General features: G+C 67.7%; 35 protein-coding genes and 2 pseudogenes. 25 read left to right on the top strand and 12 right to left on the bottom strand.

Translation table 11 applies throughout. The features are described 5' to 3' along the window. Positions 1-581: 581 nt before the first annotated feature. Positions 582-1,601 (bottom strand): hypothetical protein, encoded by a 1,020-nt coding sequence (locus ACK5M9_RS03895; protein ID WP_416891887.1) that lies wholly within the window; start codon positions 1,599-1,601, stop codon positions 582-584. A gap of 68 nt (positions 1,602-1,669) precedes the next feature. After that, the gene (locus tag ACK5M9_RS03900; RefSeq protein ID WP_416891888.1) at positions 1,670-2,302 is read right to left on the bottom strand and encodes a hypothetical protein; all 633 of its coding nucleotides are present in this window, start codon (positions 2,300-2,302) and stop codon (positions 1,670-1,672) included. A 106-nt stretch (positions 2,303-2,408) separates the two neighbouring features. Here ACK5M9_RS03900 and ACK5M9_RS03905 point away from each other — a divergent pair, with 106 nt between their 5' ends. Beyond that, complete coding sequence (locus tag ACK5M9_RS03905) at positions 2,409-3,755, top strand: mannosyltransferase (protein ID WP_416891917.1); 1,347 nt, start codon at positions 2,409-2,411, stop codon at positions 3,753-3,755. On the opposite strand, the gene ACK5M9_RS03910 is transcribed toward ACK5M9_RS03905, so the two are convergent. Further along, complete coding sequence (locus ACK5M9_RS03910; protein ID WP_416891889.1) at positions 3,752-4,033, bottom strand: 4a-hydroxytetrahydrobiopterin dehydratase; 282 nt, start codon at positions 4,031-4,033, stop codon at positions 3,752-3,754. The two genes, ACK5M9_RS03905 and ACK5M9_RS03910, sit on opposite strands and share 4 nt — an antisense overlap. Positions 4,034-4,059: 26 nt before the next feature. Here ACK5M9_RS03910 and ACK5M9_RS03915 point away from each other — a divergent pair, with 26 nt between their 5' ends. The 7 genes from ACK5M9_RS03915 (at position 4,060) to ACK5M9_RS03945 (ending at position 15,264) form a co-directional block, all read left to right on the top strand. Next, positions 4,060-4,455: a (deoxy)nucleoside triphosphate pyrophosphohydrolase gene (locus tag ACK5M9_RS03915; RefSeq protein ID WP_416891890.1), complete on the top strand. Its 396-nt coding sequence runs from the start codon at positions 4,060-4,062 to the stop codon at positions 4,453-4,455. A 168-nt stretch (positions 4,456-4,623) separates the two neighbouring features. Beyond that, positions 4,624-8,316 (top strand): nitrate reductase subunit alpha, encoded by a 3,693-nt coding sequence (locus tag ACK5M9_RS03920; RefSeq protein ID WP_416891891.1) that lies wholly within the window; start codon positions 4,624-4,626, stop codon positions 8,314-8,316. A gap of 2 nt (positions 8,317-8,318) precedes the next feature. Beyond that, a complete protein-coding gene (gene narH / locus ACK5M9_RS03925) occupies positions 8,319-9,983 on the top strand; it encodes a nitrate reductase subunit beta (RefSeq protein ID WP_416891892.1) in 1,665 nt (554 codons plus the stop codon). 41 nt (positions 9,984-10,024) lie between these two features. Beyond that, complete coding sequence (narJ, locus tag ACK5M9_RS03930; RefSeq protein ID WP_416891893.1) at positions 10,025-10,645, top strand: nitrate reductase molybdenum cofactor assembly chaperone; 621 nt, start codon at positions 10,025-10,027, stop codon at positions 10,643-10,645. Between the two features lie 12 nt (positions 10,646-10,657). After that, positions 10,658-11,389: a respiratory nitrate reductase subunit gamma gene (narI, locus tag ACK5M9_RS03935; protein WP_416891894.1), complete on the top strand. Its 732-nt coding sequence runs from the start codon at positions 10,658-10,660 to the stop codon at positions 11,387-11,389. A gap of 69 nt (positions 11,390-11,458) precedes the next feature. After that, entirely contained in the window at positions 11,459-13,345 is a 1,887-nt protein-coding gene (gene typA, locus ACK5M9_RS03940) for a translational GTPase TypA (protein WP_416891895.1), read from the top strand. A 65-nt stretch (positions 13,346-13,410) separates the two neighbouring features. Next, a complete protein-coding gene (locus tag ACK5M9_RS03945) occupies positions 13,411-15,264 on the top strand; it encodes an ABC transporter family substrate-binding protein (protein WP_416891896.1) in 1,854 nt (617 codons plus the stop codon). A gap of 36 nt (positions 15,265-15,300) precedes the next feature. Here ACK5M9_RS03945 and ACK5M9_RS03950 read toward each other — a convergent pair whose 3' ends face one another. Continuing rightward, positions 15,301-15,918: a TetR/AcrR family transcriptional regulator gene (locus ACK5M9_RS03950; RefSeq protein WP_416891897.1), complete on the bottom strand. Its 618-nt coding sequence runs from the start codon at positions 15,916-15,918 to the stop codon at positions 15,301-15,303. A gap of 98 nt (positions 15,919-16,016) precedes the next feature. Between ACK5M9_RS03950 and mshB the strand changes: the two genes are divergently transcribed. Then, positions 16,017-16,913, top strand: coding sequence for an N-acetyl-1-D-myo-inositol-2-amino-2-deoxy-alpha-D-glucopyranoside deacetylase (gene mshB, locus ACK5M9_RS03955; protein WP_416891898.1), 897 nt, complete (start codon positions 16,017-16,019; stop codon positions 16,911-16,913). A 97-nt stretch (positions 16,914-17,010) separates the two neighbouring features. Continuing rightward, the gene (locus tag ACK5M9_RS03960) at positions 17,011-17,469 is read left to right on the top strand and encodes a hypothetical protein (RefSeq protein WP_416891899.1); all 459 of its coding nucleotides are present in this window, start codon (positions 17,011-17,013) and stop codon (positions 17,467-17,469) included. A gap of 21 nt (positions 17,470-17,490) precedes the next feature. Here the strand turns inward: ACK5M9_RS03960 and ACK5M9_RS03965 are convergent, their stop codons facing one another. Together ACK5M9_RS03965 and ACK5M9_RS03970 are read right to left on the bottom strand one after the other, a co-directional pair. Continuing rightward, positions 17,491-18,147 (bottom strand): PE family protein, encoded by a 657-nt coding sequence (locus ACK5M9_RS03965; RefSeq protein WP_416891900.1) that lies wholly within the window; start codon positions 18,145-18,147, stop codon positions 17,491-17,493. A 131-nt stretch (positions 18,148-18,278) separates the two neighbouring features. Next, positions 18,279-18,791 (bottom strand): PE family protein, encoded by a 513-nt coding sequence (locus tag ACK5M9_RS03970; protein ID WP_416891901.1) that lies wholly within the window; start codon positions 18,789-18,791, stop codon positions 18,279-18,281. Positions 18,792-19,134: 343 nt separating this feature from the next. On the opposite strand from ACK5M9_RS03970, the gene ACK5M9_RS03975 reads away from it, so the two are divergent. Next, the gene (locus ACK5M9_RS03975) at positions 19,135-21,702 is read left to right on the top strand and encodes a bifunctional FO biosynthesis protein CofGH (protein WP_416891902.1); all 2,568 of its coding nucleotides are present in this window, start codon (positions 19,135-19,137) and stop codon (positions 21,700-21,702) included. A 16-nt stretch (positions 21,703-21,718) separates the two neighbouring features. Here the strand turns inward: ACK5M9_RS03975 and ACK5M9_RS03980 are convergent, their stop codons facing one another. After that, the gene (locus tag ACK5M9_RS03980; RefSeq protein WP_416891903.1) at positions 21,719-22,048 is read right to left on the bottom strand and encodes a hemophore-related protein; all 330 of its coding nucleotides are present in this window, start codon (positions 22,046-22,048) and stop codon (positions 21,719-21,721) included. Between the two features lie 224 nt (positions 22,049-22,272). Further along, a complete protein-coding gene (locus ACK5M9_RS03985) occupies positions 22,273-24,294 on the bottom strand; it encodes an FAD-dependent oxidoreductase (RefSeq protein ID WP_416891904.1) in 2,022 nt (673 codons plus the stop codon). 259 nt (positions 24,295-24,553) lie between these two features. Between ACK5M9_RS03985 and fdxA the strand changes: the two genes are divergently transcribed. The 3 genes from fdxA to ACK5M9_RS04000 all read left to right on the top strand — a co-directional run bounded on the left by fdxA (position 24,554) and on the right by ACK5M9_RS04000 (position 27,474). Then, positions 24,554-24,880, top strand: a complete 327-nt coding sequence (gene fdxA, locus ACK5M9_RS03990; RefSeq protein WP_067257596.1) for a ferredoxin — start codon at positions 24,554-24,556, stop codon at positions 24,878-24,880. A 39-nt stretch (positions 24,881-24,919) separates the two neighbouring features. After that, positions 24,920-26,005 (top strand): succinyldiaminopimelate transaminase, encoded by a 1,086-nt coding sequence (gene dapC / locus ACK5M9_RS03995; RefSeq protein ID WP_416891918.1) that lies wholly within the window; start codon positions 24,920-24,922, stop codon positions 26,003-26,005. A gap of 65 nt (positions 26,006-26,070) precedes the next feature. Then, a complete protein-coding gene (locus ACK5M9_RS04000) occupies positions 26,071-27,474 on the top strand; it encodes an acyl-CoA synthetase (RefSeq protein ID WP_416891905.1) in 1,404 nt (467 codons plus the stop codon). 63 nt (positions 27,475-27,537) lie between these two features. Here ACK5M9_RS04000 and dapD read toward each other — a convergent pair whose 3' ends face one another. Continuing rightward, a complete protein-coding gene (gene dapD, locus ACK5M9_RS04005; RefSeq protein ID WP_416891906.1) occupies positions 27,538-28,491 on the bottom strand; it encodes a 2,3,4,5-tetrahydropyridine-2,6-dicarboxylate N-succinyltransferase in 954 nt (317 codons plus the stop codon). 91 nt (positions 28,492-28,582) lie between these two features. Here dapD and dapE point away from each other — a divergent pair, with 91 nt between their 5' ends. Beyond that, positions 28,583-29,647, top strand: a complete 1,065-nt coding sequence (dapE, locus tag ACK5M9_RS04010) for a succinyl-diaminopimelate desuccinylase (RefSeq protein WP_416891907.1) — start codon at positions 28,583-28,585, stop codon at positions 29,645-29,647. On the opposite strand, the gene ACK5M9_RS04015 is transcribed toward dapE, so the two are convergent. Next, positions 29,632-31,758, bottom strand: coding sequence for an AAA family ATPase (locus ACK5M9_RS04015; RefSeq protein WP_416891908.1), 2,127 nt, complete (start codon positions 31,756-31,758; stop codon positions 29,632-29,634). The two genes, dapE and ACK5M9_RS04015, sit on opposite strands and share 16 nt — an antisense overlap. A gap of 85 nt (positions 31,759-31,843) precedes the next feature. On the opposite strand from ACK5M9_RS04015, the gene ACK5M9_RS04020 reads away from it, so the two are divergent. The 7 genes from ACK5M9_RS04020 to ACK5M9_RS04050 all read left to right on the top strand — a co-directional run bounded on the left by ACK5M9_RS04020 (position 31,844) and on the right by ACK5M9_RS04050 (position 37,570). Then, complete coding sequence (locus ACK5M9_RS04020) at positions 31,844-32,401, top strand: TIGR00730 family Rossman fold protein (protein WP_416891909.1); 558 nt, start codon at positions 31,844-31,846, stop codon at positions 32,399-32,401. A gap of 93 nt (positions 32,402-32,494) precedes the next feature. Next, positions 32,495-34,276 carry a long-chain-acyl-CoA synthetase FadD6 gene (gene fadD6, locus ACK5M9_RS04025; protein WP_416891910.1) on the top strand — a complete coding sequence of 594 codons (1,782 nt, stop codon included), beginning with the start codon at positions 32,495-32,497 and terminating at the stop codon, positions 34,274-34,276. Between the two features lie 149 nt (positions 34,277-34,425). Next, entirely contained in the window at positions 34,426-35,250 is an 825-nt protein-coding gene (folP, locus tag ACK5M9_RS04030) for a dihydropteroate synthase (protein ID WP_416891919.1), read from the top strand. Then, entirely contained in the window at positions 35,247-36,230 is a 984-nt protein-coding gene (locus ACK5M9_RS04035; RefSeq protein ID WP_416891911.1) for a glucosyl-3-phosphoglycerate synthase, read from the top strand. Before folP ends, ACK5M9_RS04035 begins: the two co-directional genes overlap by 4 nt. A gap of 53 nt (positions 36,231-36,283) precedes the next feature. Then, positions 36,284-36,646 (top strand): DivIVA domain-containing protein, encoded by a 363-nt coding sequence (locus ACK5M9_RS04040; RefSeq protein WP_416891912.1) that lies wholly within the window; start codon positions 36,284-36,286, stop codon positions 36,644-36,646. After that, the gene (locus ACK5M9_RS04045; protein ID WP_416891913.1) at positions 36,643-37,224 is read left to right on the top strand and encodes a DNA-3-methyladenine glycosylase I; all 582 of its coding nucleotides are present in this window, start codon (positions 36,643-36,645) and stop codon (positions 37,222-37,224) included. Before ACK5M9_RS04040 ends, ACK5M9_RS04045 begins: the two co-directional genes overlap by 4 nt. Positions 37,225-37,402: 178 nt before the next feature. Continuing rightward, positions 37,403-37,570 carry a DUF3117 domain-containing protein gene (locus tag ACK5M9_RS04050; protein ID WP_127782270.1) on the top strand — a complete coding sequence of 56 codons (168 nt, stop codon included), beginning with the start codon at positions 37,403-37,405 and terminating at the stop codon, positions 37,568-37,570. Here ACK5M9_RS04050 and glgA read toward each other — a convergent pair. Then, entirely contained in the window at positions 37,567-38,766 is a 1,200-nt protein-coding gene (gene glgA, locus ACK5M9_RS04055) for a glycogen synthase (protein ID WP_416891914.1), read from the bottom strand. The genes ACK5M9_RS04050 and glgA overlap by 4 nt on opposite strands. Before the next feature lie 80 nt (positions 38,767-38,846). On the opposite strand from glgA, the gene ACK5M9_RS04060 reads away from it, so the two are divergent. The 3 genes and pseudogenes from ACK5M9_RS04060 to glgC all read left to right on the top strand — a co-directional run bounded on the left by ACK5M9_RS04060 (position 38,847) and on the right by glgC (position 40,765). Beyond that, on the top strand, positions 38,847-39,056 hold the full coding sequence (locus ACK5M9_RS04060) for an antitoxin MazE-like protein (RefSeq protein ID WP_416891915.1): 210 nt from the start codon (positions 38,847-38,849) through the stop codon (positions 39,054-39,056). Then, positions 39,053-39,372 (top strand): annotated as a pseudogene (locus ACK5M9_RS04065) (type II toxin-antitoxin system PemK/MazF family toxin). Before ACK5M9_RS04060 ends, ACK5M9_RS04065 begins: the two are co-directional and overlap by 4 nt. 178 nt (positions 39,373-39,550) lie before the next feature. Then, positions 39,551-40,765, top strand: a complete 1,215-nt coding sequence (gene glgC, locus ACK5M9_RS04070) for a glucose-1-phosphate adenylyltransferase (RefSeq protein ID WP_416891916.1) — start codon at positions 39,551-39,553, stop codon at positions 40,763-40,765. A gap of 164 nt (positions 40,766-40,929) precedes the next feature. Here the strand turns inward: glgC and ACK5M9_RS04075 are convergent. Continuing rightward, positions 40,930-41,397: pseudogene (locus ACK5M9_RS04075) on the bottom strand (hypothetical protein); the annotation flags it as partial.

The raw sequence follows: 41,397 nt of genomic DNA on the forward strand, positions 1-41,397 counted from the left end.
CCGCACCCCCGCACCCCCGCACCACTCGTCCGCATCCCCGCACCGCCGCGCCACCCGCCCGCCACCCGTCCGCGCCGGTCCGCGCCGCGCCACCCGTCCGCATCCCCATCCCCGTCCCCGCGCCGAGCGTGCAACTACTGCGGAAATTGGCCCGTTCTTCCGCAGCAGCTGCACGCTCGGCGGCTAGGGCCCCTGATGGGTGGGGGGCGGGGTGCGTTGATCACCCGGTACGGCAGCGGATCGGCTAGGGCCCTTGATGTGGGCGGGGGTATTCATCAAGGGGCAGGGTGAAGCGACGGCCGCAACCATTCCAGGATTTCCCGGCGATCCGGGGTCGACCGACGCTCGAACACCTCGCCGGCCTCGCCGTCAAACCTGCATCCCGCACCAGATCGCTTGTACATCCAACCCGGCACTCGTACGGCGATCCTTCACCGGGGTCGCCTACATCGGGTGGCTCTACCGGCCGGGACCTATGTCCTGTCGGCAACCCACGATCACATGCGGTGCGGCCCCAGGCCCCAGGCCCCAGGCCCCAGGCCCCAGGCCCCAGGCCCCAGGCCCCGGCCTCCCCATCCCGGCTAGGGCACCACCGTCGAGCCGATGGTCGGCATGAACTGGCACTGCCGGTCTTTGGTGGTGACCTGCCCGAAGATCGTCGACATGATGCTGCCCGAACCGGTGTCGACGACGGCGGTCAGCGTCGTGGGACCGTCGGCGTTGATGTCGGAGCGTGGCTTGAGCGTGGTGGTTCCCGACTTGCCGGTGGTCAGGTTGACCCAGGTGACGTTCAACGGCAGGCGCTGTACTTCGGCCGGCCCGGGTGTGCCGACCGCGGTGAAGACGTACGCGGTCTGGCCCGGTCCGGGGCCGGGAGTCGGAATGACGGCCGGCCCCGCGACCGACAGCGCGGTGGCGAAGGCGTCGGTGCCGTTGCCGAGACAATTGGTGCCGATCGAGGGGTACATGAAGTCCTGCGTGGGCGGGGTGTCCGGGCCGACTCCGGGGGCCGCGGCTGGAGCCGGAGCGGCAGCGGGGGCCGGGTCGGCTGCCGGAGCCGGGGCGGGAGAGGCGGCCGCCGCGGGCTCTACCCTGGGGGTCGCGACGGACTCGGGTGCTTCCGGAGCGGGCCCCGGCTGCGGGGCCGCCTGCGCTGCCAGGTGGGGTGTCGCCGGTGCGGCCATCGGCGCCGGACCCGCGGCGTGACCGGGATCGACGCCGGCTGGCAGGTGCGCCAGGGTTCCGGGTTCGGCGCCGACGGCGGGGACGTGCAGGACGGGGCCGGCCGCCGCCGGGTCCTCGACGAACTGGTTGACCGACGACGCGACGTTCTTGGCCTCCGCGGGCGCCGAGGGGCTCTGGGCGAATGCCTTGGCGGCGGCCATCAGCAACTCGGCGGCCTGGGCGGGATTGCCCGCTGCCTGCTGCACGATGGGACTCAACTGGGTCAATGCGGGCAGCCCGGGTAGCTGTTGGGCCGGGTTCGGCGGTGCCGGCGCCGGTGTCGGGTCGGCCGCCGCGCTCGGGCAAATGATGAGCGCGGCAGCCGACGCGGTGACGACTGCGGCCAGACCTTTGGACAAATTCCAAGTGGTTGCCACGGGGTATCTCCAGGCTTCTAGTGGTGGGTCAGTCGTCTAGTGGTGGGTCAGCCGGCTTCCCGCAGGGCTCAGGGCAGCGCTCCGAGCAGCGTCTGGGGCCCTGCTCCGGGAACCCCGATTCCCGGGATGCCCGATGTCAGCGCCGGCAGTGCAGCTTGGGCGAGGCCGGGAATCGCCGTGGCCAGGCCAGGTAGCACCGACGCCGGAGTCGCGGCGGTCGCGGGCGCGCCGAAACCCGGGAGTTGCGTGCCCAGGCCGGGAACCGACGGTACCGATGCCGGAGTGGCGGGAGCGAGCGGCGAGTTCACACCCGGGATTGCCGGAACGCCGGCCGGTGTCGTTGCGGCTGCGGGTGGGGAGGCGATGCCCGGGATCGGAGCGTTGACCCCGGGAAGCGTCGGCATCGTCGCGGGCGCGTAGGAAGTCCCGGCCGGTGCGCCGGCGGTGGGGGTCAACCCCGGAGTGGCGGCGGTGGCCGGCGCACTGAGTATCCCGTTGAGCGGTGGTGTGCTGCCCAGCGCGGTGGCCAGGTTCTGCAGAATCTGCGGGGCATTGGCGGCCGACGCGATCAGCTGTTGAGGAATATCGGGTTGTACCGGCGCTGGTACGGGGTCGGCGTGGGCGATACCGCCGGCCAGTAGCGCGGCCGAGGAGCCGACCAGAATCGCGGTGGCTCGGACGAAGGTCCAGATGGTTGGCATGACTCTCCCTGGTTGTCGATTGCAGGCCTCGGAAGGACCTGACCAGAAGCTAACGCCGTGGTGCAGAAGTGGCTGATGTGACACATGTGGCGTTTATTCGATCGTTATCGATACGAGCGCCGGCGGTGACCGGCGGGGGGCGCAGTCGGCAGGGGCTAGAGTCGGAGCCATCGAGATCCGCCCAGGAGTGCCCGCGGCGCCCACCGCCGCCTCCCCAGCCTCGCCCGCCGCCGCCGTCACCCCGGCTTCGCGGTGGGCAATACCGGCGGCCAATTGGGCGCCGCTACTACTGGTCCTGAGCATCGCGGCACGCTTGAGCTGGACCTACCTGGTGCCGCACGGCGCGAACTTCGTGGATCTGCACGTCTACGTGGGTGGAGCTGCCGCGCTCGATCACCCCGGCACCCTGTACAGCTTCGTCTACGCCGACCAGACGCCGGACTTCCCGCTGCCGTTCACCTATCCGCCGTTTGCCGCATTGGTGTTCTACCCGCTGCACCTGCTGCCTTTCGGGATGGTGGCCCTGCTGTGGCAGCTCGCGATCATCGCCGCGCTGTACGCGGTGGTACGGGTGAGCCAGTACCTGCTCGGAGTGTCGACAGGTGGCCGGCGCACGGCGATGCTGTGGACCGCGGTGGCAATCTGGATCGAACCGCTGCGCAGCAACTTCGACTACGGGCAGATCAACGTGTTCCTGACGCTGGCGGTGCTGTGGGCGGTGTACAGCAGGCGATGGTGGGTGTCGGGGTTGCTGATCGGCCTCGCGACCGGGATCAAGCTGACTCCTGCGGCCGCGGGTCTGTACCTGCTCGGCGCGCGGCGTTGGGCGGCGGCGCTGTTCTCGACGGTGGTGTTCGCGGCCACCGTCGGAATATCCCTGGTGGTCATCGGCGATCAGGCCAGGTATTACTTCACCGACTTGTTGGGGGACGCGCGGCGGGTCGGCCCGATCGCCACGTCGTTCAACCAATCCTGGCGTGGCGCCATCTCCCGTATCCTCGGATACGACGTCGGCTACGGCCCGCTGGTGCTGGCCGCGGTCGGGGTCACTGCGGCGCTGGCTCTGCTGGCCTGGCGCGCGCTGGACGCGTCCGACCGGCTGGGCAGGCTGCTGGTGGTGGAGCTGTTCGGCCTGCTGGCCTCGCCGATCTCGTGGACCCACCACTGGGTGTGGCTGGTCCCGCTGATGATCTGGCTGATCCACGGGCCACTGCGAACCCGGAGCGGCGCGAAAATCCTTGGCTGGGGCTGGCTGGGACTCACCCTCGTCGGCGTGCCGTGGTTGCTCAGCTTCGGGCAGCCCACCATCTGGGCAATCGGCAGGCCCTGGTACCTCGCCTGGGCAGGGCTGGTCTATTCGGTCGCCACGGTGGCGACGCTGAGCTGGATCGCCTGCACGCGCCGAACCGCGGCGCAGCCGCGCTCGCAGCGGTCGATTGCGGTCGACTCCTAGCCGAGGATTCCGTCGATATCGCGCGCCATGTCGAGGTCGCGTTGGGTGATGCCACCCTGGGAATGGGTGACCAGTGAAAAGGTCACGGTGCGCCAGCGGATATCGATGTCGGGGTGATGGTCCTGGGATTCCGCGTGCTCGGCCACCCGCCGTACGGCCTCGATACCGTCAGGAAAGGCCGGGAACTCGACGCGGCGGCACAGCCGACCGTCCGCGCGTTCCCATCCGTCGAGCCCGGGCAGTGCGGCATCGACTTGCTCATCGGTTAACACAGCCATCCTCCGACGGTATACCGTCACTGCCCATGTCCCACCGGATCGTCGTCGCCGGCGCCGTCATCCGCGGGTCATCAGTGCTTGTGGCACAACGAAATCGACCACCCGAACTTGCGGGGCAATGGGAACTACCTGGTGGGAAGGTCGCCGACGGCGAAACCGAGCCGGCCGCGCTGGCCCGCGAGCTGGCCGAGGAGTTGGGGCTTGACGTGGCCGGTGTGGTGGTGGGCGACCGTCTCGGCGAAGACGTAGCGTTGAACGACACGACGATACTGCGCGCCTACCGCGTGCGCCTGCTGCGGGGGGACCCGCGGCCGTATGACCATCGGGCGTTGCGCTGGATCACCGCGACCGAACTCGACGGGCTCCACTGGGTTGCCGCCGACCGCAATTGGCTGCCCGACCTGGTTCTCGCGTTGGCCTGACTCTCAGCTGTTCTCCAGGTTCGGACGAGTACGGTTGCAGCTGGGCATTGTCAGCTGGGAATTAGCATCGCGCAGTCCGGTTCAGCTCATGGCTGTCACCACCGGGCGAGCCGCTGCGCACGTGACCGATGGAAGGCAGATGGCGATGGCGAACGACAGGGCCGGCCTGTGACCACACCGCACGTGGGGGGATATCTCGAGGAACTGCTCGAGCGCAGCGGGCGCTACTTCACCCCCGGTGAGTTCTCGGCGGACATGCGCACCGTAACCCGGCGCGGCGGCCGGGAAGGCGACGTGTTCTACCGCGATCGGTGGAGCCACGACAAGGTGGTGCGGTCCACCCACGGGGTCAATTGCACCGGGTCGTGTTCGTGGAAGATCTACGTCAAAGACGGGATCATCACCTGGGAGACCCAGCAGACCGACTACCCGTCGGTGGGCCCCGACCGCCCGGAGTACGAGCCGCGCGGGTGTCCCAGGGGAGCCTCTTGTTCCTGGTACAGCTACGCACCCACCCGGGTGCGCTACCCGTATGCGCGCGGGGTGCTGGTTGAGATGTTCCGCGAAGCCAAGGCCCGGCTCGGCGACCCGGTGCTGGCATGGGCGGACATCCAGGCCGATCCCCAGCGTCGCCGTCGCTACCAGCAGGCCCGTGGCAACGGCGGACTGGTGCGGGTGAGCTGGGCCGAGGCGACTGAAATGATCGCCGCCGCCCACGTGTACACCATCAAGACCTACGGTCCGGACCGGATCGCCGGCTTCACGCCGATCCCAGCGATGTCGATGGTCAGCTACGCCGCCGGATCCCGGTTCGTTTCGCTGCTCGGTGGCGTGATGACGTCCTTCTACGATTGGTACGCCGACCTTCCGGTGGCCTCGCCGCAAATGTTCGGTGACCAGACCGACGTGCCCGAGTCGGGTGACTGGTGGGACGCCTCGTATCTGGTCATGTGGGGCTCTAACGTTCCGATCACCCGGACGCCCGACGCGCACTGGATGACCGAAGTGCGTTACCGCGGCACCAAAGTCGTCACCGTGAGTCCGGATTACGCGGACAACACCAAATTCGCCGACGAATGGATGCGGTGTGCCGCCGGTACCGACGCCGCGCTGGCAATGGCCATGGGCCACGTCATCATGTCGGAATGCTATGTGAAGCGCCAGGTTCCGTTCTTCGTCGACTACGTCCGCCGCTACACCGACCTGCCGTTTCTGATCAAGCTGGAGCGGCGTGGAGAAGGCCTGGTTCCGGCAAAGTTCCTGACTGCGGCGGACATCGGTCACGAGGTCGAGAATGCCGCGTTCAAACCGGTGTTCCTCGACGAGGCCACCGACGCCCTCGCGGTACCGAATGGTTCGCTGGGGTTCCGGTTCGGCGAGGCCGGTCTGGGCAAGTGGAACCTCGATCTGGGCACGCTGGTGCCCGCGCTCAGTGTCCTGCGCGCAGAAGGTGATACGGCCCTGGTCGACCTGCCCAGCTTCGACACCATTGACGGCCACGGCGAGATCGCCACCCGGGGGGTGCCGGTGCGCCGGGTGGGGACGCACCTGGTGTGCACGGTGTTCGACCTGATGCTGGCCCACTACGCGGTGCGGCGCGACGGGCTGCCCGGCCAATGGCCCAGCGGCTACGACGACCCGACCGTGGCGAACACCCCGGCATGGCAGGAGCGGATCACCGGGGTGCCGGCTGCCCAGGCGACCCGGGTCGCCAGGGAATTCGCCCGCAACGCCGAGGAATCCGGTGGACGATCGATGGTCATCATGGGCGGCGGCATCTGTCATTGGTTCCACAGCGACGTGATGTACCGTTCCGTGCTGGCGCTGCTGGTGCTGACCGGATCGATGGGGCGCAACGGTGGCGGCTGGGCGCACTATGTCGGCCAGGAGAAGGTGCGGCCATTGACCGGGTTCCAGACGATGGCCAACGCCAACGACTGGGTGCGCCCACCGCGCCAGGTTCCCGGCGCCTCGTACTGGTACGCCCACACCGATCAATGGCGTTACGACGCCCACGGTGCGGAAAAGCTGGCCAGCCCGTTGGGGCGCGGCCAATTCGACGGCAAGCACACGATGGACCTGCTGGCTTCGGCGACCGCGATGGGGTGGAGTCCGTTCTATCCCCAATTCGACCGGTCGAGTCTGGACCTCGCCGATGAGGCGCAGGCCGCGGGCGAAGATGTCGGCGACTACGTGGCGGCGCAACTCGGGCAGCGAAAACTGAAACTGTCGGTCACCGACCCCGACAACCCGGCCAACTGGCCGCGGGTGCTTAGCGTATGGCGGGCCAATCTGATCGGCTCCTCGGGCAAGGGCGGCGAATACTTCCTGCGGCATCTGCTGGGCACCGATGCCAACATTCAGGTCGAACCCCCGGCCGACGGTGTGCATCCCCGGAATGTTGTCTGGGACACCGATATTCCCGAAGGCAAGCTCGACCTGATGATGTCGATCGACTTCCGGATGACCTCGACGACGCTGGTTTCCGACGTTGTGTTGCCCGCCGCTACCTGGTACGAGAAGCATGACCTCTCCAGTACCGACATGCACCCCTATGTGCATTCCTTCAGCCCCGCGATCGACCCGCCGTGGGAAACCCGTTCGGACTTCGACGCATTCGGCGCCATTGCCCGCACGTTCAGCGCAATGGCCAAGGAACACCTCGGCACCCGCAACGACGTGGTGCTGACTGCCCTGCAGCACGACACACCGGACGCGATGGCATATCCCGATGGTGCCGAACATGATTGGCTGCGCGATCCGAACCGGTCCGGTGACACACCGGTACCCGGAAGCACCATGGGCAAGCTCACGGTGGTTCAGCGCGACTATGCGGCCATCTATGACAAGTGGGTGACGCTGGGGCCGCTGGTCGACACGCTGGGCATGACCATCAAGGGAGTGACCCTGCACCCGGACCGCGAGGTCGGTGAGCTGGGAGCGAAGTTCGGGGTGATGAATTCCGGTGCCGCGGCGGGCCGTCCGGCCATCACGACGGCCGCGCGGATGGCCGACGTGATGCTCACGCTGTCGGGAACCTGCAACGGACGGCTTGCCGTGGAGGGATTTCACGAGCTGGAGGCGCGTACCGGCCAACGGCTGGCACACCTTGCCGAGGGCAGCGAGGAAAGGCGGATCACCTTCGCCGATACCCAGGCGCGTCCGGTCCCGGTGATCACCAGCCCGGAGTGGTCGGGCAGCGAAAGCGGCGGCCGTCGCTATGCGCCGTTCACTATCAACATCGAGCACCTCAAGCCGTTCCATACGCTGACCGGGCGGATGCACTTCTATCTCGCGCACGACTGGGTGGAGGAACTCGGCGAGCAGCTGCCGGTATATCGGCCTCCGCTGGACATGGCGCGACTGTTCGGCCAGCCGGACCTCGGCCCCACCGATGACGGAATCGGGCTGACCGTACGGTATTTGACACCGCACTCCAAGTGGTCGTTCCACTCCACCTATCAGGACAACCTCTACATGCTGTCATTGTCGCGGGGCGGTCCGACCATGTGGATGAGTCCGGGCGATGCAGCGAAAATCGAAGTGCGGGATAATGATTGGGTTGAAGCAGTGAACACCAACGGCATCTATGTATGCCGGGCCATCGTCAGCCACCGGATACCCGACGGTGTGGTGTTCGTCTACCACGTGCAGGAGCGCACCGTCGACACCCCGCGTACACAGACCAACGGCAAACGCGGCGGCAATCACAACGCGCTGACCAGAGTGCGCATGAAGCCCAGCCACCTCGCGGGCGGCTACGGGCAGCACGCATTCTCTTTCAACTACCTCGGCCCCACCGGAAACCAGCGCGATGAGGTGACCGTGGTACGCCGCCGCAGCCAGGAGGTGAAGTACTGATCATGAAGGTCATGGCACAGATGGCGATGGTGATGAACCTCGACAAATGTATTGGTTGCCATACCTGTTCGGTGACCTGCAAACAGGCGTGGACCAACCGAGCAGGGACCGAGTATGTCTGGTTCAACAACGTCGAAACGCGCCCGGGAGTGGGATATCCCCGCGGCTACGAGAATCAGGGCCGGTGGCGCGGCGGGTGGGTGCGCGACAAGAAGGGCCGGCTGCGGTTGCGCGACGGCGGACGGATCGAAAAGTTGCTGCGGATTTTCGCCAATCCTCGGATGCCGACTATGGACGACTACTACGAGCCGTGGACCTACGACTACGAAAATCTGACGTCGGCCCCGGCGGGCGACACCTTCCCCACGGCGGCACCGCGAAGCCAGATCAGCGGCGAGCCCATGAAAATCTCCTGGGGATCCAATTGGGACGACAACCTTTCCGGATCCCCCGAGATCGTGCCGCAGGACCCGATCCTGCAAAAGGTGGGTCAGCAGGTCAAACTTCAGCTCGAAGAAACCTTCATGTTCTACCTGCCGCGGATCTGCGAGCACTGCCTGAATCCCGCGTGCGTGGCCTCCTGCCCATCGGGGGCAATGTACAAGCGCACCGAGGACGGCATTGTGCTGGTCGACCAGGACCGCTGCCGCGGCTGGCGGATGTGTGTGTCGGGGTGCCCCTACAAAAAGGTGTATTTCAACCACAAGACGGGCAAGGCCGAGAAGTGCACGCTGTGCTACCCGCGTATCGAGGTCGGGCTGCCGACGGTGTGTTCGGAAACCTGCGTGGGACGGCTGCGCTATCTCGGACTGGTGCTCTTCGACGTCGACCGGGTGCTGGAGGCGGCGACGGTGGAGAACGACACCGACCTCTACGAAGCCCAGCGCCGGATTCTGCTCGATCCGAATGACCCCGAGGTGATCGCCGGCGCCCGGGCGGAGGGCATTCCCGCGGAGTGGATCGAAGCCGCCCAGCGTTCCCCGGTGTATGCCCTGATCAATACCTACCGGGTAGCCCTGCCGCTGCATCCGGAATACCGGACCATGCCGATGGTCTGGTACATCCCTCCGCTGTCGCCGGTGGTGGATGCGGTCAGCAGGGACGGGCACGACGGGGAGGACCTGGGGAATCTGTTCGGTGCACTGGAGGCGCTGAGAATTCCGATCCAGTACCTGGCCGAGCTGTTCACTGCCGGTGACACCCAAGTCGTCGCCGGCGTGCTGCGCAGGCTTGCGGCGATGCGCTCCTATATGCGCGATATCAACCTGGGCAGGGAAACCCAACCGCACATCCCGGCGGCGGTGGGTATGACCGAAGAGCAGATCTATGCGATGTACCGGCTGCTGGCGATCGCGAAATACGAAGACCGCTACGTGGTTCCCACCGCATATGCGGCCGATCTGCCGGCGGCGGCGATGGCCGAGGAGCTGGGCTGCTCGCTGTCCTTCGACGGCGGGCCGGGCATGTACGAGTCGGGTCCGTTCGGCCACGGCAGCGGTGCGCCGGTGCCGGTGGCGGTGGAGACCTTCCACGCGCTGCAGGAGCGTCTGAAAGGCGAGAGCGGCGGCGGGGGAGGAGGCGGTCGTTCCCGGGTGAATCTGCTCAATTGGGACGGGCACGGCACACCTGACGGGATGTTCCCCGACGAGAACCCGATGCGGCGGTGAAGTTCCGGCCGGGGCTGGCAGAACGTCCACGTTCCAGGGCGATGCAAGACCGCCTGGTGTGGCAGGCTGCGTCGCTGTTGCTGACCTACCCCGATGAGGGCCGTTCGCACAGGCTCGACGCCGTCGGGGAGTTGCTCGGCCATGTCAGCGGGCCGGAGGCCGCCCTGCTGGAAAAGACGCTGGTCGCGTTGCGTTCCCGCGAGCCGCTGGCGGCCGCCGCCGACTACGTCGAGACCTTCGACATGCGTCGCCGGGCGACGATGTATCTGACCTATTGGACCGCCGGGGACACCCGCAACCGCGGGCGGGAGATGCTGGTGTTCGCCACCGCCTACCGTGACGCGGGAGTCGAACCGCCGCGCGACGAGGCGCCCGATCACCTGCCCGTCGTGCTGGAATTCGCCGCCACCGTCAGCCCCGAGGCCGGGCGGAGGCTGCTGGTCGCGCATCGGGTTCCGATCGATGTCGTGTGCGATGTGCTGGCTCGGGCCGAGTCGCCCTATCAGCACGCGGTCGCCGCAGTATGTGAAACTCTGCCGACGGCATCCGAACGGGATCAACGCCGTGTCCAGCACCTGCAGCAGGCCGGACCGCCGACGGAAGCCGTCGGTCTGCAACCGTTCACCCTGACTGTACCGCCCAGGAAGTCCGAAGGGAGTTGACTCGTGGTCCAGATGAAACTGCTTGAAATCTATTGGGACGACGTGCCCTACGTCGTGCTGGCGGTTGTCGGAGTCGGTACCTGGTGGCGCTACCGATACGACAAATTCGGCTGGACCACGCGTTCGTCGCAAATATACGAGTCGCGGCTACTCTCGATCGCCAACCCGCTGTTTCACTTCGGCAGCTTCGCGGTGATCATGGGACATCTGTCCGGCCTGTTGATTCCCGAATCCTTTACTCGGCGAATAGGTTTGACCGATCACCTGTATCACCTTCAGGCATTGATGCTCGGAGCTCCCGCGGGTATCGCCACCGTGCTCGGCATCGGGTTGCTGATGTACCGGCGGCGGTTCAGCGGTCCGGTGCGCCTGGCCACCACCCGCAACGACAAGCTGATGTACGTGGTGCTCGCCTGCGCGCTGGTGGCCGGGTTGAGCTGCACCCTGGCCGGTGCGACGCACTTCGGTGAGCTGCACGACTACCGGCAGAAGGTTGCGGTCTGGTTTCGCTCGATCTGGATCCTCGACCCGCGCGGAGATCTGATGGCGGATGCGGCGTTCTACTACCAGATACATGTGACGATCGCCCTCACGCTGTTCGCCCTGTGGCCGTTCACCCGGCTGGTGCACGCGTTCAGCGCGCCGATCGGCTACCTGTTTCGGCCCTACATCGTCTATCGGAGTCGCGAAGTGGCCGAAGGGCGCGACATGGTGGGTTCTGCCCCGCGCCGCCGCGGCTGGTAGCCGCCGGATTCCGGTCCGCCGCAGCGGTCAGTTCGCTATCTGAGGCCCTGCGCTGCCACAATCACCGTCGTGTCCTTCCGAAACGTCGCCATCGTCGCCCACGTAGACCACGGCAAGACGACGCTGGTCGACGCGATGCTGCGCCAATCCGGCGCCCTGCAGGAGCGAGGCGAAGTGCAGGAACGCGTGATGGACAGCGGTGATCTGGAGCGGGAGAAGGGCATCACCATCCTGGCCAAGAACACCGCCGTTCACCGCCACCACCCGGATGGCAGCGTGACCGTGATCAACGTCATAGACACTCCCGGCCACGCCGACTTCGGCGGCGAGGTGGAGCGTGGGCTCTCGATGGTCGACGGGGTTCTGCTGCTGGTCGACGCATCCGAAGGCCCGCTTCCCCAGACCCGGTTCGTGCTGCGCAAGGCGTTGGCCGCCCACCTGCCGGTGATCCTGGTGGTCAACAAGACCGACCGGCCGGATGCGCGCATCGGCGAGGTGGTGGATGCCAGCCACGACCTGCTGCTCGACGTTGCCACCGACCTCGATGACGAGGCCGCCAAGGCCGCCGAGCACGCGCTTGGCCTGCCGACGCTCTATGCCTCCGGGCGGGCGGGTATCGCCAGCACCACCGCTCCCGACGACGGCCAGAATCCTGACGGCGCCAACCTCGATCCGTTGTTCGACGTGCTGCTGGAACACGTTCCGCCGCCCGATGGCGATCCCGAGGCGCCCTTGCAGGCACTGGTTACCAACCTCGACGCGTCGGCTTTTCTGGGCAGGCTCGCACTGGTCCGCATCTACAACGGCAAACTGCGCAAGGGCCAGCAGGTGGCGTGGATGCGGGAGGTCGACGGACTGCCGGTGGTCACCAGTGCCAAGATCACCGAACTGCTGGCCACCGAAGGGGTCGAGCGCAGCGCCACCGAGGTCGCGGTGGCCGGGGATATCGTGGCGGTGGCGGGAATCCCGGACATCATGATCGGAGACACCCTGGCAGACCCCGACCACGCCCATGCGCTGCCGCGTATCACCGTCGACGAACCGGCGATCTCGGTCACCGTCGGCACCAACACCTCGCCGTTGGCGGGCAAGGTGTCCGGACACAAACTGACCGCGCGGATGGTCCGCAGCCGGCTCGATACCGAGCTCGTCGGCAACGTTTCCATCCGGGTGGTCGACATCGGCCGACCGGATGCCTGGGAGGTGCAGGGCCGCGGCGAGCTGGCCCTGGCAGTGCTGGTCGAGACCATGCGCCGGGAGGGTTTCGAGCTGACCGTCGGCAAGCCGCAGGTGGTGACCAAGACCATCGACGGGAAGCTGCACGAGCCGTTCGAGGCGATGACGATCGATTGTCCCGAAGAATTCGTGGGGGCCGTCACTCAGTTGATGGCCGGCCGCAAGGGCCGGATGGAAGAGCTGAGGAACCATGCCGCCGGCTGGGTCCGGATGGATTTCGTGCTGCCCAGCCGGGGCCTGATCGGCTTTCGCACCGACTTTCTCACCCTCACCCGTGGCACCGGGATCGCCAACGCCGTCTTCGACGGCTACCGGCCCTGGGCCGGCGAGATCCGGGCCCGGCACACCGGCTCGCTGGTGTCCGACCGGACCGGAACGATCACGCCGTTCGCGTTGCTGCAGCTCGCCGATCGCGGCCAATTCTTCGTCGACCCCGGCCAGGACACCTACGCCGGCATGGTTGTGGGGATCAATCCGCGGCCCGAAGACCTTGATATCAACGTCACCCGGGAAAAGAAGCTGACCAACATGCGGTCGTCGACGGCCGATGTCATCGAGACGCTGGCCAAGCCCCTGGAACTCGATCTTGAGCGGGCAATGGAATTCTGCGCCGCGGACGAATGTGTGGAGGTCACACCGGAGGTCGTGCGGGTTCGCAAGGTGGAGCTCGACGCCACCCTGCGGGCGCGCAGCCGGGCGCGCGCCAAGGCCCGGGGCTAGCCTTGGCGGCGCGCTGGGATCGTTGGCCGCACGTGGTCGCGGCTTGCGTCGATACCCTGGGCGGTGTGCTGACTCGGGCCCGGTATGTCCTTGCGGTCGCCGGTGCCCTGGTGGCGACGATTGGGCTGGTGGTGTCGGGATGCACGGTGAACCCGCCGCCGGCGCCGCAGAGCACCGACACGCCGCACCATGCGCCGTCGGCGCCCCCACGGCCCGTCCAGATCATCATGGGCGTCGATTCGATCGGCGCCGGGTTCAACCCGCATCTGCTGTCGGATCTGTCGCCGGTGAGTGCCGCGATCAGCTCGTTGGTGCTGCCCAGTACGTTCCGGCCGGTACCTGACCCGGGTTCGGCGACCGGGTCGAGCTGGGAGATGGATTCGACGCTGCTGCTCTCGGCCGAAGCGGCCGGAGAGAACCCGTTCTCGGTGACATACAAGATCCGCCCGGAGGCGCAGTGGACGGACAACGCCCCGATCGCGGCCGACGACTTCTGGTATCTGTGGCAGCAGATGGTCACCCAGCCGGGCGTCGTCGATCCCGCCGGCTATGACTTGATCAGGTCGGTCCAGTCCCTCGACGGCGGCAAGCAGGTCGTGGTTACGTTCGCCCAGCCCTACCCGGCCTGGCGGGAGTTGTTCAACAATCTGCTCCCGGCGCACATTGTCAAGGACGTACCCGGCGGATTCCTCGCCGGGCTGGCCCGGGCGATGCCGGTGACGGGCGGACAGTTCCGGGTGGAGAACATCGACTCCCAGCGCGACGAAATCCTGATAGCACGCAATGACCGCTACTGGGGGCCACCGGCGAAGCCTGCCTTGATCCAGTTTCGACGAGCGGGAGCACCGGCGGTGCTGGCGGACTCGGTGCGAAACCGCGATACCCAGGTGGCACAGGTGCACGGTGGTTCGACCTCCTTCGCCCAATTGTCGGCGATCCCCGATGTCCGGACAGGCCGGATCGTGACTCCGCGGGTGATGCAGCTGACGCTGCGCGCCAACGAGCCGAAGCTGGCGGATCCCCAGGTGCGCAAGGCCATCCTCGGGTTGCTCGACGTCGGGCTGCTCGCGGCGGTCGGCGCGGGCAGCGACAACACGGTCACGTTGGACCAGTCGCTGATCCGGTCGCCCAGCGATCCCGGGTATGTGCCGACCGCACCGCCGGCGATGACCAGGACGGCGGCGCTGGGACTGCTGGAAGCCGCCGGATTCCAGATCGAGAGCGGCACTTCCGTCTTCCTGGAACCGCCGGGACCGGGCCCGGCCCGTGCCCCGGGGACGAACGGACGGCCCGAAATCATCCGCGGGCAGATCACCAAGGACGGGATGCCGTTGTCACTGGTCATCGGGGTGGCTGCCAACGACCCGATTTCGGTGGCGGTGGCCAACACCGCTGCCGACCAGCTGCGCGACGTCGGCATAGCCGCCAGGGTGCTCGCGCTGGATCCGATGACGCTGTACCGCGACGCCCTCAGCGGACACCGGGTGGACGCACTGGTCGGGTGGAACCAGGCCGGCGGCAACCTGGCGACGTCGTTGGCCTCCCGGTTCGGCTGCCCCGCGCTGCAGGCAACCGCGGTGCCGCCTGCCGGCGCACCCCCGGCACCGACGTCCAGCCCGGCGGGTTCCGCCGGGGCCGAACCGCCCGGCACCCTGCTGACGATGCCGTCGAACCTCAGCGGGATCTGCGATCCCAGCGTCCAATCCGACATCGATGACGTCCTCAACGGGACGAAGACCATCGACGACGTGATCGCCGCGGTGGAACCTCGACTGTGGAACATGTCGACGGTCCTGCCCATCCTGCAGGACACCACTATCGTGGTGGCGGGGCCGAGCGTGCAGAACGTCAGCCTTGCCGGCGCGGTTCCCGTCGGGATTGTCGGGGATGCCGGCCAGTGGGTGAAGATCGGGCCGTGAAGGTCCGCCGCCCGGCCCGGATCGCCGCGTTCCCCGTTATCTCCGGGGCGGGATTATGGTGTCCACCACAAGCGCCAGTTCTCGGCGGGTGGGCGGAGTCCCGGTGAGCATGAAGTGCTGGTTGATCAGCGCCGACCCGATACGCGCCGTCAGCGGTGTCAGGTGAGCCGGGTCGATATCGCCTTGGCCGGCAGCGGTTTTCAAGATCGAGTCGACGATCGCCACCCGTGGTAGCACCACGTCGGCGAAGATGGCACGCAACTCGGGCTCGTGTATCAGCTGGCTCATGATCTTCAGCCCCGGAAAGTCGGTTTTCCCGGCCAATACGTCTCGATGCGCGGTCAGCACCGTCATCAGATTGTCCCGCGGGGAATGCCCGGCGGCTGGCTCCGGCAGCGGTGGAACGCTGTGCATCAGCGCTGCCTGCACCAGGTCGCGCTTGGAAGCCCAGCGTCGGTACAACGCCGCCTTGCCGGTATGGGCACGCGCCGCAATGCCTTCCATTGTCAGGCCGCCATACCCGGCTGCTGCCAGTTCGGCGAGCGTCGCCCTGTACAGCGCCTGTTCCAGCTCGTCTCCGCGACGACGTCGCCGTGCCGGACCCCGTGCCGGACCCGGCGTGGGGCTTGAGGTCGCGCCTGTGACCTGCGGCATCGCCCCATAGTAGCGCCAGATAGTAGTCGTTGTCGTTCCGATAGGTGACCGGCGTCGAGGTCTCCCGAAGGGATTCCTCCGACCGGTAGGGTTCGGGCATGCCAACTCCGCGCCTGCTGTTCGTGCATGCGCACCCCGACGACGAGAGCCTCGGCACCGGTGCCACGATCGCCCACTACACGGCCCGTGGCGCGCAGGTCCGTGTCGTGACCTGCACGCTCGGCGAGGAAGGCGAGGTTATCGGTGAACGGTGGTCTCGGCTTGCCGCCGGCCACGCCGATCAGCTCGGCGGCTACCGCGTCGGCGAGCTCAGCCGGGCGTTGCAGGTACTCGGTGTCGGAGAACCCGTCTACCTCGGCGGTGCGGGGCGCTGGCGTGACTCCGGGATGGCCGGCACCGACGCGCGGGGCGCTCGGAGATTCGTCGACGCTGACGAACGGGAGGTGGTGGAGGCGCTCGTCGTGCTTATCCGCGAACTGCGGCCCCACGTCGTCGTCACCTATGACCCCGACGGTGGCTACGGACATCCCGACCATGTGCGCGCCCATGCCGCCACCGCGGCCGCCGTCGCCGCCGCGGGACCCGGCGGCCGCGACTTCCCGGGTGACCCGTGGACAGTGCCCAAGTTCTACTGGTCCGTTCTGGCCCGGGAGGCGGTGGACGCGGGGTTGCGTGCCCTGACCCCCGACGACATGCTCCCCGGGTGGGTGCTGCCCGATGACACCCCGTTCGCCTACCCGGACGACCGCATCACCGCCGTCATCGAGGCCGACTCTGACGCACGTGCCGCCAAGGTCGCCGCACTGGATGCCCACGCAACGCAGGTTGTCGTGGGGCCCACCGGAAAAGCGTGCGCGCTGTCGAACAACCTGGCATTGCCGGTGCTCACCGAGGAGCACTACGTCCTGGCCGCCGGCACCGCTGGGCGACTGGATCGGCGCGGATGGGAGACGGATCTGCTCGCGGGTCTGGGCTTCGCCGATGCCGGCACGTAGGCTGCTATCCAGAACTCCGAGGAAGGAATCGCATGGAGCCCGACCCCGACCTGGACCCCAACCTGCAGCATTGGCAAGACCGGCTGGACAGCTTCCAGTGGGTTCTCGGGTCGATGATCTCGCAGATCGACAGCATTCCAACCTGACCGACACGTCGCCGCACGTCGGCTCGGTCGAGGAGGCCGGGGCCGTGGACCCTGCGCTGCGATTCGTTGTATTGCTCCTGCTGGCTGTCGATGGGGTGCTGTCTGCCCTGGCCGGCGCGTTGTTGCTGCCGTTTTATTTGAATTCGACCCCGCTACCGCTGAGCGCACTGGTCAGCGGTCTGGTCAACGCCGCGCTGGTGTGGGCCGCCGAAGCTTGGACCACGTCGCCACGGACGGCGGCGGTGCCTCTGTGGACGTGGCTTTCGACGGTGGCGGTGCTGAGTCTCGGCGGACCGGGGGGCGATGTCGTTCTGGGCGGCGCCGGCCCGATGGCCTACGGGCCGCTGCTGCTGATCGTGTTCGGAGTGCTGCCACCGATGTTGGTGCTGCTGCGGCGCCGCCGGCACTGACGCAACCCCGCCGGCGAAACGTCACGCAATTGGTGGCAGCGGGGGGAGGAGCCATCTGATCCAGTCGGTTTCGAGGTTGACGAAGTTGTTGATCGATGCCGCGGTGGCCGCCTGAATGTTGCTGACCGCCTGGTCGTACAGCACTGTTCCGGCGAGCCAGTCCAGGGTGTTGAACAGTGTGGCCTGGACGATCGGCTCGCCCAGGTCGTAGAGGAAGTTGATCTGCGGTCCGAGCAGGCCGATGTAGGGCAGCCAGTCGTCGACATACGAGAAGAGTTCGACGCCGTACTGTACCCAGGGCTCATAGGTGATATACGAGCTCTCGATGGAGGTGGCCACCGACACCGGTATGACGGCGGCGGGTGCTGCCGCGGCGGACGAGGCCAGGGTCCGGGCGGCGGCGGACTCGGCGGACGTGTAGGCGTTCGCACCCGTTCCCAGAGCCTGTACGAAGCTGTCGTGGAATTCCGACGCCGCAGCGCTGATCTGCTGGTATGCCAGGGCATGGTCGGAAAACAGCGCGGCAACCTGGGTTGAGATCTCATCTGCGGCAGCGGCTGCAACGCCGGTGGTGGGCAGTGCCGCCGCGGTATTTGCCGCGCCGATATCCGCTCCGATCCCGGCAATACCGGCCGCGGCCGCGGCCAGCCCACCGGGCGTTACCTGCATGAACGACATCTCACCACTCCTGTGTTACAGGCCGTGCTTGATCCGGGACGTACTCGACTCCGGCGGTGCGCCGGTCCGGCTACGTTGCCGCGGCGCCCTGACTCCCTATGGTAGCGATCGGTGGCGACAGGTGTCGGCGGTTAAAAATAGAACGGGATAGTGGCAAAGAACTCCGAGATATACAACGGCGCCAGCCAGGGGTTGTAGATCGAAGCGACAACCATGTAAAAGAATGCGGCGAACAGGCCCAGGAGCCCCCAGGCGTACCCGTACCCGTACCCGTAGAACGGGTAATAGACTTCGGCCGGTGCGGCGGCAGCGGGTCGAGGGAGTGACGATGCGCCGACGGTCAAGTCGGCCAGAGTCTGGGCGGCGCTCGCCTCTGCCGCCGAATAGGTTGCGGCACCCTGCGTCAGAGTTTGCGTGAAGGTTTCGTGAAAAGCTGCTGCCTGGGCGTTGAGCTTCTGAAATTCCTGGCCGTGGATGGAGAAAAGCGAGGCTACCGCCGAGGAGACCTCGTCGGCGGCCGCGGTCTGCAGGAAACTCGTCTGTTCCGCGGCGCCGGCGGTGACTGCGTTCAATTCCGACCCGATATCGGTCAAGCTGGACGCCGCCGCGTTCAACGCCGCCGGTGCTGCGACTACAGAGGCCATGTTGTGTCTCATCCTCCCTTTGGCGAGTTGGCTTTTTGTTTCCGCTCTGCCCGCCGGCCCTAGGCGGCCGGTTGGCCTGCTCGATTCCGTCCGACGGTATCACGATCATGGCGGCGGCTCCGGTTGCAAAGGCGGTCGGCCGAACGGTTCACCGGCTGCGACCGTGTGAAGGCCCGGGCGGGGCGGAGGTCCGGGAGTGGACTGCGTCGGGATCTCCACGCGGCGCTAGTCTTGCGCGTATGCCGTCGGCGCCCGTGTTTTCACCTGGGCGCGCGCGGATGAAATCGAGTCGCGCGGGAGTTGTAACAACGTGTCGTTGACCCCGGGCCAGGAGCCCCTCGCCGTGCCGAGCCGCGTGGTCTCGCCGGAAGTCCCGCAGCGAGCCGGTGTTTCGGCGATGCGCCGGGTGTTGCGCCGGGTCCGGGACGGGGTCGCACTGAATGTCGACGAGGCCGCCCTTGCGATGACCGCCCGCGGCGACGACCTGGCTGCTCTGTGCGCGGCCGCGGCCAGGGTGCGAGATGCGGGTTTGGCGTCGGCGGGCCGCCGTGGCCCGGGCGGCCGATTGCCGATCACCTACTCACCCAAGGTGTTCATCCCGGTCACCCACCTGTGCCGCGACACCTGCCACTACTGCACGTTCGCGACCGTCCCCGGCAAGCTGCGCGCTCGGGGAGCGGGAATGTATCTGGAACCCGACGAGATTCTCGATATCGCCCGGCGCGGGGCCGAACTGGGCTGCAAAGAGGCGCTGTTCACCCTCGGCGACCGGCCGGAGGACCGCTGGCCGGAGGCGCGCCGGTGGCTGAGCGAACACGGCTACGATTCGACACTTGCCTATGTGCGGGCGATGGCGATCCGGGTGCTCGAAGGGTCCGGCCTGCTGCCGCACCTGAACCCGGGAGTCATGACCTGGTCGGAGATGTCGCGACTCAAACCCGTCGCCCCGTCGATGGGGATGATGCTCGAGACGACCTCGCGGAGGCTGTTCGAGACCAAAGGGCTCGCCCACTACGGCAGTCCCGACAAGGACCCGGCGGTTCGGCTGACCGCTCTGACCGACGCCGGGCGGCTGGCCATTCCCTTCACCACCGGCTTACTGGTCGGGATCGGCGAGACGCCGGTCGAACGGGCCGAGACAGTGCACGCGATTCGCAAGTTGCACAAGGAATTCGGGCACATCCAGGAAGTGATCGTGCAGAACTTCCGGGCCAAGCCGCACACCGCGATGGCCGCGGTGCCCGACGCCGGCATCGAGGACTACCTGGCCGCGGTGGCGGTGGCACGGCTGGTGCTGGGGCCGGCCATGCGCATTCAGGCGCCGCCCAACCTGGTTTCCCCCGACGAGTGCCTGGCGCTGCTGGCTGCCGGCGTGGACGATTGGGGCGGCGTATCGCCGTTGACTCCCGACCACGTCAACCCCGAACGCCCCTGGCCGGCGCTGGCGGCGCTGGCCGAGGTCACCGAACGGGCGGGCTACGACCTGGTGCAGCGGCTGACCGCACAACCGGAGTATGTGCAGGCCGGCGGGGGCTGGATAGATCCGCGGGTACGCGGACATGTGGCTGCCTTGGCCGACCCGGACACCGGTCTTGCGGCCGACGTCAACCCGGTTGGCCTGCCGTGGCAGGAGCCGGACGAGGCGGCATCTTCAGGTCGGGTGAACCTCAATGCCGCCATCGACACCGAGGGCCGCAACACTACCGCCCGCAGCGATCTCGACAGCGCTTTCGGCGACTGGGAATCCATCCGGGCCCGGGTGCGCGAACTTGCCGCCCGCGGGCCGGAACGCATCGACACCGACGTGATTGCCGCGTTGCGGTCGGCCGAGCGGGACCCCGGCGGATGCACCGATGACGAGTACCTGGCGCTGGCCACCGCCGATGGCCCGGCGCTGGAGGCGGTGACCGCACTGGCCGATTCCCTGCGCCGCGATGCCGTGGGCGACGACGTGACCTTCGTGGTCAACCGCAACATCAACTTCACCAACATCTGCTATACCGGTTGCCGGTTCTGCGCATTCGCCCAGCGCAAGGGCGATGCCGACGCGTACTCCCTGTCGGCGCAAGACGTGGCCGACCGAGCCTGGGAAGCCCATGTCGCCGGCGCCACCGAAATCTGCATGCAGGGCGGCATCGACCCCGAACTGCCGGTGACCGGCTACGCCGACCTGGTGCGGGCGATCAAGGCCCGGGTGCCGTCGATGCACGTGCATGCGTTTTCCCCGATGGAGATCGTCAACGGTGTGACCCGCAGCGGGCTGAGCATCCGGGAATGGTTGCTGAGTCTGCGGGAGGCCGGCCTGGACACCATCCCCGGTACGGCTGCGGAAATACTCGACGACGAGGTGCGCTGGGTGCTCACCAAAGGCAAGCTGCCGACCTCGTTGTGGGTGGAGGTCGTGACCACCGCGCACCAGGTGGGTGTGCGGTCGTCGTCGACGATGATGTACGGCCATGTCGACCGGCCGAACCATTGGGTGGCGCACCTGCGCGTGCTGCGCGACATCCAGGACTGCACCGGCGGTTTCACCGAGTTCGTCCCACTGCCGTTTGTGCACCAGAACTCGCCGCTGTACCTGGCCGGCAACGCGCGGCCCGGGCCGACGCACCGGGACAATCGCGCGGTGCACGCATTGGCGCGTATCATGCTGCACGGCCGCATCCCGAACATCCAGACCAGTTGGGTCAAGCTCGGCGTCGAGCGAGCCCGGGTGATGCTCACCGGCGGCGCCAACGACTTGGGTGGCACCCTGATGGAGGAGACGATCTCCCGGATGGCGGGCTCCGAACACGGCTCGGCCAAGACGGTCGAAGACCTGGTGGCGATAGCCGAGGGAATCGGCCGCCCCGCACGGCAGCGTTCGACTACCTACGCGCCGCAGCGGGTCGCCAGTGCCTCGTCGGGGTGAACGCCCGATTGAGGGCTCAGTAGTTGTGGCAGACGCTGGCAACCGATTCGACGAGGCCGACGTACGCGCCGGCACCCGGAATCGCCTGCAACTGCGCGACCATCGCGGCACGCTGCGGCGGTGGCGAAGCCAGGAAACCTTGCAGGTAGTTGACCGCGATCGGTGATGCGTTGAGCTGTGCCGCCGCTCCGGGGTTGGCGGCGTTCAGGGCGGCCATCACCTGCGGGTAGCTGCACGTGGTGTTGATTACCGCATCCGGGCTTGCCGAAGCGACGCCCGCGCCCAAGCCCAGCGACAGTGCCGTGGCCGCGGTGGCGGCGCCGATTCCGATATACGACAACCTCATGTGTGGACACCTTCCCGAAATAGTGCACCGCTGTTTGCAGTGGCGACGACATCTGCCCAGCGGTTGCCGTCTAGAAAAAGGCTACCAGGCGCTGTCGGCGCGACCTTGTCAAACGAGTTATCGCCCGACCCGTCAAGAATATAACTATTCGCAGGTCAGCGATGTGTTTTCAGAAAGCTACCGGGTTCGTGAAATCGGTGGGCGAGGCCGGCCGCGGAGCCGGATTACAGCCGTGCGGCGAGCTCGGTGCCCTCCTTTATCGCCCGTTTGGCATCCAATTCGTTCGCCAGCGCTGCGCCGCAGATGATGTGCGGATCGACGCCCATGCGGCGCAGGCCGTCCTCCAGGTCGCGCACCGGCTCCTGGCCGGCGCACACCACTACGGTGTCCACCGCCAGCACCCGCGGCCGTCGCCGGTCCGGCTCGAAGCTGATGTGCAGGCCGTCGTCGTCGATCCGTTCGTAGTTCACCCCGGACAACTGCTGGACGCCTTTGGCCTTCAACGACGCCCGGTGCACCCATCCGGTGGTCTTGCCCAGTCTTTTGCCCTGGGGGCCATTGGTGCGCTGTAGCAGGTACACCTCCCGCACCGGCGGCGCAGGCACCGGAGTGGCCAGTGCGCCGCGGGCCTCCCCCGGTTCGGCTACGCCCCACTCGGCCTTCCAGTCCTTGAGGTTCAGGGTGGGTGAATCCTCGGTGGTGAGGAGTTCGCTGACGTCGAACCCGATGCCGCCGGCGCCGATCACGGCCACGGTCCTGCCTACCGGTTTGGCGCCGGTGATCGCCTCGGCGTAGGTCACCACCGTGGGGTGGTCGATGCCGGGGATGGCGGGCAGGCGCGCCCTGACGCCGGTGGCGAGCACCACATCGTCGTATCCGGCCAGATCCTGCGCACTCACCCGGGTGCCCAGCCGGACCTCGACGCCGAGCTTGTCCAGCATTGTTGCGAAGTACCGGATGGTTTCGTTGAACTCCTCCTTGCCGGGAATGCGGCGAGCCAGGTCGAACTGCCCGCCGATGACGCCGGCGGCCTCGAACAGGGTGACCCGGTGCCCGCGTTCGGCTGCGCTGACGGCCGCGGCCAATCCGGCCGGACCCGAGCCGACGACTGCCACGGTGCCGGCACGCTGTGCAGGAGACAGCACCAGCGTCGTTTCGTGCCCGGCCCTGGGATTGAGCAGACACGACACCGTCTTCCTGGCGAAGGCATGGTCCAGGCATGCCTGGTTGCAGGCGATACAGGTGTTGATCTCGTCGGTGCGGCCTGACTCGGCCTTGCGGACCCACTGCGGGTCGCTCAGTAGCGGCCGGGCCATCGATATCAGTGCCACGTTGGTGTCGGTGAGAATCTGCTCGGCGGCCTGCGGCATGTTGATCCGGTTGGAGGCGATGACGGGAATGTCGACATGCTCGGCCAGGGCGCTGCTGATGTCGACGAACGCGCTGTTGGGCACCGAGGTGACGATCGTGGGCACCCGGGATTCGTGCCAGCCGAATCCGGAATTGATCAGGGTGGCGCCGGCGGCCTCGACATCGATTGCCAGGGCGACCGTTTCGTCCCAGTTCTGGCCGCCTTCCACATAGTCGGCCATCGACAGCCGATAGCAGACGATGAAGTCCGAACCCACCGCCTCGCGGGTTCGGCGCACGATCTCGGTGGGGACCCGGCGCCGCTTGGCCGGTGTGCCGCCCCAGGAGTCGGTGCGCTTGTTGGTCCGTGGCGCCAGGAACTGGTTTATCAAGTAGCCTTCGCTGCCCATGATTTCGACGCCGTCGTAGCCCGCCTCGCGGGCCAGCTGCGCGCACCGGGCGAAATCGGCGATGGTCGATTCGACACCGCGCCGGGACAGGGCGCGCGGGCGGAACGGGTTGATGGGCGCCTTCTCCGACGACGCACTGACCGACAGCGGGTGGTAGGCGTATCTGCCGGCATGCAGGATCTGAAGCAGGATCCGGCCGCCCTGGTCGTGGACCGCGCTGGTGATCCGGCGGTGCCGGCGGGCCTGGGCGCCGGTGGTCAGCTCGGCGGCGAAGGGCAGTAGCCAGCCGGTGCGGTTGGGTGCGTAGCCGCCGGTGATGATGAGCCCGACGCCGCCGCGTGCGCGTTCGGCGAAGTAGGCGGCGAGCCGGCCGGTGTGTGCGGCGCGGTCCTCCAGCCCGGTGTGCATCGACCCCATGACCACCCGGTTGGCCAGAGTGGTGAATCCGAGATCCAATGGGGACAACAGGTTGGGAAAGAGTGTCACGGCATCTCCTGTGCGGGGCGGCGCCATCCGGGCAGCCTAGCTATTGCACCTAGGTGCATCCTGCCGTGCCGGTGTGACACGGCGCTCGAAGGCGTATCCCCGAGACAGGGGGCAGGCGGCAGGGGAGCGATTTGGCTCGGGTGTATGTGCTGCGTCTAGCATCAGTAGTCAACTGCACTGACGCCGAACGGCCTGTCGGCCTCCGGCCGGTGCCCGCAGCCCGTATCCAGCCCTACGAAGACACGTTGAGGAGACGTCCGTGACGTACACGATCGCCGAACCCTGCGTCGACATCAAGGACAAGGCATGCATCGAGGAGTGCCCCGTCGACTGCATCTACGAGGGTGCCCGGATGCTGTACATCCACCCCGACGAATGCGTCGACTGCGGCGCGTGTGAACCCGTCTGCCCGGTCGAGGCGATCTACTACGAAGACGACGTACCCGACCAGTGGAGCCAATACACCCAGATCAACGCCGACTTCTTCGTGGAGTTGGGATCGCCGGGCGGTGCGGCCAAGGTCGGCATGACCGAGAACGACCCGCAGGTGGTCAAGGACCTTCCGCCGCAGGGCGAGGGCGACTAGAGCGGCCGGGTGCCCGCGCAGCACGGGCGGCGCGCCGGGCTGACGGCGGCACTGCCGGAATTTCCCTGGGACACCCTGGCGCCGGTGAAGGCAGTGGCCGCGGCCCATCCCGACGGCATTGTCGACCTGTCGGTGGGCACTCCGGTGGACCCGGTCGCGCCGCTGATCCAGCGGGAATTGGTGCGCGCGGCATGGTCGCCGGGCTATCCCGCGACCGCGGGCACCGGGAAACTCCGGGAGGCTGCGGTGTCGGCACTGGCCCGCCGCTACGGGGTGACGGGGCTGGACGAGGCGGCGGTGCTGCCGGTGATCGGCAGCAAGGAGCTGATCGCCTGGCTGCCGACGCTGCTGGGGCTTGGCGGCGCCGACGCGGTCGTGGTGCCGGAGCTGGCCTATCCGACCTACGAGGTGGGTGCCCGGCTGGCCGGGGCCGAGGTGCTGCGCACGGATTCCCCGGACCGGTTGGGGTCGGGTGTTCCGGCCCTGGTGTACCTGAATTCGCCGAGCAACCCCACCGGCCGGGTGCTGGGGGCCGACCACCTGCGACGGGTGGTCGGGTGGGCGCGGGACCGTGGCGTGCTGGTGGCCTCCGACGAGTGCTACCTGGGCTTGGCCTGGGAGGCCGAACCGCTTTCGGTGCTGCATCCCCGGGTCTGCGACGGCGACCACACCGGGTTGCTCGCGGTGCATTCGCTATCCAAGACTTCGTCGCTGGCCGGGTACCGGGCCGGGTTCGTCGCCGGTGACCGGGCCTTGGTCGCCGAACTGCTGGCGGTGCGCAAACACGCCGGCATGATGGTGCCCACACCGGTGCAGGCCGCCATGGCGGCGGCGCTCGACGACGACGAGCACGAGACGCTGCAGCGGGAGCGCTATGCCCGTCGTCGTGCGGCCCTGATGCCGGCGCTGCAATCGGCCGGATTCACCGTGGACCATTCCGAGGCGGGACTCTATCTGTGGGCCACCCGTGGCAGCGACAGCCGGGAAACCGTCGCCCGGCTGGCGGAACTCGGAATTCTGGTGGCGCCCGGCGATTTCTACGGTCCGGCCGGTGTGCGGCACGTGCGTGTCGCTTTGACGGCCACCGACGAGCGGATCGCCGCCGCAGCCGAGCGACTCCGCTGAGCCCGGTGCGCCGAGCGCCCCGCCGCCCCCGCCCCGCACCCTCCTCCCGGGGTAGCGTCGTCGGCGTGCTGCTGACTTCGCTGGACCCTTCGTCGACCGTCGCGCGTGACGTTGCCGACGCCGTGCGGATCGACGGGTGCACCCTGAGTCGTAGCGACCTCCTCGGAGCGGCGACGTCGGTGGCCGAGCGGGTGGCCGGCATGGACCGGATCGCGGTGCTGGCCATACCCACGGCATCGACGGTGCTGGCCGTCACCGGCTGCCTGATCGCCGGTGTCCCGGTCGTGCCGGTGCCGGCGGACGTCGGGGCGGCCGAACGGCGGCACATGCTCACCGACTCCGGCGCCCAGGCATGGCTGGGTCCGGTGCCCGAGGACGCCGACGGGCTGCCGCACGTCCCGGTCCGGTTGCATGCCCGCTCGTGGCACCGGTATCGCGAACCGGCTCCCGAGGCGCCGGCGATGGTGGTGTACACCTCGGGCACCACCGGATTGCCCAAGGGGGTGCTGCTGAGTCGCGGCGCGATCGCCGCAGATCTGGACGCGCTGGCCGACGCCTGGCAGTGGACCGCCGATGACACGCTGGTGCACGGCCTGCCGCTGTTTCACGTGCATGGGCTGGTGCTCGGATTGCTCGGGTCGTTGCGGGTGGGCAACCGCTTCGTGCACACCGGAAAGCCCACACCGGCCGGCTACGCCGCAGCGGACGGCACGCTCTATTTCGGGGTGCCGACGGTGTGGTCGCGGGTTGCCGCCGACCCCGCGGCGGCCGAGGCGCTAAGGCCGGCACGGCTGCTGGTGTCCGGGAGTGCGCCATTGCCGGTACCGGTGTTCGAGCGGCTGGAGGCCTTGACCGGGCACCGCCCGATCGAGCGCTACGGCACCTCGGAATCGCTGATCACCGTGTCCACCCGGGTCGCCGGGGAGCGCCGGCCCGGTTGGGTCGGCCTCCCGGTGACCGGCGTGGCGACCCGCATAGTCGACGACCATGACGAGTCGGTCCCGCATGATGGTGAAACCGTGGGCAAACTTCAGGTCAAGGGCCCGACGCTGTTCGACGGCTACCTGAACCGGCCGGAAGCCACCGCGGAGGCATTCGCCGCCGACGGCTGGTACCGCACCGGCGACGTGGCCGTCATCGACGACGGCGGCATGCACCGGATCGTGGGACGCGAGTCGGTCGACCTGATCAAGTCGGGCGGCTATCGGATCGGGGCGGGTGAGGTCGAGACCGCAATGCTCGGGCACGAAGGTGTCGACGAGGTGGCGGTTGTCGGGTTGCCCGATGAGGACCTGGGGCAGCGGATAGTGGCCTACGTCGTCGGGTCTGCCGAATCATCGGAGTTGATCAACTTTGTCGCACAACAGCTTTCGGTGCACAAACGACCGCGCGAAGTGCGTTTGGTGGATTCGTTGCCGCGCAACGCGCTGGGCAAGGTGCTCAAGAAGGTATTGATCGAAGAAGGCTGATGCGCAGGGTCGCCGGGTGGACCGAGGCCGGGGGCCGGAGGGCTGGGGGCCGTACGTCGAGCGTCAGTTGGCGTGCAGGTCCTCATTGAGCGCGATACCCTGGCCGCCGCGGGGCACCACCTCGACCGCTCCGCTTTGCGAATTGCGCCGGAAGAGCAGGTTATTGCCGCCGGAAAGCTCGCCGGCCTTGACCGTCGTGCCGTCCGGGGTGGTGATTTTCGTGCCCGCGGTGACATAGAGGCCGGCCTCGACGACGCAGTCGTCGCCCAGGGAGATGCCCAGACCCGCGTTGGCGCCGAGCAGGCAGCGCCTGCCGATCGAGATGACCTGCTCACCCCCACCGGACAAGGTGCCCATGATCGATGCCCCGCCGCCGATATCCGAGCCGTCGCCCACCACCACCCCCGCCGAGATGCGGCCCTCGACCATCGACGCGCCCAGGGTGCCGGCGTTGAAGTTGACGAAGCCCTCGTGCATCACGGTGGTGCCCGGTGCCAGGTGGGCGCCCAGGCGTACCCGGTCCGCGTCGGCGATGCGGACTCCGGAAGGCACCACGTAGTCGACCATTCGGGGGAACTTGTCGACGCCGTAGACGGTCACCGGACCGTGCCGGCGCAGTTGTGCCCGCACCGCCTCGAATCCTTCGACGGCGCACGGGCCGCGGTTCGTCCAGACCACATTGGTCAACACCCCGAACAGCCCCGCGGCGTTGAGCCCGTGCGGTGGCACCAGGCGATGCGAGAGCAGATGCAGCCGCAGGTAGGCGTCGTGTGCATCGGCAGCCTGATCGTCCAGCGATCCGATGACGGTGCGAACGGCGATGGTCTCGGTGCGGCGGTCGTCGTCGCGGCCGACCAGCGCCGCGATTTCGGCGGGAATATCGGAATGGGCCAGGCGCGCGGTGGCGCCCTCGCCGGTGTCGGTCAGTTCGGGTGCGGGAAACCAGGTGTCGAGCACCGATCCGTCGGAGGCCAGCGTCGCCAGCCCGATTCCCGCAGCTCCAGTCACGGTCGACAAGGGTACTGCGCCCTGCGGACCGATGCGGAGTCGCGTCCCGGGATTCCCCGCAGCGCGGGTTGCGCCCTGCTCGCGGGACTAGTCTGGGTCGGTGCTGAACTTGCGCGCGGACCCGATCCAGCTGACCGCGGAGCTGGTGGACATCCCCAGCGAGTCGCGACACGAGGAGTGCATCGCCGACGAGGTGGAATCGGCGCTGCGGGCGCAGACGTCCGGATTCGAGATCGTTCGCAACGGCAACGCGGTGCTGGCCCGCACGGCGCTGGGCCGGCCGTCGCGGGTGCTGCTGGCCGGGCACCTCGATACCGTCCCGGCGGCCGGCAATCTCCCCAGCAGACGACACGACGGCGACCTGTACGGCTGTGGGACAGCGGACATGAAGGCCGGCGACGCGGTGTTTCTGCACCTAGCCGCCACCGTGGCCGACCCGAAGCACGACCTGACGTTGGTCTTCTACGACTGCGAGGAAATCGACTCCGCGGCAAACGGGTTGGGACGCATCGAGCGCGAGCTACCCGGCTGGCTGGCCGCCGATGTGGCCGTTCTGGGCGAGCCGACCTCCGGATACATCGAGGCGGGTTGTCAGGGCACGCTGCGGGTGGCCGTCAGTGCCACCGGGAGGCGGGCCCATTCGGCGCGATCCTGGCTGGGCGACAACGCCATTCACAAGCTCGGTGCGGTATTGGACCGGCTGGCGTCCTACCGGCCGCGCAGCGTGGAGATCGACGGCTGCGAATATCGGGAAGGATTGTCCGCGGTCCGGGTCGACGGCGGTGTCGCGGGCAACGTGATCCCCGATGCCGCCTCGGTGACGCTCAACTTCCGCTTCGCCCCCGATCGGTCGTCGCAGGCCGCGCTGGCCCACGTCCACGGGGTACTCGAAGGGCTCGACGTCGAGATCGAATTGACCGACTCCGCACCGGGTGCGCTGCCCGGGTTGTCGGCACCGGCGGCCGGGGCCCTGGTCGAGGCGGCGGGCGGACAGGCGCGGGCGAAGTACGGCTGGACGGACGTGTCGCGGTTTGCGGCACGCGGCATACCGGCGGTCAACTACGGTCCGGGTGATCCCAACCTCGCGCACACCCGCGACGAGCGGGTGGCGGTTGCCGCGATCACTGCGGCGGTGGACGTACTGCGCGGTTACCTGAGCCGCTGAGCCGCCGCGGTGGCGTCGGCTGCCGCTGCGCCAAGGCCAACGGCGGTGAGCTCGTCTGCCACCGCCGTCAACGCCTCCGCGTCGCGCGCGGCCAGTGCACGGCCATGCCTGAGGGCGATATCGCCTACCGCGCAATTGATTTCCCCCGCCAACCTGGCCAACGGCTCTACCGCCCGGATGTCACCCAGACGAACGGCATCGTGCCAGGCCATGAGTGCAACCGCGGACTGTCCGGACCGCTGGGCCATGCCGGCGGCATCGCGGACCGCGGCGACAGCACCGGTCGCGTCCCGGCCGGTCAATCTCGTCCAGCCGCGGGCGATTCCGAGTTCCGGGGCGAACAGCGCCGATTTCGTTCCGTGTCGTGCTTCGGCGCGCCGCAGTGTTTTTGCCGATCCGGGGATATCGCCTTGGCGGGCAACCGCCGTCGTCAACAACATCAACGACAGCGGGCCCCAGGAGTAGCCGGTTCGCTCCAACTCGGCAGCTGCAGGCTCCAATAGCGTTGCAGCAGCGGAAAACTCACCTCGAACATTGAGGACGTAGGCGAGCAACACTTCGCCGATCGCCCGGCCGGGCTGCTGCAACTCGGCGAAATCGGTGAATTGCTGGGCCAGGTTCTGTGCCTGGTCGATGTGGCCGGTCATGATCAGAGTGATGATCCGAGCGAACCCGACCGTGAACCTCAGCAGTCCGGGGTGCTCTGCGGCCAGCGCTCTTTCGGACAGCCGATCCACTTCGGCGAATCGCCCCATCCTGGCGGACGACAACGCTGCCGCGCTGGCCGCCCACGCCACCGCCGTGTCGGGGGCGGTGGGCGCCGACAGCACTTCGCTGGACAAGGCGATGGCTCGCGGCAGGTTTCCGGAGTTCATTGCGAACGTGGCCGTCAGCGAGTCCAGCACCGTCTGAGCGGCCGGGTCGGCAACCCGCGCGCGGGTGGCCTGCAGGAACGCGGTTGCCTTCTCCGGTTCACCGAGCATCCAGAACTGGTTGGCCGCCCGCGGTAGCGCCCAGGCCATCAGCTCGGGTTCGGACAAGCCGGCCGGATTCACCGAGTCCAGCACCTGGCCGGCTTCGCGGCCTCGCCCCTGCCACGCAAGCGCCTGCCCCAGCACCAGACACGCTTCCAGCCCTCCGGAGCGGTCCAGCGCCGACCGGGCCAGCCGACGGGCCAGTGTCACATCGCCGAGTCGCAGCGCCTGCTGTGAGGCGGCCACCACCTCCTCAACCGGTTGTAGCGCGTCGCTGTCCAGGGCCAGCAATGCCAGCCGCAACCGGTCGCTGGGGTGGTCGCACCGGTGGCGGGCAAGCAGCTCGACCAATTCGGTTCGGCACCGCCGCACTTCTTCGCGCCCCAGGGCCGCTCGCGCGCGTTCGGCGAACAGCGGGTGCGCGGTGTAGACGACCGGTTCGTCGTCGTTGCGTACCCGGATCTCGGCCGCGCCCAGGTCCTGGGCCTGCTCGACCGCGCCGCCACCGGCCACCGTGTCGAGATCGGCCACCGTCAGCGGCTCGACCAGACTGAGGTACGCCAGGACCGCGCGCGCGGGTGCGGGCAACTCGGCGAGGAACCCATCGACCTCGGCGGCGGTGGTAGCCCCACCGGGCGGCGCGATATCGACCCGGTCCAGCAGGCCGTCGGTCCACAATGCCTCGATCGCCGGGGAGGCGGCGTCGGCGCGGGCGGTGACGACCATCCGGGCGGCCCCGCTGCGGGCGAGCTGATACACCAGCGTGGCGGACAGAAGATCCAGATCGTGTGCCTCGTCGACGACGAGCAGTAGATCGCCGCGTGCGGCGGTCCGGGTCAGCGAGTCGCGGGCGGCCCGGAGCAGGGCGGCCGGTTTGCCGATCTCGGAGACCTCGACCAGATGCCCGAACGCGCCGAACGGGACCGCCCGCTCGGTGGGCGTGCCGATCACCCAGCGGGTCAGGGTGCTCGGATGTGCGGCGCGGTACCTTTCGGCTGCCAAGCGGGCAAGGGTCGACTTGCCGACGCCGTCGGGTCCGAGCACCACGGCCCCGGCGGCTGTGCCCGAGCCGTTCAGGGCGCCGGCGACGCGCTCGAGTGCGGTGTCGTGGTGCGGGACGTTCCAGCGAATCGGCACTCCCTGACCCTATGGCTCTCGGCCCGCCGACGGACACTCACCCCGCAAGGGAGGCCGGCCGCGGCGGTGGTCTACGTTTCGGTGTATGCGCGCGCCGGACAGCAGCCGCCGGACGGTGGCAGTGTACTGCGCGGCGACGCCCACCCATCGGGATCTGCTGGAGCTCGCCGAGTCCCTGGGAGCGGCCATCGCGCGGCGCGGCTGGGCGCTGGTGTGGGGGGGCGGCAATGTTTCGGCGATGGGGGCGGTGGCCTCCGCCGCACGGGCGGGCGGTGGCCGGACGGTTGGTGTGATCCCGGAAATGCTGGTGAACCGCGAGGTGGCCGACGCCGACGCCGACGAGCTGATCGTCACCGACACGCTCGGTGAACGCAAGAAGGTGATGGAAGCGCGGGCTGATGCGTTCATCGCGTTGCCCGGCGGTGTGGGCACGCTCGACGAACTGCTGAGCGCCTGGACGCAGGGTTATCTGGGTGTGCACGACAAGCCGATCGTGCTGCTGGATCCCCGGGGGCACTACGATGGCCTGCGCGCGTGGCTGCGCGGCCTGCGCGACGGCGGCTACGTCTCCCAGGCGGCAGTCGACCGGGTGGTGGTGGTCGACAATGTCGATGAAGCGTTGACGGCGTGTGTGGTCGGCTGACGGGAGCCACCGGGGCCACCGGGGCCTGGGTATGAGTGAAAGCCGGTCACACAGCGAGTCATATCGCCGGCCATGAGGAATTGAGGGATCCAGGTGTCCGATCATGACGGCGGTGTGCGCACACGGGTCAAACTGGCTCACATCGCGGCTGGGGTGGCGCGTTTCGTCGCGGACGCCCCGTCGATCGTGCGCGGGGTCAGGACCGGCTTGGTTGCCCGGCCGAACTCCAGGGTGTCGATCGGCAGCGTATTCCAGGACCGGGCCGCCCAGTATGCCGACCGGGTTTTCATCACGTTCGGCGGCCGGCGCATCACCTACCGCGAAGCCAATGCGACCGCCAACCAGTACGCCTCGGTGCTGGCCGCGCGCGGCGTCGGCCCCGGCGACGTTGTCGCGGTGATGCTGCGCAACTCGCCCGATGCGGTGTTGACGATGCTGGCGGTGGTCAAATGCGGCGCTATCGCCGGCATGCTCAACTATCACCAGCGCGGTGACGTTCTGGCACACAGCCTTGGCCTGCTGCAATCGAAGGTCCTGATCGCAGAATCCGATTTGGTCAGTGCCGTCAGCGAATCAGGTGGCGTCTCCTGCGACGTGCTGACCATCGACGATGTGAGGGGATTCGCCGCCACGGCGCCGGTGACCAACCCGGCTTCGGTGTCGGCGGTTCGGGCCAGGGACACCGCGTTCTACATCTTCACCTCCGGCACCACCGGATACCCCAAGGCCAGCGTGATGACGCACTACCGCTGGCTCAAGGCGCTCGGCGCGTTCGGCGGCCTCGGCCTGCGGCTCAAGGCGTCGGACACGCTGTACAGTTGCCTGCCGCTGTACCACAACAACGCCCTGACGGTGGCGGTGTCGTCGGTGCTCAACGCGGGGGCGACGTTGGCTCTCGGGGAATCCTTTTCGGCATCGCGGTTCTGGGACGAGGTGATCGCCGCGGATGCGACGGCGTTCATCTACATCGGCGAGATCTGCCGCTATCTGCTCAATCAGCCGCCCAAGCCGACCGATCGCCGCCACCGCGTCCGGGTGATCGCCGGCAACGGCTTGCGGCCGGAGATCTGGGCCGAGTTCACCAAACGATTCGGCATTGCCCGGGTGTGTGAGTTCTACGCCGCCAGCGAAGGCAACACCGCGTTCATCAACGTCTTCAATGTGCCTGGGAGCACTGGAATTTCGCCGATGCCGCTGGCATATGTCGAGTACGACCCGGACACCGGGGACCCGGTGCGCGACGGTGCCGGCCGGGTGCGCCGGGTACCTGCCGGTGAGCCGGGGTTGCTGCTCAGCCCGGTCAACAAGTTGCAGCCGTTCGACGGCTACACCGATAGGTCGGCAACCGAGAAGAAGTTGGTGCGCGACGCCTTCAAGGAGGGCGACTGCTGGTTCAACACCGGTGATGTGATGAGCCCGCAAGGCATGTTCCATGCTGCGTTCGTCGACCGGCTTGGCGACACCTTCCGCTGGAAGGGCGAAAACGTGGCCACCACTCAGGTGGAGGCCGCGATCTCGGCGGACCCGAACGTGCAGGAGTGCACGGTGTTCGGGGTGGAGGTGCCCGGTACCGGTGGGCGCGCCGGCATGGCCGCGATCAAGTTGCGCGAAGGCGCAGAGTTCGACGTCCGGTCGCTGGCCGATGCGGTGTATGACGGGTTGCCCGGCTATGCGCTGCCGCTGTTCGTGCGACTGGTGGAGTCGCTGGAACACACCTCGACGTTCAAGAGCCGCAAGGTCGAGTTGCGCGAGCAGGCCTACGGCTCGGGCGTCGAGGACCCGCTGTACGTACTGGCCGGACGGAAGGAAGGGTACGTGCCGTTCTACGCTGCCTACCCCGGCGAGCTGGCGGCCGGTGAGCGCCCCCGGGGCTGACGGCTGAAGTCCGCCGTCGCGAGCGTAACGCCAGTGCGAAAATCGACGTCGGAAATCGCGCTGGCGTTACGCTCGCGGCGGCAGGGCAGTATGGAGGCGTGCAATCAACCCTGTGCGGTCGTCCGGTATCCGGTGATCGCGCACTGATCATGGCGATCATCCACCGCACCCCCGACTCGTTCTTCGACAGGGGAGCCACCTTCGATGACGAGGCGGCCAGGCAAGCCGTACACCGCGCGGTGGCCGAGGGGGCAGACGTCATCGACGTCGGGGGGGTCAAGGCGGGCCCGGGTGCGGGCGTCGACGCCGACACCGAGATCGCCCGGCTGGTGCCGTTCGTGGAATGGCTCCGCGATGCCTACCCCGACCAGCTCATCAGCATCGACACCTGGCGCGCCGAGGTGGCCCGGCCGGCCTGTGCGGCGGGGGCGGACCTGATCAACGACACCTGGGCCGGGGTCGACCCGGGGCTGGTCGAAGTGGCCGCCGAGTTCGGCGCGGGTGTGGTCTGCTCGCACACCGGTGGTGCCGCGCCCAGGACGCGACCGTTCCGGGTGAGCTACGGTACGACTACCCGCGGGGTGGTGGACGACGTGATTCGCCAGGTCACAGTCGCTGCCGAACGGGCAGTCGCGGTCGGCGTGGCCCGCGACCGGGTATTGGTCGACCCGACCCACGACTTCGGCAAGAACTCTTTTCACGGGCTGATCCTGTTACGCCACGTGGCCGATCTCGTCGGGGCCGGGTGGCCGGTGCTCATGGCGTTGAGCAACAAGGACTTCGTCGGGGAAACTCTGGGTGTGGATGTGAGCGAACGGCTTGAAGGGACGCTGGCCGCAACCGCGCTGGCAGCGGCCGCCGGGGCACGAATGTTCCGGGTGCACCAGGTCGCGGCCACCCGGCGAGTGCTGGAGATGGTGGCCGCCATCCAGGGGGTGCGGGCGCCGGCTCGCACCGTGAGAGGACTGGCATGACGGCGTCGGAACTGGATCTTGTCCGCGATGGTGTCCTTGGCGTTGGGCCAGCGGACACCTGGCTGGCCGAGCGGAGCTGGAACCGGCCGCGGTGGACGGTGGGCGAGCTCGTCGCCGCGAAAGGCCGACGCACCGTCTCGGTGGTGCTTCCCGCCCTCAACGAGGAAGAAACCATCGAATCCGTCATCGACAGCATTTGGCCGCTGGTCCGGGAATCGTCGGGGCTGGTCGACGAGTTGATCGTGCTGGATTCGGGCTCCACCGACGACACCGAGATCCGGGCCATCGCCGCCGGCGCCCGGGTGGTCAGCAGGGAGCAGGCGGTCCCCGAGCTGCCTACCCGACCCGGCAAAGGTGAGGCGCTGTGGCGCTCGCTGGCTGCCACGACCGGCGACATCGTGGTCTTCGTCGACTCGGACCTGGTCAGTCCGCACCCGATGTTCGTGCCGTATCTGCTCGGTCCGCTGCTCACCGGTGAGGGACTTCACCTGGTCAAAGGCTTCTATCGGCGGCCGCTGAGTGTCGGAGACGCCAGCGGCGACGCCGGTTCCACCGGTGGCGGACGGGTTACCGAGCTGGTGGCGCGCCCCCTGCTGGCCGCGCTGCGCCCGGAGCTGGGGTGCGTGCTGCAGCCACTGGGCGGGGAGTACGCGGCCAGCAGGGAGTTACTGAATTCGTTGCCGTTCGCACCCGGCTACGGTGTGGAGATCGGCCTGTTGGTGGACACCTTCGACTCGTTGGGGCTGGACGCGATCGCGCAGGTCAACCTGGGTGTCCGGGCCCACCGCAACCGGCCGCTGGAGGAGCTGGGCGCGATGAGTCGTCAGGTGATGGCGACGCTGTTGTCCCGGTGCGGGATTTCCGACTCGGGGGAGGGGCTGACCCAGTTCTTTCCGGTCGGCGACGGGTACTCACGGTGCACGTGGCCGGTGTCCCTTGCGGATCGGCCACCGATGAATGTGTTCCGGCCACGGGCCTGAATGCGGGCATGACGGTGGCCGGCACACCGCGTCCATAGGGCAAGATCGATCCCGTGGCATTGCTGTTGCTGTACCCGGTGGTCCTGGTCCTGGTGGCGATCGCGCTGTTCGGCGCGGCCAGTCTGTTGTTCGGGCGCGGTGAGCCCTTGCCGCCGTTGCCGCGGGCGACGACGGTAACCGTGCTGCCCGCCTACGGTGTCACCGGCGCTGACGTCGATGCCGTGAGATTTTCCCAGGTCATGCGCGGGTACAAGACGAGTGAGGTGGACTGGGTGCTGGACAGGCTGGGCCGGGAACTCGAAGTGCTGCGGCGTCAGGTGGCCGCGTTGCAGTCCGCCGGTGTGGACTCGCATCCGGGAATGGCCGGAGTGCCCGAGTCCGGCGCCGCCGGCCCGGAGTCCGTCGATCGGCGATGAGCACCGATGGCCGGGTCCGCTGCGGTTGGGCTGAGGTTCGCCCCGGGCCGGATGCCGAGCTGTACCGCGACTACCACGATCTGGAGTGGGGACGGCCGGTCACCGATGGGTCGGCACTTTTCGAGCGACTGAGCCTGGAGGCGTTCCAGAGCGGGCTGTCATGGCTGATCATCCTGCGGAAGCGGGAGGGTTTCCGGCGCGCGTTCTGCGACTTTGACCTGGGCAAGATCTCGGGGTTCGCCGACGACGACGTCCAGCGGCTGCTGGCGGATGTCTCGATTGTGCGCAACCGGGCCAAGATCGAGGCGACGATTGGCAACGCCCGTGCCGCAGCCGAGCTCGGGTCTCCGCAGGATTTTTCGGATCTGCTGTGGTCGTTCGCGCCTCCCCGGCGGCCCAGGTTTGCCGAGCTGTCCGAAATTCCCACTGTGAGCGCTGAGTCGAAGGCCATGGCACACGAATTGAAGCGTCGCAGCTTTCGGTTCGTGGGCCCCACCACCGCGTACGCGCTGATGCAGGCGACCGGAATGGTCGATGATCATGTCCGCGCCTGCTGGGTGCGACCGGAGACCCGTTGATGCTCCCGAACGGGCGCACAGGTGGGCCTTATGTGCATCTGGTCACCCGGATAGGGAACAATGGAGGGGTGATTTGGCAGTTCGATGTCGAGTATGGCTGGAAATCCACTGGTGAGGCCTGCTCGGTGCCGGCCGGTTCGGTGAGGGCCTGCCAACTCGAATTTGGAGGGAGTACTCGATGGCGGCGATGAAGCCCCGGACCGGGGACGGTCCGCTGGAAGCAACCAAGGAGGGGCGCGGCATCGTCATGCGGGTGCCACTGGAAGGCGGTGGTCGCCTTGTGGTCGAGTTGACTCCCGATGAGGCCTCCGCGTTGGGAGATGAGCTCAAGGGCGTCACCAGCTAGGCTGACGAACCGGCTCGCGGTGGGTGTGATGCGCTCACCGTACGGTAGATCTCCAGCGTCTGGGCGGCGATCTGCGCCCAGGAGAATTCCTCGATGCATCGGCGGCGCCCGGCCAAGCCGTATTGGCGGGCTTTATCGGGGTCGGCGATCAGTGCGTTGACCGCTTCGGCGAGCCGGGCCCGGTATGCCTCGGGGTAGTCGGCGTCGTAGTGCACCAGCGATCCGGTGACGCCGTCGGTGACTACCTCGGGAATCCCGCCCACGTCGGAAGCCACCACCGCGGTCGCGCAGGCCATCGCCTCCAGATTCACGATGCCCAGCGGTTCGTACACCGAAGGGCATACGAATACCGTTGCCGCCGATAGTATTTCGCGCAGCTCGGTCTTACCGAGCATGTCTTGGATCCACACCACGCCGCTTCGCGAGCGGGCCAGTTCGGATACCGCGGTGCTTATTTCCGCCGCGATTTCGGGGGTGTCCGGCGCCCCCGCGCACAGCACCAATTGAATGTCGGGATTGAAGTCGTGCGCCGCCGCAACCAGATGGGCGACGCCCTTCTGCCGGGTTATCCGCCCGATGAAAGCGGCGACGGGCCGGTTGGGATCGATGCCGTGTTCTTCCAGAGCGGACCCGGTGGAGCGTGCGGTGGAGGGATACCAGATCTCGGTGTCTATCCCGTTGCGGATGACGTGGATCGTGCTGGGATCAACTGTGGGGTACACCCGCATGATGTCGTCGCGCATGCCATTGCTGACCGCGATGATCGCGTCGGCGCTCAGGATGGCGGTGGCTTCGACTGCGGAGGAGACGCGGTAGCCGCCGCCGAGTTGTTCGGCCTTCCACGGGCGCATCGGCTCCAGGGAGTGGGATGTCAGCACGTGGGGGACGTTGTACAGCAGTTTTGCCAAATGTCCCGCCATGCCGGTGTACCAGGTGTGCGAATGTACGACGGTCGGGTTCGCGTCGCCGGCGGCGTTGGCCATCAGCAGGTCGGCCGACAGGGTCGCCAGGGTGAAGTTGGCGGTGCGCAGGCGCTCGTCGGGCTGGTGCGCAACGGCGCCGGCACGGGGCGCTCCCATGCAGTGGACATCGACGTCGCAGAGCCTGCCTAGTTGAGCTACCAGTTCGGTGACGTGGACGCCGGCTCCGCCGTAGATCTCGGGAGGATATTCCCGAGTCATCATCGCCACCCGCATACCCGCAGGCTAGTGCGGCTACGATGCTTCCCGCGCGGCGGGTTGTTGCCTGCAACTGCGTTTCATGTAACCGTCGAGGCATGGTGACATCCACACGACGTGTCGGCGACTACCGCCGGCGCATGCGTGAGCGCGGGTACCGCCCGCTGCAAGTGTGGGTGCCCGACGTCCGCTCGGCACAGTTCGCCGCGGAAGCGCACCGGGAAGCGCTGGCCTTGGCCGAAGCCGACCGGCGCAGCGACGACATGGGCTTCGTGGAGGCCATCTCTGAGTTGGTCGGCGACGAGTGATCCGCGGCGAACTTTGGACCGTCTCGGGCGGCGCCTACGCGAACAGACCGCACCCAGCGCTCATCATCCAAGATGACCTGTTCGATGGCACCGGGTCGGTCGTCGTCATCCCACTGACCACCACGGCGGCCAATGCTGCGATCGCACGCATCGCGATACCCACGACCGCTGGAACCGCTCAGCCCAGTTTCGCGATGACCGACAAGATCACCACGGTCCGCCGGTCCAGCCTCGGCGCCGCATCGGCCGTTTATCTTCCAAACTCCTGGTCGACATCGAGCGCTCCCTGATGGTGTTCCTCGGTCTAGCCTCCTGAACGGTCGTGCTCGGTGATGTCGGAGGACTCCGCGGTACGCCACGCTGGCCGGTATTCTCTGAGCTGCGCCGTGTCTTGTCGGTGAGCACAAGACGGCGCCGAGTGACCCGGCCGAACGGCTGGTGCCGGTCCGGGTCGCCGATGGCAGTGGTCCACGGGTGCCGATAGGTTTGAGTCCATGAGGGAAGTGCCGCACGTGCTAGGCATTGTCCTGGCCGGCGGTGAGGGCAAGCGGCTTTATCCCCTGACCGCTGACCGGGCCAAGCCCGCCGTTCCCTTCGGCGGGGGTTATCGACTCATTGATTTTGTGCTGTCCAACCTCGTCAACGCGCGGTATTTGCGGATCTGTGTCCTGACCCAGTACAAGTCGCATTCGCTGGATCGCCACATTTCTCAGAATTGGCGGTTGTCGGGTCTGGCCGGTGAGTACATCACCCCGGTCCCGGCCCAGCAGCGACTCGGTCCGCGGTGGTACACCGGCTCCGGGGACGCGATCTACCAGTCGTTGAATCTCATCTACGACGAAGACCCGGACTACATAGTCGTTTTCGGCGCCGATCACGTGTACCGGATGGACCCCGAGCAGATGGTGCGGTTCCACATTGACAGCGGAGCGGGCGCGACGGTGGCCGGCATCCGGGTGCCGCGATCCGAGGCGGGTGCTTTCGGCTGCATCGACGCCGACGACTCGGGAAGGATTCGCAGGTTCGTCGAAAAGCCGATGGATCCGCCCGGTACGTCCGGCGACCCGGACAGCACGTATGTCTCGATGGGCAACTACATCTTCACCACCAAGGTCCTCATCGACGCCATTCGAGCCGACGCCGACGAGGACCACTCGGATCACGACATGGGCGGCGACATCATTCCCCGGCTGGTGGACGACGGAATCGCCGCGGTCTATGACTTCACCGAAAACAAAGTGCCGGGTGCCACCGAGCGTGACCGGGCCTACTGGCGTGACGTCGGAACGCTGGATGCCTTCTACGACGCCCACATGGACCTGGTCTCGGTTCATCCGGTGTTCAACCTGTACAACAGGCGTTGGCCGATTCTGGGTGCGTCGGAGAACCTGGCTCCGGCGAAATTCGTCAATGGCGGTTCGGCCCAGGAGTCGGTGGTCGGGGCTGGCAGCATCATCTCGGCGTCGTCGGTGCGAAACTCCGTATTGTCGCCCAACGTGGTGGTGGGGGACGGTGCGATCGTCGAGGGCAGCGTCATCATGCCGGGCGTACGGGTAGGCCGGGGCGCGGTGGTGCGTCACGCAATTCTGGACAAGAACGTCGTCGTCGGGCCGGGTGAGATGGTGGGGGTGGATCTGGATCGCGACCGGGAACGTTTCGCGATCAGTGCGGGTGGTGTGGTCGCGGTGGGCAAGGGCATTCGGATCTAGGGGACGGGGTTCTAGGGGACTGATTGCGTGCGGCGTCATGCCGCACCGGGATCTGCTGCGTGATGTCCGTCTGCCCGGGCTGCACCAGCCCCGGCTGCGCCGGTCCGGACTTCTCCGGCCCCGGTTTCCCCCGGCGCGTCTTCTCCGGGCTGGCAGTCTCTGGCTCAGACTTCTCCGTCTTCTTCGTCTTCTTCGTTTTTCCCGCCGTCCCTGTTCTTCGCGCCGTCCCTGTTTTTCGCGCCGTCCCTGTTCTTCGCGCCGTCCCTGTTTTTCGCGCCGTCCCCCGTTTCTCCGTCGCCGGCCTCGTCTTCCCCTGTTTCCTCGGCTTGCCGGCGGGTGAAGTGTCGTTCGGGGTGGTGGAAGTTGTTGACGCGGGGTTGGTCGGTGTCGAGGTGTGGGGGTGGGATCCATTCGGTGGCGCCGCGACTGGAGTTTCGGGTGGTCCAGCCGTTTTCTGCCAGGCGGTTGTGGGGGCCGCAGGCCATGGTGAGGTCGTTGATGTCGGTGCGCCGGGTTTTGGTCCAGCCGGTGACGTGGTGGACTTCGCAGTGGGCGGCGGGGGTGTCGCAGCCGGGTTTGGTGCAGCCGCGTTCGCCGGCGTGCAGGACCAGGCGTTGGAATTCTGAGGCGAA

Origin of the sequence: Mycobacterium sp. (assembly GCF_047975165.1) — a bacterium.
Taxonomy (GTDB): domain Bacteria; phylum Actinomycetota; class Actinomycetes; order Mycobacteriales; family Mycobacteriaceae; genus Mycobacterium.

Excerpts from the sequence above, each read along its gene's own strand:
- ACK5M9_RS03900 (WP_416891888.1), bottom strand. The coding sequence starts at position 2,302 with ATGCCAACCATCTGGACCTTCGTCCGAGCCACCGCGATTCTGGTCGGC.
- ACK5M9_RS03910 (WP_416891889.1), bottom strand. The coding sequence starts at position 4,033 with ATGGCTGTGTTAACCGATGAGCAAGTCGATGCCGCACTGCCCGGGCTC.
- ACK5M9_RS03915 (WP_416891890.1), top strand. The coding sequence starts at position 4,060 with ATGTCCCACCGGATCGTCGTCGCCGGCGCCGTCATCCGCGGGTCATCA.
- narH (WP_416891892.1), top strand. The coding sequence starts at position 8,319 with ATGAAGGTCATGGCACAGATGGCGATGGTGATGAACCTCGACAAATGT.
- narJ (WP_416891893.1), top strand. The coding sequence starts at position 10,025 with ATGCAAGACCGCCTGGTGTGGCAGGCTGCGTCGCTGTTGCTGACCTAC.
- narI (WP_416891894.1), top strand. The coding sequence starts at position 10,658 with ATGAAACTGCTTGAAATCTATTGGGACGACGTGCCCTACGTCGTGCTG.
- ACK5M9_RS03950 (WP_416891897.1), bottom strand. The coding sequence starts at position 15,918 with ATGCCGCAGGTCACAGGCGCGACCTCAAGCCCCACGCCGGGTCCGGCA.
- mshB (WP_416891898.1), top strand. The coding sequence starts at position 16,017 with ATGCCAACTCCGCGCCTGCTGTTCGTGCATGCGCACCCCGACGACGAG.
- ACK5M9_RS03965 (WP_416891900.1), bottom strand. The coding sequence starts at position 18,147 with ATGTCGTTCATGCAGGTAACGCCCGGTGGGCTGGCCGCGGCCGCGGCC.
- ACK5M9_RS03970 (WP_416891901.1), bottom strand. The coding sequence starts at position 18,791 with ATGGCCTCTGTAGTCGCAGCACCGGCGGCGTTGAACGCGGCGGCGTCC.
- ACK5M9_RS03980 (WP_416891903.1), bottom strand. The coding sequence starts at position 22,048 with ATGAGGTTGTCGTATATCGGAATCGGCGCCGCCACCGCGGCCACGGCA.
- ACK5M9_RS04020 (WP_416891909.1), top strand. The coding sequence starts at position 31,844 with ATGCGCGCGCCGGACAGCAGCCGCCGGACGGTGGCAGTGTACTGCGCG.
- folP (WP_416891919.1), top strand. The coding sequence starts at position 34,426 with ATGGCGATCATCCACCGCACCCCCGACTCGTTCTTCGACAGGGGAGCC.
- ACK5M9_RS04035 (WP_416891911.1), top strand. The coding sequence starts at position 35,247 with ATGACGGCGTCGGAACTGGATCTTGTCCGCGATGGTGTCCTTGGCGTT.
- ACK5M9_RS04045 (WP_416891913.1), top strand. The coding sequence starts at position 36,643 with ATGAGCACCGATGGCCGGGTCCGCTGCGGTTGGGCTGAGGTTCGCCCC.
- ACK5M9_RS04050 (WP_127782270.1), top strand. The coding sequence starts at position 37,403 with ATGGCGGCGATGAAGCCCCGGACCGGGGACGGTCCGCTGGAAGCAACC.
- glgA (WP_416891914.1), bottom strand. The coding sequence starts at position 38,766 with ATGCGGGTGGCGATGATGACTCGGGAATATCCTCCCGAGATCTACGGC.
- ACK5M9_RS04060 (WP_416891915.1), top strand. The coding sequence starts at position 38,847 with ATGGTGACATCCACACGACGTGTCGGCGACTACCGCCGGCGCATGCGT.
- glgC (WP_416891916.1), top strand. The coding sequence starts at position 39,551 with ATGAGGGAAGTGCCGCACGTGCTAGGCATTGTCCTGGCCGGCGGTGAG.